Source organism: Treponema sp. TIM-1 (assembly GCF_046533115.1).
GTDB lineage: Bacteria > Spirochaetota > Spirochaetia > Treponematales > Breznakiellaceae > JAIRMO01.
This window is the reverse complement of sequence record NZ_JAJQRC010000006.1, coordinates 57,672-107,914: the sequence shown is the minus strand read 5'-3', so window position 1 is coordinate 107,914 and position 50,243 is coordinate 57,672. Positions and strand designations below refer to the sequence as shown.

At 56.0% G+C, this 50,243-nt stretch carries 43 protein-coding genes and 3 tRNA genes (1 of these 46 only partly in view); 33 read left to right on the top strand and 13 right to left on the bottom strand.

What is annotated here, in order from left to right; translation table 11 throughout:
- Positions 1-238: 238 nt before the first annotated feature.
- Positions 239-670, top strand: a complete 432-nt coding sequence (locus LQZ21_RS04835) for a hypothetical protein (protein WP_411043050.1) — start codon at positions 239-241, stop codon at positions 668-670.
- Positions 671-1,087: 417 nt separating this feature from the next.
- On the opposite strand, the gene LQZ21_RS04830 is transcribed toward LQZ21_RS04835, so the two are convergent.
- From LQZ21_RS04830 to LQZ21_RS04785, 10 genes are all read right to left on the bottom strand, one after another.
- Positions 1,088-2,164: an Ldh family oxidoreductase gene (locus tag LQZ21_RS04830; RefSeq protein ID WP_411043048.1), complete on the bottom strand. Its 1,077-nt coding sequence runs from the start codon at positions 2,162-2,164 to the stop codon at positions 1,088-1,090.
- Between the two features lie 4 nt (positions 2,165-2,168).
- A complete protein-coding gene (locus tag LQZ21_RS04825; protein ID WP_411043047.1) occupies positions 2,169-3,647 on the bottom strand; it encodes a sodium:solute symporter family protein in 1,479 nt (492 codons plus the stop codon).
- A gap of 357 nt (positions 3,648-4,004) precedes the next feature.
- Positions 4,005-4,343 carry a PG0541 family transporter-associated protein gene (locus LQZ21_RS04820; RefSeq protein ID WP_411043045.1) on the bottom strand — a complete coding sequence of 113 codons (339 nt, stop codon included), beginning with the start codon at positions 4,341-4,343 and terminating at the stop codon, positions 4,005-4,007.
- Positions 4,340-7,597 (bottom strand): efflux RND transporter permease subunit, encoded by a 3,258-nt coding sequence (locus LQZ21_RS04815; RefSeq protein WP_411043043.1) that lies wholly within the window; start codon positions 7,595-7,597, stop codon positions 4,340-4,342. The genes LQZ21_RS04820 and LQZ21_RS04815 overlap by 4 nt, the downstream gene beginning before the upstream one ends.
- A 15-nt stretch (positions 7,598-7,612) precedes the next feature.
- Complete coding sequence (locus LQZ21_RS04810) at positions 7,613-8,572, bottom strand: efflux RND transporter periplasmic adaptor subunit (RefSeq protein WP_411043041.1); 960 nt, start codon at positions 8,570-8,572, stop codon at positions 7,613-7,615.
- Positions 8,569-10,041 carry a TolC family protein gene (locus tag LQZ21_RS04805; protein WP_411043039.1) on the bottom strand — a complete coding sequence of 491 codons (1,473 nt, stop codon included), beginning with the start codon at positions 10,039-10,041 and terminating at the stop codon, positions 8,569-8,571. The genes LQZ21_RS04810 and LQZ21_RS04805 overlap by 4 nt, the downstream gene beginning before the upstream one ends.
- A gap of 172 nt (positions 10,042-10,213) precedes the next feature.
- Positions 10,214-11,440, bottom strand: coding sequence for a TetR/AcrR family transcriptional regulator (locus LQZ21_RS04800; protein WP_411043037.1), 1,227 nt, complete (start codon positions 11,438-11,440; stop codon positions 10,214-10,216).
- 115 nt (positions 11,441-11,555) lie between these two features.
- The gene (locus LQZ21_RS04795; protein WP_411043035.1) at positions 11,556-11,963 is read right to left on the bottom strand and encodes a tudor domain-containing protein; all 408 of its coding nucleotides are present in this window, start codon (positions 11,961-11,963) and stop codon (positions 11,556-11,558) included.
- Positions 11,951-12,739, bottom strand: a complete 789-nt coding sequence (locus LQZ21_RS04790) for a glucose 1-dehydrogenase (RefSeq protein ID WP_411043034.1) — start codon at positions 12,737-12,739, stop codon at positions 11,951-11,953. The genes LQZ21_RS04795 and LQZ21_RS04790 overlap by 13 nt, the downstream gene beginning before the upstream one ends.
- Positions 12,740-13,542: 803 nt before the next feature.
- On the bottom strand, positions 13,543-14,541 hold the full coding sequence (locus LQZ21_RS04785; RefSeq protein ID WP_411043032.1) for a zinc-dependent alcohol dehydrogenase family protein: 999 nt from the start codon (positions 14,539-14,541) through the stop codon (positions 13,543-13,545).
- 110 nt (positions 14,542-14,651) lie between these two features.
- Here LQZ21_RS04785 and LQZ21_RS04780 point away from each other — a divergent pair, with 110 nt between their 5' ends.
- The 22 genes from LQZ21_RS04780 to LQZ21_RS04675 all read left to right on the top strand — a co-directional run bounded on the left by LQZ21_RS04780 (position 14,652) and on the right by LQZ21_RS04675 (position 43,143).
- Positions 14,652-15,419, top strand: coding sequence for a hypothetical protein (locus LQZ21_RS04780; protein ID WP_411043031.1), 768 nt, complete (start codon positions 14,652-14,654; stop codon positions 15,417-15,419).
- A gap of 369 nt (positions 15,420-15,788) precedes the next feature.
- A complete protein-coding gene (gene tssA, locus LQZ21_RS04775; protein WP_411043030.1) occupies positions 15,789-16,832 on the top strand; it encodes a type VI secretion system protein TssA in 1,044 nt (347 codons plus the stop codon).
- 38 nt (positions 16,833-16,870) lie between these two features.
- Positions 16,871-17,404 (top strand): type VI secretion system contractile sheath small subunit, encoded by a 534-nt coding sequence (gene tssB, locus LQZ21_RS04770; RefSeq protein ID WP_411043029.1) that lies wholly within the window; start codon positions 16,871-16,873, stop codon positions 17,402-17,404.
- 21 nt (positions 17,405-17,425) lie between these two features.
- Entirely contained in the window at positions 17,426-18,910 is a 1,485-nt protein-coding gene (tssC, locus tag LQZ21_RS04765; protein ID WP_411043028.1) for a type VI secretion system contractile sheath large subunit, read from the top strand.
- A 54-nt stretch (positions 18,911-18,964) separates the two neighbouring features.
- On the top strand, positions 18,965-19,459 hold the full coding sequence (locus tag LQZ21_RS04760) for an Hcp family type VI secretion system effector (RefSeq protein WP_411043027.1): 495 nt from the start codon (positions 18,965-18,967) through the stop codon (positions 19,457-19,459).
- Between the two features lie 107 nt (positions 19,460-19,566).
- Positions 19,567-20,079 (top strand): type VI secretion system baseplate subunit TssE, encoded by a 513-nt coding sequence (gene tssE / locus LQZ21_RS04755; protein ID WP_411043026.1) that lies wholly within the window; start codon positions 19,567-19,569, stop codon positions 20,077-20,079.
- A 9-nt stretch (positions 20,080-20,088) separates the two neighbouring features.
- A complete protein-coding gene (gene tssF / locus LQZ21_RS04750) occupies positions 20,089-21,891 on the top strand; it encodes a type VI secretion system baseplate subunit TssF (protein ID WP_411043025.1) in 1,803 nt (600 codons plus the stop codon).
- Positions 21,870-22,949 (top strand): type VI secretion system baseplate subunit TssG, encoded by a 1,080-nt coding sequence (tssG, locus tag LQZ21_RS04745; protein ID WP_411043024.1) that lies wholly within the window; start codon positions 21,870-21,872, stop codon positions 22,947-22,949. Before tssF ends, tssG begins: the two co-directional genes overlap by 22 nt.
- Positions 22,950-22,976: 27 nt before the next feature.
- Positions 22,977-25,622: a type VI secretion system ATPase TssH gene (gene tssH, locus LQZ21_RS04740; RefSeq protein ID WP_411043023.1), complete on the top strand. Its 2,646-nt coding sequence runs from the start codon at positions 22,977-22,979 to the stop codon at positions 25,620-25,622.
- Complete coding sequence (locus LQZ21_RS04735; protein ID WP_411043022.1) at positions 25,623-25,913, top strand: hypothetical protein; 291 nt, start codon at positions 25,623-25,625, stop codon at positions 25,911-25,913.
- A gap of 10 nt (positions 25,914-25,923) precedes the next feature.
- A complete protein-coding gene (locus tag LQZ21_RS04730) occupies positions 25,924-27,141 on the top strand; it encodes a contractile injection system protein, VgrG/Pvc8 family (protein WP_411043021.1) in 1,218 nt (405 codons plus the stop codon).
- Between the two features lie 16 nt (positions 27,142-27,157).
- Positions 27,158-29,581 (top strand): hypothetical protein, encoded by a 2,424-nt coding sequence (locus LQZ21_RS04725; protein WP_411043020.1) that lies wholly within the window; start codon positions 27,158-27,160, stop codon positions 29,579-29,581.
- Positions 29,578-29,973 (top strand): hypothetical protein, encoded by a 396-nt coding sequence (locus tag LQZ21_RS04720; RefSeq protein WP_411043019.1) that lies wholly within the window; start codon positions 29,578-29,580, stop codon positions 29,971-29,973. Before LQZ21_RS04725 ends, LQZ21_RS04720 begins: the two co-directional genes overlap by 4 nt.
- 9 nt (positions 29,974-29,982) lie before the next feature.
- Positions 29,983-31,137, top strand: coding sequence for a DUF6931 family protein (locus LQZ21_RS04715; RefSeq protein WP_411043018.1), 1,155 nt, complete (start codon positions 29,983-29,985; stop codon positions 31,135-31,137).
- Between the two features lie 64 nt (positions 31,138-31,201).
- Positions 31,202-32,830: a hypothetical protein gene (locus tag LQZ21_RS04710; RefSeq protein ID WP_411043017.1), complete on the top strand. Its 1,629-nt coding sequence runs from the start codon at positions 31,202-31,204 to the stop codon at positions 32,828-32,830.
- A 256-nt stretch (positions 32,831-33,086) separates the two neighbouring features.
- Complete coding sequence (locus LQZ21_RS04705) at positions 33,087-33,743, top strand: hypothetical protein (protein WP_411043016.1); 657 nt, start codon at positions 33,087-33,089, stop codon at positions 33,741-33,743.
- A gap of 9 nt (positions 33,744-33,752) precedes the next feature.
- Complete coding sequence (tssK, locus tag LQZ21_RS04700; protein WP_411043015.1) at positions 33,753-35,132, top strand: type VI secretion system baseplate subunit TssK; 1,380 nt, start codon at positions 33,753-33,755, stop codon at positions 35,130-35,132.
- Positions 35,133-35,141: 9 nt separating this feature from the next.
- Positions 35,142-35,852: a DotU family type IV/VI secretion system protein gene (locus LQZ21_RS04695; RefSeq protein WP_411043014.1), complete on the top strand. Its 711-nt coding sequence runs from the start codon at positions 35,142-35,144 to the stop codon at positions 35,850-35,852.
- A complete protein-coding gene (locus tag LQZ21_RS04690) occupies positions 35,852-40,204 on the top strand; it encodes a type VI secretion system protein (RefSeq protein WP_411043013.1) in 4,353 nt (1,450 codons plus the stop codon). The genes LQZ21_RS04695 and LQZ21_RS04690 overlap by 1 nt, the downstream gene beginning before the upstream one ends.
- 59 nt (positions 40,205-40,263) lie before the next feature.
- On the top strand, positions 40,264-40,566 hold the full coding sequence (locus LQZ21_RS04685) for an STAS domain-containing protein (RefSeq protein WP_411043012.1): 303 nt from the start codon (positions 40,264-40,266) through the stop codon (positions 40,564-40,566).
- Positions 40,563-42,707, top strand: a complete 2,145-nt coding sequence (locus tag LQZ21_RS04680) for a SpoIIE family protein phosphatase (RefSeq protein WP_411043011.1) — start codon at positions 40,563-40,565, stop codon at positions 42,705-42,707. The genes LQZ21_RS04685 and LQZ21_RS04680 overlap by 4 nt, the downstream gene beginning before the upstream one ends.
- Positions 42,685-43,143, top strand: a complete 459-nt coding sequence (locus LQZ21_RS04675) for an ATP-binding protein (protein WP_411043010.1) — start codon at positions 42,685-42,687, stop codon at positions 43,141-43,143. The genes LQZ21_RS04680 and LQZ21_RS04675 overlap by 23 nt, the downstream gene beginning before the upstream one ends.
- 342 nt (positions 43,144-43,485) lie before the next feature.
- On the opposite strand, the gene LQZ21_RS04670 is transcribed toward LQZ21_RS04675, so the two are convergent.
- The 3 genes from LQZ21_RS04670 to deoD form a co-directional block, all read right to left on the bottom strand.
- Positions 43,486-43,569, bottom strand: a tRNA-Leu gene (locus LQZ21_RS04670).
- Positions 43,570-43,697: 128 nt separating this feature from the next.
- Positions 43,698-44,597 carry an Rpn family recombination-promoting nuclease/putative transposase gene (locus LQZ21_RS04665; protein WP_411043009.1) on the bottom strand — a complete coding sequence of 300 codons (900 nt, stop codon included), beginning with the start codon at positions 44,595-44,597 and terminating at the stop codon, positions 43,698-43,700.
- A gap of 85 nt (positions 44,598-44,682) precedes the next feature.
- The gene (gene deoD, locus LQZ21_RS04660; RefSeq protein WP_411043008.1) at positions 44,683-45,387 is read right to left on the bottom strand and encodes a purine-nucleoside phosphorylase; all 705 of its coding nucleotides are present in this window, start codon (positions 45,385-45,387) and stop codon (positions 44,683-44,685) included.
- 256 nt (positions 45,388-45,643) lie between these two features.
- On the opposite strand from deoD, the gene LQZ21_RS04655 reads away from it, so the two are divergent.
- The 10 genes from LQZ21_RS04655 to rpoB form a co-directional block, all read left to right on the top strand.
- Positions 45,644-45,716, top strand: a tRNA-Thr gene (locus LQZ21_RS04655).
- Between the two features lie 205 nt (positions 45,717-45,921).
- Positions 45,922-46,095, top strand: a complete 174-nt coding sequence (gene rpmG / locus LQZ21_RS04650; protein ID WP_411043007.1) for a 50S ribosomal protein L33 — start codon at positions 45,922-45,924, stop codon at positions 46,093-46,095.
- Between the two features lie 8 nt (positions 46,096-46,103).
- A tRNA-Trp gene (locus LQZ21_RS04645) sits at positions 46,104-46,176 on the top strand.
- 601 nt (positions 46,177-46,777) lie between these two features.
- The gene (secE, locus tag LQZ21_RS04640) at positions 46,778-46,957 is read left to right on the top strand and encodes a preprotein translocase subunit SecE (RefSeq protein ID WP_411043006.1); all 180 of its coding nucleotides are present in this window, start codon (positions 46,778-46,780) and stop codon (positions 46,955-46,957) included.
- Positions 46,958-46,968: 11 nt separating this feature from the next.
- Complete coding sequence (gene nusG / locus LQZ21_RS04635; protein ID WP_411043005.1) at positions 46,969-47,526, top strand: transcription termination/antitermination protein NusG; 558 nt, start codon at positions 46,969-46,971, stop codon at positions 47,524-47,526.
- Positions 47,527-47,596: 70 nt separating this feature from the next.
- Complete coding sequence (gene rplK / locus LQZ21_RS04630; protein ID WP_411043004.1) at positions 47,597-48,028, top strand: 50S ribosomal protein L11; 432 nt, start codon at positions 47,597-47,599, stop codon at positions 48,026-48,028.
- Positions 48,025-48,705 carry a 50S ribosomal protein L1 gene (rplA, locus tag LQZ21_RS04625; protein ID WP_411043003.1) on the top strand — a complete coding sequence of 227 codons (681 nt, stop codon included), beginning with the start codon at positions 48,025-48,027 and terminating at the stop codon, positions 48,703-48,705. The genes rplK and rplA overlap by 4 nt, the downstream gene beginning before the upstream one ends.
- A gap of 37 nt (positions 48,706-48,742) precedes the next feature.
- A complete protein-coding gene (gene rplJ, locus LQZ21_RS04620; protein WP_411043001.1) occupies positions 48,743-49,282 on the top strand; it encodes a 50S ribosomal protein L10 in 540 nt (179 codons plus the stop codon).
- A 159-nt stretch (positions 49,283-49,441) separates the two neighbouring features.
- Positions 49,442-49,828, top strand: a complete 387-nt coding sequence (gene rplL / locus LQZ21_RS04615; RefSeq protein WP_411043000.1) for a 50S ribosomal protein L7/L12 — start codon at positions 49,442-49,444, stop codon at positions 49,826-49,828.
- 215 nt (positions 49,829-50,043) lie between these two features.
- Positions 50,044-50,243 carry the 5' end (the start) of a DNA-directed RNA polymerase subunit beta gene (gene rpoB / locus LQZ21_RS04610; protein WP_411042999.1) on the top strand. It continues 3,349 nt past the right edge of the window, so the window shows 200 of its 3,549 coding nt (coding positions 1-200); it begins with the start codon at positions 50,044-50,046; the stop codon falls past the right edge of the window.

Here is a 50,243-nt window from a genome sequence, read left to right as displayed (position 1 = left end):
CCGCCGTTCTTGGTCTTGCTTTCCCATTTTTTCCTCTCCTTCTGTTGTACTCTATGCTTATTTTTATGTCTATCGGATGGGGTACGGTCCACCAGGTCTTGTTCCGAAAGAAACCCAAATAGAATAATTATGAGGCAATGCGCTATATTGACTAAAAAAGTAATTTATGTTATACCCCATAAAATATACTTGTAGTGGTGAATTCCGCTTTAACTACAAGGCAAATCGGAGGAAAACGGTGTTTGAACCCAGTGAGGAAAAAAGCCAAAAGTCCCGTGAGCTTGTTACACAGGCTTTTGGAAAGAAAATCCAGGATCCCGCGCCCTATACCATCGCGTATGGTTATTTCTATAAAACGGGGATTTTCGTAAAAAAGATCAGTAACTATGCCGTCGGTTTTTCGGAGGCGCTTAAAGAAATCATCGTCATTCCCATCAGTTTCGATGGAGACGAGGTGGGGGAGGCAATCCGCCTTAAAAAAGACGACATCATTTCCGCAAAATTCGGTCTCCAGGGCGATCTTAAAATCAAGTCAGCCCTACTCAATGGGGAACTGCGCTTTATCGTCCCCCCCTACACGCCCACCACGCTGGAAAGCGCCTATATCCTGCCAATAAACCAGAATGAAGAAGCGGCGGCGTTTAGAAGTTTTATAAAGAATACTTTTTGATTCGTTATGAAGGGTCCATACTCAGGAGCTTGCTCCTGGGTTCTTCATTCCTGCGCCTCGCTGTATCGTACCACATCTCTCATCTTTCGACTCCTATGTGACAACTTTAAACCATGACACGACAATGCCTCTCTTCTCACTCCTATCTCCTCCTTTTTCTCTTTTTCGCCAAATTCACCCCAAATATGCCATCCGGCCTGGTATCATGGCCTTATAGAGAATTTAACCACGAAGGCGCATAAGGCGAAGAAGTAAGTAAGAAAGAAAAACAAGGAAAAAATTACGTATTTCTTCCCTTCTTCTCATTTAATTGACCGCGCAGCGGTCTACTTTGCGCCTTTGTGGTGAATTTCTTAAATTCTGTATATGCATGGCCGTTTAGTGTTTACAAGGTACTAGACCATTCTTCCCTATATCTTATCTATTTGTCAGGCCCGCCTCGGCGCAGAGGGATTCCAGCATGTTGCAGGTAGCTTCATCCAGGATTATGCCGGTTTCGAGCGCCCGAGCGCGGGCCTCCGCCTCTTTTTCACCGTGGATATAGATCCGGTCCTGGCCTTCGGCCTTGGCGCCGTTTCTGATGCGGTCCAAAATGCCGCTGATATGGGCTTTGAGCGCCGAAGCCTCGCCGAACAGATCCATGCGGATGGCGCCGAAAAAGTGGGTGATCCCCGAGCCCTTGCCCGTTTGGAAGGTATCGTAACTCGCGGCCCCCAGCGAAAGTCCCGAGCAGAGGAGTTCCACCAAGAGGCCGAGGCCAAAACCTTTGTGGCCGCCGCTTTCTTCCCCTTCCCCGCCCAGGTAGAGGTGGCCGCCGAATTGCGGGTTTGCCCAAAAGAGCTTTTCAAAGGCAGTGGCGTCATGCATAACCACCCCCGTATCGTCCACTGCCCAGCCTGAGGGCATGGCTTTTTTGCGGCGGTCGTACACTTCAACTTTACCGTGGGCAACGGTGGTGGTGGCCATGTCCAGCATGAAGATGCCGGAGCCGCAGGGAATGGCGGCGCAGATGGGATTGGTACCCAGGACCCGCTCCCGGCCGAAGGTGGGAATACCGCAGGTGCGGGTATTGGTAAAGGCAAGGCCGATCATGTCCCGGGCCGCCGCCTTTTCCGCCCAAAAACCCGCGATGCCAAAGTGGTTTGAGTTGCGGACACTGCAAAAGGCGCTTCCCTGTTTCTCGGCCTTTGCCAGCATCCGGGAAACACTAAAATCGGCAATGTACGGTCCGACGCCGTCATGGCCGTCAACCACCAGGGAAGACGGTGTCTCGTAGACGATTTCCGGTTCGGTCCTGGGCTTGGCAAAGCCCCCCTTCAGGTTCCCCCGGTAGAAATCAAGCCGCGACACGCCGTGGGAGGGTATGTTCCGCGCATCGGCCTCGACCAAAACCTCCGCCGTGATCTTCGCTTCCGCCGGGGAATACCCGTACAAGGTTACGAGCAGGGTTTCCGTCAGTTCGGTTAATTCGCCATAGGCATAGGTATCTTTCATAATCTCACTTATCTTCCTGGGGCACTAACTCGTCCGTCCGGGTTTTACCGAAAATCGCGCCCAGTACGAAGATGATAACGCAGAAGATCCATTCGGGGTAGACAAGCTGCCCCTTAAAGAAGGCTCTGATATTGAGGGCTTTAAGGGCCGGCGAGGCCGCCTCCGCCAGGGGGAGGAAGGTCCAAATGAGCCAGAGGAGGAGGGACGTAAGCATGATGGGGAAACCGGCCGCTTTTTTACAGAATTGCGGCAGATAGATATTGGCCAGGAGCAGGAGGGTAAAGGAAGTGGTGATGGCCAGGGCCGTGGTGATCGTGGCGATGATACTGCTTGAGGTGAGGGCCAGGAAAAACGAAAAGAGGCTGACCAAAAGCACGGTAATCCGGGACACGATGAGCTGGCTGGTACCCTGGATTGGTTTTTTGTAGAGTTTTTTGACGATGTCTTCCACCACCAGGGTCGAGCAGCCCATGAGCAAGCCCACGGCGGTGGAGATGTCCGCCGCCCAGAGCGCGGCGAGGAATATGCCGCCCACCAGGGGTGAAAGCTGGGCCGCCACCGTGGGAAGCGCCATTTGGGGGGCAATGCCGGGAAATTTCGCCGCCGCGACAATGCCGAAGAGGGCGCATAAAAACCCGGCGGGCAGGATAAGAATGCCGCCCACCAGGAAGCCTTTTTGGGCCACCTTTTCATCCCGCGCGGCAAAGCCGATTTGGGCTACCGCCTGGGTACTTACCGCCATGGTTACCATAACGGCCATGAAGCCCGCCACGGCCCAGCCCCCCATGGCGCCTTCGGCGGCGTTCCCTATCCAGGCAAACCAGTGATCGCTTGGCGGCAGGCTTTGGCGTATGGTTCCCAGTCCGCCGAATTTTCCCAGGGTTTGAAAGAGGGCGGCAATAATGCCGATATAAATGACAATAACATTGACAAAATTGGTCAATCCGCTTGCCCAGTAACCGCCGGTCACGGTGATAAGGATAAAAATCGCCGCGGAAACAAACATTCCGCTGTTTCCCGTAAAAATATCCGGCAAAAGGGCCTTGAGGATCGTCCCCCCCGCCACATACTGCATGGACGTTATGGTGATCATGATCAAAAGCTGGTTGATAACGCCTAAAAACCGTGTTTTGGGACCATACATAAGGCCCATCATCTCGGGGATCGTCTTTACCTTCATCCGGCGCAGGTATTTTACCGCAAAAAAGCCGACAAAGATACCGCCTGCGCCCCAGGCCGCGTTGTACCACCCGGCGGAAAGCCCGTTTTTATAGGCGTTTTGCGCCACCCCGACGGTCGAAGCCCCGCCCACGGCAAGCCCCGTGAGCATAACCGCCACCAGGATCCACGGCATATCACGACTGGCCAGCAGATAACTTAACATCTTGCTGCTGGTGGACCGTTTTTGAATCCTCGTCGCCCAGGCCGCCAGCCCCAGTAACCCGATGATATACACAATAAGAATAGCCAGTTGAATACTCATGAAAAACACTCCTTTCGAACGATTTTGATGGTCAAACTGGTTCCACACCCGGGGATGCTCTATTGGGGCGGTACCTTTGTTTCTTTATATCAGGTCGAGGGAGGAATAGCAACCGGTCAACAGGAATTTCACCGTTCAATTCGGAATTTGGGCGCATCGCCGCGGTGCGGCGACCGGGCTATCCGCTTCAATACCGTAAGCCCCCCTGCGGGGGACTTACGGTATTTCCGCTTCTATCCCTTGCGCGGCTTGCTATCCGGCGCCATTTCCCCTCACCACCCGAATTTTACGAATGAAAGCGAAGTTTCAAATGAAAGTTCGCAATGCTGGGGTGGTTCGCGGATCTTTATCCGTAGCCTACGCCTCTTCCTCCTGCTCCGGCTCCGCCGGCGGGCTTTCGGTTTCTCCCGAAGGGGCGGCTTCGGCCAGGGAGAACAGCTTGATCCCCTCATCGGGGAAACGTTCCTTGACCGAAGCCACTGCCCGCGCTATGCCCCGGGCTTCTTCCGCCTCGCACCAGATAACTATGGCGAAATTTTCTTCCGGCCAGATGGCGTCCCCCATTCGGGGGCCGGTGGAACCCACCCCGTACACATTGGGGTATTTGGTGTAGTATTTACCCGCGTTTTCCGCGGCCAGGGCTTCCAGAATGTTTTCTTCCACCGAATGATTGGCAATAATCTCAACCCGTATCATATCCCGGCCTCCCCGGTCTGTTCAGCGCCAAACACGTCCCCCACCAAGGCGGCGCCCTGATCGGATAGGGCCGTTCGCCCCTGTTTTTTTGAAAGTCCCGCGGCGATCCGCTCCCGGCGGGCCTCGGCCCGGGCATTCCGCTCATCGGAATGTTTGTTCATAATGGCATAGATCGTGGGCATGAGGAACAGGGTCATCAGGGTACCGAAGGAGAGCCCCCCTAGCACGGTCTTGCCGATGGGGGCCACCATTTCCGACCCTTCCCCGGGGAAGAACGCCATGGGTACCAGCCCCAGGATCGTGGTCAGGGTGGTCATCAAGATGGGCCGCAGGCGGTTCCCCGCGGCTTCCACGCAGGCCTGGTGCAGGGGAAGCCCCCGCTTGCGGAGCAGGTTGGTGTAGTCCACCAGGACGATACCGTTATTCACGATAACCCCCAGCAGGACCAAAAGCCCCACCGCGGTCAGAATATTGAAGGTTGTACCGGTAATCATATAAATCGCCACTATCCCGATCACCGAAAGGGGAATGGTAAAGATGATGATAAAGGGGTCCCGGAAAGACTCAAACAAACTGGCCATGACCCCGAAAACCAGAAAGATCGCCACGGTCATGATCAGGATAAACCTGCTCATCATCTCCATCATATCCGCGTTATCCCCGGCATATTCGATGATCACGTCATCCTCCGCGGGGATCTCCTCGGTGATAAGGGCCCGGACCTGGTTTTCCAGGACATTGGTTTTGGTGCCTGGCACCGCCCCGGCGGTTACGTGGATCACCCGGCTCTGATTTTCCCGGTTGATGGTCAAGGGTCCGGTGCCTTCCTTGTAGGACGCGAAACTGGAGAGGGATACTCTGCCGGCCACCTGGCTGTTCACAAAGATGTGATCCAGGGCGGGCCGGGTGCTCCGGTCCGCTTCGGCGAGGATCATCACCACATCGTAATCGTGGCCCCCGCTCTTGTACCGGGTGGCGGTAATACCGTCCACTGCGGCTTTGATCTCGTTCCCCACGGTAAGGGTATTGAGCCCCAGGGCGTAGAGCCGGTCCCGGTCAAGCTCAATTTCGATCTGGGGCAGCCCGTCCAGCAGATCCACCCGGGGTTCGGTAGCGTCGGGGATCCGTTCCCGGATAAGGCCGGCGATCCGTTCCGCCAGGGCCTTCCCCTTCACCAGGTCGTCGATTCTGATAACGATATCAATGGGGTTACCCCCCATGACGCTGCCCATGCCGCCCCCGCCGAAGTTGAAGATCACCCCGGGGAATTCGTTGAAGTGGGCGCGCATTTTTGCTTTAATGTCGTCGGCGCTGTCGATCCGGTCTTTGAATTCGGGAAGGTTGAGCCGCAGGGAGCCTGAGTTGCTGCCCCCGCCGCCCATCATACCGCCCCCCCCGGCATTGAGGATCAGCCGGTCATAGCCCCGGACTTCCCTTTCCACAATGAGCTGAAGCTGCCGCAGTACCGCTTCGGTCTCCGGCAGGGGGGTCCCCATGGGGAGGGTCACGTTGATGCTGACCGAATCCGCTTCCTGCTGGGGCATAAACACCCAGCCTACCACGGGGATCATGAAGATGCTGCCCCCAAAGAGGACCAGGATGACCAGGATGACGATCAATTTGTGCCGCAAAACCCGGCTGATCGCCCGGCGGTAGAGGTTTTCCAGGGCGGCAAAAAACCGCTCGAACACCCCGTCAATCGCCGCCAGGGGGCCCCGGAGGGGCTTCTGCTTCCGGGTAACCAGGGGAAGGTAGTGGCTGGACAAAACCGGAACCAGGGCGATTGCCGTAAGCAGGGAAATCGCCAGGGATATGACCACCGTAAAGGCCAGGCCGGCAAACATCTCCCCCGCCATTTCCAGCATCCCCTGAAAAGCTACCAGGGGGGCGAACACGCAGATGGTGGTCAGGGTGGAGGCGACAATCGCCACGATCATCTCCTGGGCGCCCAGAACCGCGGCGGCCTGGAGTTTGGCCCCCTTTTCCCGGTAGCGGTAGATATTTTCCAGGATAACGATGGAGTTATCCACCAGCATCCCTATACCCAGGACCAGCCCCGCCATGGTCATCAGGTTCAGGGTGAGCCCCGCAAAATACATCAGCATCATGGTGATGGCAATGGACACCGGAATACTGATACCGATGATCAGGGTCGGTTTTATGGAACGGAGAAAGATAAAGAGGATAAGCACCGCCAGGAGGGCCCCCGAAAGGGCCGTGGAGGTAACCTGGTTCAGGGAATTTTCTATCTGATCCGTGGTATTAAAAAGCTCGGTTATTTTGATGTCCTGGGGAAGTTCCCGGGTCATCCGTTCCAGCCGGTTCCGCAGTTCCCGGGCGGTCTGTACGGAGTTTTTCCCACTCTGCTTCTGGACCGACATCATCACTGCCGGGGTCCCGTTGACATACACGACGCTGGTTTCATCCCGGTAGCCTTCAAACACGTCGGCCAGATCCCGAAGATACACACTCCGGGGCAGTTCCACCTGGCCGCTGCTCGACGCCCCCCCGCCCTTATAGGAGATCACCGTGTTGCGGATCTGATCCAGGGAGGAATATTCCCCCATGGTGGTCAGAATGTAGGAAAGCCCCCCCTCGGTGATGGTTCCCGCGGTGACCTGCATGTTCTGGGCGGCCAGCATCTGCTGCATCTGGGTTACCGTCAGGCCGTAGGCCTCAAGCCGGGACTGGGGAATCTCCACCCGGATGATCTTCTCCCGCCCCCCATTGACCGAAGCGGTGGCCACCCCCGGGGTCTGCTCTATCCGGGGTATGACGGTATCCTCCGCCAGTTCCCGCAGTTCCTCCGGGGAACGGTTCCCCGTCACCATAAGTCCCATGATGGGGATCATGGAGGGATCAAAGCGGAAGATCGTGGGGGTATCCGCCCCGGTGGGCATATAGTTCCGCACCCGCTCCAGGGCATCCCGGACAGAGTTGGAGGCATCCGCCAGGTCCGTCCCGTAGGTAAATTCCATCATCACCATGCTGGACCCCTTGGACGAGGTGGAGGTCACCTTTTCAAGGTTAGAAACCCCGGACAGGGCCGCCTCCAGGGTCCGGCTGACGGATCGTTCCACTTCCTCGGGCCCTGCCCCGGAGTAATTGGTAAATACCATCAGGTAGGGAGGGTTGATCTCGGGGAGCAGATCCAGGGGAAGGTTCACCACGGCAAATACCCCCAGCCCAATGAGAAGCAGGAAAATGATAAATATCGTCGTCGGCCGCGAAACCGCGGTTTTTGCAAAACTCATGGTAAATACCTCACCTTAATTAACACTCAGGGGTGCTGCCCGGTCAACCACATTAACCCGGGAACCGTCTTCTAAAAGGGTATGGCCCCGGACAACCACCTCTTCGTCGGGCAAAAGTCCGCTCTGTACCTCCAGGACCCCGTCCACAAGGATACCGGGAACCACTGTTTTCCGCCGGGCCACCTGAAAAGCCGGATCCGCGGGATCCGTTTCAACGGTAAAAACATAGTCCTCCCCAAAACGCTGGATCATGGCCCCCGAGGGGATCTTGACGATTTGGTCCTTCCGCTCGGTAATGACCCGTACCTTGGCGAACATCCCCGCCTTAAGCCGGGACCCGGGATTCTCCACATTCACCTTCACTTCCATGGTCCGGGAAGCGGGGTCCACCACCGGACTTATCTCGTGGATGCTTCCCCGAAAGGTCTCTCCGGGAAAGGCGTCCAGGGTAATTTCGCAGGGCAGGGACAGGGCCATCTTGGAGATAAACCGCTCCGCCACATAGAGCCGAATCTCCAGGGCGCCGCCCCCGGTAAGCCGGGCCACGGGCACGGCCTGGCTGATGGTCATCCCCATCTGGGCGGGCAGGGCCACAATGGTACCCCCTATGGGGGCCCGGGTTATGCCGGGAATATAGCTCATCCCCGGCTTGGAGGGATCCACCGCGGCGATGGGGTCCCCCCTGCGGACCTGGTCTCCCACGGCCACATAGAGCCGGGTAACCCTGCCGGCCACGTCGGAATAGGCGTCCACGGTGGAACCCGCCACAAGGTCCCCGGAAAGGGCCAGGTAATCCTGGATCTGTCCCTGGACCGCCGTGGTGGTATTCACCGCATAGACCTGGACTTCCGGGGCCGCCCCGGGGATGCCTGGAGCCGCGGGGGCGTTCCCGCCGAAACGGTCACAGCCGGTAAAACCCGCGGATACGATAACTAAGGCCGCAAAAAAAGCGGCGGCCGGTATTTTTACGCTCATAGTTGACTCCCGGAAAGGGTCCCAAAGGGAACCCCCATAGCATATTCAAGGTCGATAAGTCCCTGGAGGTAATTAAAATTCTGTTCCAACACCCCGATTCGGGCCCTACGCAATTCCAATTCGGCGTTTTGTACTTCCAGCACCTCCCGGAGCCCCGCCTGGTAGGCTTCTTCGGTCAGGCGGTAGGTCCGTTCCGCCAGGTCCACGGTCAAAGTCAAGGCCTCCACGGTACTTCGGGCCTGTTCCAGGGACATCACGGTACTGTAAATCTCCAGTTCCGTCCCCCGGATCGCCTGGGCAAGGCCGATATGGGCGCTCTTGATAGAGTCGTCCAGATCCTTGATCGCCTGAAAATTCGTACTAAAGGGGATAAGACTGTGGAGCTGTACCCCCAGGCTGAGGGTGAGGGAACCGGACTGCTGCCAGAAATCCTTGTTCCCCCAGTCGTCCTTCCAGGGGTCCTGGATAAAGATCTGATTCGAATTCCAGCTCAGGGTCAACGAGGGGGTCAGGGAAAGGATCTGGGCCCGCCGGCTGCTTTCCAGGGTCAACAGCTGGTGTTTCAGTTCCAGAATATCCGGTTTTCCCGAAGCAGCCTTGGAGATAAGCTTTGCCGTATCCAGGGGGATAAAGACCGTATCATTCTCCACGGGGATAAGCTCAAACCGCGTATCCAGGGGAAGCCCCAGGTAATTGGCCAGGGAAACCATGTTCAGATTAAGGCCGTGTTCCGCCTGATCTATGGTGGGTTTAAGGTTTTCCATGGACACCCGGGCCTGGAGCACGGTCAGCTCCGGCACCAGCCCCGCCCGGTAATTGGCCTGGGCCATGGTCACCTGCCGCTCGGCCGCGGCATAGCTCTGCCGGAGCAGGGCAATATTCTCCTGGATCAGGAGGATCTGGTAGTAGGCTTTCCGCACGTCCCGCTCAAGCTGGGCCCGGGCCTTTTCGTAGCCGATAAGCCCCCCCTCGTAGTTCAGCCGGAGGGTCCGCAGTCTCTCAAACATGGCGGCATTGAGGTTGAGGGACGCCTGGACGGATCCCGCGATATGCCACCGGGGGTTTTCCACCACTATCGGGGGCAATGCCGGGATCGTCGTGGTAGAGGCCTTGTTGTCCCGGCTTACGCTCCCCCCCAGGGTGATACTGGGGATGAACTGGTTCCAGGACAGATCCGACGCCCGTTTTTGCGTCCCCGTGCCGATCCGCACGGATTCCAGCCCTAAATTGTTTTTGACGGCCAACTCCACCGCCTCATCCGGGGAGATCACCCGAACCCCCGGAGGGGGCTGGTCCTGCCCAAAGGCAAGCCCCGGAAAAATCAGGAAAAAACACACCAGCGCCGGCGGAGCGAAGGGTTTTTTGTGTTTGCCCCGGGAAGTGCATAAAAATTCACGAAAGGGAATTTTTATGCCCCTGGGGCAGGCTGCCGCTTGCCGCCGCCGGGCGCCGTGAAAACGTGGAATCATAAAGCACTCCTTCTGTTGACCCCGGGAACGTGTTTAACCACCGAATCCTCCGGGGAACCGCGGAAACAAACCAGCCCGCGGCCCTCCTGGTCAACCACTAGTATAGGCCCGCACCGGGCGCGGCCTCTTACGGCTTCTTGCCGTCTTTTACTATATAATAATAAAATATACCCTATTGGTAACATGATTTATACCCGTTTATCCCAAAAACCACAAATTTATATAAAATTCGCAGGCTGGTATTGGGGACTTCCGAAACCGCCATACCCGGGGGCCGGCGCATAAGGACATTGGCGGTAAGAAACAAAACCCATTGGGCGGTCTGCTCCTTTAACGATTCGGACAGCCCCGCCATGACCTCGATGCCGTTGATCTTGATATCCGAAAAGATCCGGTAGATCCGGGGGGGAGTCGAATGCCCCAGATCAATCCGCCGGGTCTTGAGCCAGTCCAGGGCAATGAGGATCTCCGGCCGGGAACGGAGGTAGTCCGCCACGCCGATGATGGCCAGGTAAAACTGCTCCTCGGGAACCGTTGATACCCGGATTGCCGCCCCGGCATAGGCAATTATCCGTTCAAGTTCGGTTGAAAAAAGCTGCCTCAGCATATCCTGCTTGTTTTTAAAGTGGGCATAGAGGCCGCTTTTGGATAACCCTGAACGACGGGCCACCATGTCCATGGAGGCGTTCCAGGGCCCCGCCTCGGCCACTGCGCCGGCCACCGCCTTGAGCAGCCCCGCATCTTCCGGATCATCCGGCAGATGGGGGGGAACGGCCCCTTCAAGCGCCTCAAAATTGATACGATCCGCCCTATCCCGGCGCAGCCCCAAGCCCCCGGTGATCTTCTCCTCGATCCACCGGATAAGTCCGTAGACCTGTTCATCCGACGGGGGCTCATCCGGGGCATGGCTGTGTTTATGGAAACTGGCCACCCAAAAGATCAGGGACGCCAGGATGAGCTGGAGCATGGACGGGTAGGTTTCGACATCCTCTTCAACGGGGCGTATCTTCCGCATATCTATCCCCCGGCGCTCCAATTCAGCCATAAGCTGCTCCGGTTCCCGTTGGCCGTAGACCATAAACAGGGAGAAGATAAAGGCGTTCATATCACGGGTATAATACTCCACCATGGTCCGCATCATGGTAAACTGGCTTTCTATCAAATCCGTGGTTGCAACGGCCCTGGCGTAACCGTCTTTGATAAACGCCGTGTATTGATCAAAAAAGGACTCGTACATGGCGTCCAGCAGGGCCTGTTTGTTTTTGAAATGCCGGTATAGGGCCGCCTTGGTAACCCCCAAGTCGCGGGCCAAAAGGGAGAGGCTGGTTTGCTGGTAAAATATCCGCCCCCAGGTCCTAAAAGCGGTGTTTATAATATCCCCCTTCGTTAACTGTACCATAATCCACCCATACCCCAAAAATGTTACCGACCGGTCGTTAACATACAAGATACTACCTTATTTTTTTTTAGGCAAGGGGTCTGGTACCGGAGTCCCGGGTATTGCAGGTTTCGTATCAATCATAAGGGATTCGTTCACCCCCAGTCCTATCGGCAAGTTCGGGGACTTTTACTTCGGCGAAGAAGGAATCGTGAATGAACCGTTTGGTAACCTGCGGCAGATGTGATTTCTTGTCTTTATTCAGGAAGTCAAAAAATTTTACCCTGTAATACTTTTTATCGTAATACGCTTTGAAGCCAATCTTTTCGCTGAACAGAAACACGATATGTTTCTTGACCAGCGGTTTGGAACTGTCAACCTGAAAGGTGTAAAGTCCATGTCTCTGGAATTCCCCCCTCGCACAGCCCGAAGGAACCGAAGGTTCCCGGGCTGTGGCGGCGGACTCTACAGGTAGTGAGCGGGGGGAAATTACCCGCACGGCAGGAAAGCCGACAAAGCTCAAGCGTCTGCTCACCAGCAGCAATAGCCGCCGTCAATAATAAGGTCCGCCCCCGTCATATAGTCCGATGCCGGCGAGGCAAGGTATACCACCGCCCCCTGCAGGTCATCGGTAGAGGCCATCCTGCCCATGGGGATCTTCTCCAGCCATTTAGGCAGCATGGACTTGCCCTCGGGAGTCTCCAGCAGCTTGTCCACCAGGGCGGTTTTCGTATACCCCGGGCTGATACTGTTCACCCGGATGTTCCTGGGGGCCCATTCCGCGGCAAGACTCCTCGTCAGGTGCAGTACCCCCGCCTTGGAGGCGTTATAGGCGCACTGGTTTTGGGGGGTGTTCGAAATATGGGCCGACATGGAAGCGGTGTTGATGATCTTCCCGTAGCCCGCCTTCGCCATTTCCCGGGCCTCCGCCTGGGCGCAGAGGAACACCGCGTCCAGGTTCAGGGCGAGGATCTTCCGCCATTCGCCGAATTCCTGGATCAGGGCGTCCCGCCAGGCCCCCATACCGGCGTTATTCACCCCGATAGTAAGGCTCCCCCACCGCTCAACAATGATTTTCACCATCCGCAGCACATCATCGGGGCTGGTCACATCCGCCTTAATAGCCATCGCGTCGATACCCTTTTTCCCCAATTCCCCCGCGGTTTCCTCCGCCAAGGCCAGGTTGATATCCACCACCGCGATTTTCGCCCCCGCTTCTCCCAGGGCAAAACAATACGCCTGCCCGATACCCTGACCCCCTCCGGTCACCAGCGCCGTCTTCCCATCCAACCTAAACCGATCTAAAATCATCTGTCCCATACCTTACTCCTCTCCCTCCCCCACATACATCTCTGGACTCCCTCCCGCCACAGCTCGAAGGAACCGTAGGTTCCCGAGCTGCTGCGGCAGCCGCTACCGGCAGTGAGCGCCCCGCTTGGTACCCGCCCCCCTCTGCCTCTTCCCCCCTCCCCCGAGCAGGCGCTTGAGCCTTATCCAGCTATGCTGCCGTGCGGGCAATTTCCCCCGCTCACGTCTCTGGAATTCCCCGCCGCCACAGACCGAAGGAACCGTAGGTTCCCGGTTTGCTGCGGCAGCCGCTACCGGCAGAGCGCGCCCCGCTTGGTACCCCCCCCTCGGCCTCTTCCCCCCCTCCCCCGAGCAGGCGCTTGAGCCTTATCCAGCTATGCTGCCGTGCGGGTAATTTCCCCCCGCTCACGTCTCTGGAATTCCCCGCCGCCACAGACCGAAGGAACCGTAGGTTCCCGGTCTGCTGCGGCAGCCGCTACAAGCAGTAAGCGGAAGGACTCCTCTCCCCCATCAAAAAACCAACCCCGAACCCGGTTAAACGAGTACCCAGCACCGCCTCCCCCCTGCGGTCCCCGCAGCACGGTACCAAGCGCCCCGCTTGGTACCCGCCCCCTCTGCCTCTTCCCCCCTCCCCCGAGCAGGCGCTTGAGCCTTATCCAGCTATGCTGCCGTGCGGGCAATTTCCCCCCGCTCACGTCTCTGGAATTCCCCGCCGCCACAGACCGAAGGAACCGAAGGTTCCCGGGCTGTGGCGGCGGACTCTACAGGTAGTGAGCGGGGGGAAATTGCCCGCACGGCAGGAAAGCCGCCCCCGCTCAAGCGTCGCATATCACCACCTTAAGCACCCCTTCGGTTCCCTGTTCAATGGTCTCTATCCCTTTGACAAATTCCTCCAGAGGCAGCCGGTGAGAAACCAATTTTGAAACGTCGATCCTCCCCGATTCAAGGAGGCGCACCGCCTGGATTGAATTCCGTACCGATGTGTAGGAAGAAAGGATAAAAAGTCCCTTCTCAAACAGGGAAAAGGCGGGCAGGCTCAGGGTCGCGTCCCGTTTGGGCACGCCAAACCAGAGCAAGGTCCCCCCTTTTCGCACATACCGCAGACTTTGTTCCATAAGGAAGGTGGAACCTGCCGCTTCCACCACCACGTCATAGCCATCAACTTCAAGATCCTCCAGGGAAGCGCTGGTATACCGGGCCCCCGACTCCCGGGCCAGTTCCAGCCGGGCCTGGTTTTTGTCCACCTGGGTAATGTCGTTGGAACCCTGCAGTTGAATCACCTTGGAGAGGAGGATGCCGATGGGCCCCGCCCCCAGGATAGCCACCCGGTCCCCCATATGTATCCGGGCCCGCTGTACCCCATGCAGAACGCAGGAGAGGGGTTCCACAAAGGCGCCGGAAATAAAGGGCAGGGAACCGATAGAAAAAACCGCCTTCTCCGGGGCCACCGCGTATTCGGCCATGCCCCCCGGCCGGGTAACCCCCACGGCCTCCCAATGCTCGCAGAAGTTCTGCCGGTTGTTCAGGCAGGCGTGGCAGTTGTCACAACTGATATTCGGCTCAATCGCCACTCGGTCCCCCGCCTTGAACCGGGTAACCCCTTTGCCGGTCTCCACCACCACCCCGGAAAATTCATGTCCCGGTATAACCGGATAAGACCCCAGGTACTCCCCCCGGTAGATATGCACATCCGTACCGCATATCCCCGATGCCATAACCTGTATTTTTACCTCCCCATCCCCCACCGTTGGAACCGGAACCGTCTTAACGTGGGCAAGCCCCGGTTTTTCAATCACCACCGCTTTCATATCCATACCTATCTCCTCCCTTCACTTTACACCCACCTGTTCATATTGTATACTAAGGCAGCTTCAAAATTCGCTGGGTTTTCACCACCGCCGGAAAAGGAGACGCAAGGATAACTATGCGGAAACCGGTTTGTGTTTTTCTGTGCTTCTTTTTGCTCCGGTGCCTGTCCGTCGCCGCGGATACCATTGGTTTTCGCGGTGGCCTCTTTATTGATAGCCCTGATATCCTGGCCAAGGAACGGGACTTTTTTCTTGCCCCCCAGATTGAATATGAAAAATCTTTCGGACGTTTCGATGTGTATCTTGGGGGGCAGTATGCGCTGCACCTCCTCAAATTCTCTCCCCAGTTTTTCTTTGCCGAAGAAAAGTTCGCCGCCCATTTGCCCCTCGGCCCCCGTTCGGAGTTTCAAGTCAGGCTCCACAATGAAAATGAGCTTCGCTTTAACCCCAGCGGCGGCAGCGGCGGCAGGGTGCAGCCCGAACTGGCCTGGGGCCTGTCCCTCCCCCTGGGGGACATTTCCCTGGCCCTGGGCGCCCCCCTGTTCTATCCCACCGGGACCGGCGGAGACCTCCGCTTCGGCCTTGCGGGGACCGCGGCCTATGTTACCCCCTTCTGGATAGGGGTCAGGGCCGGCGCAACCTTCATCGCCGCCCCGGCTCCGGTTTTTGACGGCATGGAGTTTGGCGTCAACTACACCGGGGATCAATATTTCGGCGAACTGACCTTCAAAGCCCAGGATTCCTTTGGGTACTTCAGCCTAAACGTGGACTTTAGTTATTTCTTTGATTTCTTTATCATCAAGGCCGGTATAGAACTGGGGAACCTGAGCAACATGGACGCCATAACCCTGGCCCCTGCCCTGGGAATAAAATACCGCCTTTAATAGTTTCCCTATTGACAAATAATTATAAGAATCGTAAAATACTACCATTAATAGAGCGGAACTTGAAAATTCCGACCACTGTCCGCTCATAAGATAGCGTAATTTCGCAGCCCGGTGGTAAGAAATTGCACGTCCACGATTTTTAAGTTTTTTACCACATCAATGGGGCCGGGCAAGTTTAATCCCGTTCTAAGGGCCGGATAAGAAGAGAAGTTCGAAGGGGTGAAGGTGTTGGCTCTGTTAGGGATAACCTATTTTTTCTCTTTGTTTATTCAGATAAGTTTTAGGGATAGGGCGGTTTCTTCCCCTCCGATAGGATTTTCCGGTGCCTCCATGGCCGGAATTCCCCCAAAATAGCGGAGGGCCCCTATGATTGATGCTGCGGCGCTGACTGTACCCCTGGAAGGTGAACATCCGGCGGGACAAAACCTTGAATACGATCCCCTCTACTTGGAGATGGATTCCCTGGCGGTGGAAGTCCCCGATACCCTTATGGGGGATTCCAAAATTGCGGGCCGGGGGCCGGACTGGAAAAAACTCAGCAAAAACTGTCTTGAATTGTGGGCTAAAACCCGGGACCTCCGGGTTGCCGTATACCTGGTAATCGCCGAAGCCATCACCGGGGGCCTTGCGGGCCTGGCGGCGGGCCTTAAATTGCCGGTGTTTTTGGTCAAGGAGCTCTGGGATGCCTGCTATCCCCAACTGGATCCTACCGACGACAATGATCCCCTGGAACGGCTGAACATCCTCTCCATGCTTTCTCCCCAGTCGGGATCCATTAACGATCCGGTCATGTTTATCCTCCGGTTCCGGGAAGTGCGGCTGGTCCCCTCCCTCAGCTATACCCTGCGGGATCTCCTCATCTCCCTCAACGAGATTGAGGTAAGCGACAACCGGAACATCGATCCCAAGCTGCTCCGGGCGGAGTTTATGAATGTGGCGGTTACGGAAATTGAGGAGCAGGCCGCCCTGGTCAAGGAAGCCCAGGCCCTCATCACGGAACTCTGCAGCGAGATGGATGCCAAGATGGGCGGTTCCTATTCCCTGGATATGTCCGCCCTCACCCACGAGCTGAACCGGCTGGCATCCTTCTACGGCGCCCACCTGGAGTCCCTGAGCCCCGTCCAGGAGGGCGCTACGGGCGATGAAAGCCCCGGCGCAGACCCCTCCCCAGCCGGCGGCGGGGCAAAGGTCTCCCTCCTCTCCTACCATGCCTCAAGCCGGTCGGAGGCCCTGTTGCTGCTCAAAAAAGGGGCCGAGTATTTCCAAAACCAGGAGCCCAACAGCCCCATCCCCCTTTTGATAAACCGGGCCCTGCGGATCGCCGAGATGAATTTTATTGAATTGATAGAGGACATTGTCCCTGACGCCCTTTCGCGGGGCCGGGATATTTTAGGAATAAAACCGGAGTAGCCGGTACTATATAGCGTGAGCAGATTAGGAGGTCAAGAATGGCAAAAGAAAGCGGCCAAAAGTTTATAGCCAAGAATAGGGCGCCTCGGGTTCAGATTGAATATGATGTGGAAACCAACGGTGCGGAAAAAAAAGTCGATTTACCCTTTGTGATGGGGGTTATGTCGGATCTGTCGGGTAAACCGGCGGAACCCCTGCCCCGGGTAGAGGATCGGCAGCTGCTGGAGATAGACAGCGAGAATTTTGACGACCGCCTCAAGGCCGTCAAACCCCGGGTGGCCTTTACCGTCCCCAATGTGATAGGCGGGGAGGGGAATATCCCGGTGGAGATGACCTTTGAAAGCATGGCGGATTTTTCCCCGGCGGCGGTTACCTCCAAAGTCGAGGGATTAAAGCAGCTCATGGAAGCCCGGCAGCAGCTTGCCAACCTCCTTTCGTACATGGACGGTAAGCAGGGGGCGGAGGATCTCCTCAACAAGATCCTCAAAGACCCGGCCCTGCTGCAGGCCCTGGCGCAGAAGGCAAAGGAAGCGGCCCCCGCCGCGCCGGAAGAGCCAAAAAAAGAAGAATAGCAAAAACAAGGAAGGTATACTATGTCAGACACAGCGGAAAAACAGGATGTTCTTAACCCAGAAACCCTGGAAATGTCCGAATTCGAGAGCCTCTTAAACCAGGAGTTTAAGCCGAAATCAGAGGAAGCCACCTCGGCGGTGCAGGGGGCGGTAAAAACCCTGGTAAGCCAGGCCCTGGAAAACGCCGCCCTGATCTCCAACGATACGGTTAAAACCATCGAGGGGATCATCGCGGAGTTGGACAAAAAGCTCTCCGCCCAGGTTAACCTGATCATCCACCACCCGGACTTTTCCCAGTTGGAAGGAGCCTGGCGGGGTCTGGATTACCTCGTAAGCAACACCGCCACCGGGGAACGGCTGAAGATCCGGGTCATGAACATCTCCAAGGCCGAGGTAGGCAAGGTGGTAAAGCGTTTCAAGGGAACCGCCTGGGATCAAAGCCCCATCTTCAAAAAATTCTATGAAGAGGAATACGGTACCGCCGGGGGCGAGCCCTACGGCGCCCTGATCGGCGATTTCTACTTCAACCAAACCCCCCCGGACATGGAGGTCCTCAAGGGCCTGGGCCAAATCGCGGCCGCCGCCCACATGCCCTTCATCTCCGCGGCGGACCCCACGATCATGAACCTGGATTCATGGCAGGACCTGGCCAACCCCCGGGACATCGCCAAGATATTCAGCACCCCCGAATACGCCGCCTGGCGCTCCTTCCGGGATTCCGACGACAGCCGCTATGTGGCCCTCTGTCTGCCCCGGGTTTTAAGCCGGACCCCCTACGGGGCCAAGAGCAACCCCGTGGAAGAATTCAACTTTGAAGAGGACACCGGAGCCGGGGACAGCAGCAAATACAACTGGATGAATGCGGCCTATGCCATGGGGGTAAACATCAACCGTTCCTTTGCCAACTACGGCTGGTGCGCCAATATCCGGGGGGTGGAATCCGGGGGCATGGTGGAAGGCCTGCCCACCCACACCTTCCCCACCGACGACGGCGGTGTGGCCATGAAGTGCCCCACGGAAATCGCCATCACCGACCGCCGGGAAGCGGAACTGTCGAAGAGCGGCTTCCTGCCCCTGCTCCACTGGAAAAATACCGATTATGCGGTATTCTTGGGGGGCCAGACCGTGAATCGTCCCCAGGAATTCGATTCCGCCGAAGCCACCGCCAACGCCAGCCTTTCCGCCCGGCTTCCCTATATTTTCGCCACCAGCCGCTTTGCCCATTACCTCAAGTGCATCGTCCGGGACAAGATCGGTTCCTTCAAGGAAAAGGAGGATATGCAGACCTGGCTTTCCAACTGGATAGCCGGCTATGTAACCGGCGACCCCAATGCCTCCGAGGAGATCAAGGCCAAGTATCCCCTGGCCGAGGCAAAAGTAGAGGTCGAAGCGGTGGAAGGACAGCCGGGCTATTACAATGCGCGGTTCTATCTCAGGCCCCATTATCAGCTTGAGGGGCTTACCGCTTCTCTGCGGCTGGTTACCAAGGTTCCCAGCGGCTCTTAAGAGTCAACAAAACCGTGAAAGATTTTCGCGGTACTATACATTTGGAGGTTTTTTATGGCAGGTGCTTATTTTTTGCAGTTAGAAGGAATTGAAGGGCAGGCTTCGGACAAGGCCCATGATAAATGGCTGGAACTCATCTCTTTTGCCCACGGCACGAGTCAGAATGTGTCCATCCAGCGGGGCGGCGATGTGGCCGGCCGGGGACAGTTTGAGCCCTTTGTCTTTACCCATGCGGTGGACAAGGCCACGCCCAAGCTACAGCTCTACTGCATGAACGGCAGTAAAATCGGCAAGGCTGTACTCCAGTATTGCCGGGTCATTGGCGGGTCCCAGACCCCGGTATACGAAGTTACCCTGGAGAACGTGCGGGTGGCGAAAGCCGAGGTTAAGACCATTGATACCGGTACCGATGATCCCCTTGCCCAGCAGCCCGTGGAAACCGTGGAACTGGTGGCGGGAAAGATCAGCTGGAAGGTTACCCCCATCAAACCCGACGGTTCCAAAGACGGGGCGATTGAGGCTGCCTTCGACCAGATCGCCAACGAATAGGCGGTAGTGGTTGGTATAGCAATGACGCTCCCCTTCGGAAGGCTTACTGCCGCTGATACGGCGGCAAGCCCGGGGGGAGTATCTGTTTTTAATTGACGGGAGACTGGATGCCAGAGGAGAATCGCGGGAATATCAGAAAGGAAGATGCCCGGTACAAACCCTATGTACTCAAGCGTTTGACCGATGATGAGCCCTATGAGAAAAAAGAAATCATTTCGGCGGTCATAACCGAAAAGCAGGTAAAGGACGATATTTTCAGAAATATTGAAATGCTCTTTTGCTCCCGGTCTCACCCGTCTCTGGCGGAATTAAAGGGGTATGAGGACCTGGAGAATTCCGTATTGGGCTACGGTATTTCCGATTACTGCGGCAAGATCTGCGGCGATGATGATCGGGAATTCCTCCTGGAACATATTAAAAAGCAGATCCGGGATTTTGAGCCTCGGCTTGCTCCGGACTCTATTGACGTGAAATTTGCCAACCCCGACGCCGCCATGCGTTCCCTCCTGGAACTGCGGATCAGCGGACATATCTCGGTGGGGCAGGTCGATGAAGAGATACTTTTCATTTCCCGCCTGGATCTGGAGACGGGAAACGCAAGCCTGACTTATGAGGATTAAGGGGTATTGATGGAACTCCTGGATTATTACCGCGATAACCTCAGCTACCTCAGGAATTTAGCCGCGGAATTTGCCGCGGAGTTTCCCAAGATCGCCGGCCGTTTGGGTTTGGGGGAATTTGAATGTGAAGACCCCTATATAGAACGCCTGCTGGAGGGGACCGCCTTTTTGTCCGCCCGGGTGGAAAAAAAGCTGGACGAAGGCTACCGTAATTTACTGGAATCGGTGTTAAATTCCGTGGCCCCCAACGCCCTCTATCCCATCCCCGCGGGGGCCGTAGTGGAACTGGCCCCGAATTACCGTGACGAACAGGTTCGTTCCGGCGCCGTCCTGGGGGCGGGAACCAGGCTGGACGCGCTGATTCCTACTATTAATACCCCCTGTACCTTTTCAACCATGGAAGACGCCGTTATTTCCCCCCTGGCCGTGGGGGAGGCGGAATATGTCACCCGTAGCCTGTCGGATTTTGATATCAATAACCCCCAGGGCCTGGCGGGGCTGCGGATAAAACTCGTTACCGCCGCCGGCCCCCTGGCCGCTTTTCCGGATCGCCTGACCTTTTATATCAACCTGGCGGAGGCGGATGCATCCCTGCTCCTGCGCCAGATCATGCACGAGACCGTGGCCCTCTATATCCGCCGGGGAGAAACCGATCGTTTTGTTCCCTTTTCCGGGGTTACCTTTGATATGCCCCTGGCCGCGGGGGTAAAGCTTTTCCCCGATCAGATCAGGGGCCATGCCCTGGGACTGCGGATACTGCAGAATTTTCTGGCCTTCCCCGGGTTCTTTAAATTTTTTACCCTGAGCAATCTGGGGGGCGCCTTTGCGTCCGCCGTCAATTCCGTGGAATTCCTCCTGGTGTTTAAGCGGCGGGAACCCTCCCTGGTTTCCCTGAAAGCTTCCTCCCTCAAGCTGAACTGCGTACCCGTGGTGAACCTCCTGGCCAAACGGGCCGACCGGGTCTCCATCGAGAAGGAGGCCTACCAGTTTCACATTGTCCCCGACCGGTCCGCCCCCCGAGATTACGAGGTGGTGTATGTTCAGCGCCTGGAATTCTTTAACGAGCAGAACGAAAGCCTTTTTTTAGCGGATAATTTTTATGAGGATAATCCCCTGGCGGAAAAAACCAAAAAGAATTTTTTCAGCCAGCATCGCCGCAAAAGCCTGGTGAATCCCCGCCTTACCCAGCGCAGTTCCTACAGCGGCGCCGAGCTCTTCGTTTCCTTTTCCGGCCAGGATAAAAAACTGGAAGACGTCTATCAATTTGCCGCGGAAACGATCTGTACCAACCGGGACCTGCCCCTGCTTTTGCCCCCGGAAACCTATCTGAGTTCCCATGATCCCTTCCTGAACGGGGGGAACTTTATGACCCGGCCAACCCGTCCCCTCTCCTCCCTTTTTGAACGGGGGGGGGCGTCGGATTTTTCAAAACTGAGCCACCTGGTGTTTAACCTTTCCGCCCTGTTGTGGCAGAACGGCAAATTCCCCCTGGAAGCCCTGCGGACCCTGCTGGGGTCCTATCAGATCCGTTCCGGGGAGGAAACAGAGCGGATGTTGGAGGGTCTGGTCTCCCTGGAAAGCGAAAATACCGCGTTCCGATTTATAAAAAAGGGGGCGGTGTTTTTTGAAGTGGGCTGGAAGGTGAGTTTTACCCTGGATGAAACGGCCTATGCCGGCATAGGGCACTATATTTTCGGCAGGGTCCTGGCGGAGCTGCTCATGTCCTTTTCGCCGATCAATACCCTGCTGGAGATTCATTTTTTTACCAAACAATCGGGACGTATCGCGGTATGGAAGACCTTAGAAGATTAACCAGAACCTGGGCCCAGAATATCCGCCGCAGCATCGCTGCCCCGGACTTTTGGGGTTTTGTGCGGAAGCTGGAAAAAAACGATCCCTCCCGGCCCCGGCTGGGTTACGCGAAACACCCCTCGGAGGAGAACATCCGCTTCGGCCAGATGCCCCATCTCTACTTTCCCCCCAGCGACATTGCCGAAATTATCGAAGGCAAACGGGAGGGAGTTGACGCCCTGGTGTTTACCTACTTTCTGGGCCTCCTGGGGGTAAACGGGCCCATGCCCCTGGAATTTACCCATTATGTGTATCAGCGCTCCTATAGCCATTACGACCAAACCTGGCGGCGTTTCCTGGATATTATCCATCACCGGATGCACGTTTTTTATTACCGGGCCTTTGCCCAAAACGAGCAGAGCATCAGTTTTGACCGCCCGGCGGATGATCCGGTAAGGGATATCATCAAAAGTTTTACCGGGCTGCCCCCGCATATGAATTTCGACGGGGCTGCGGAAAACATCGCCCTTTCCTATGGGGAAAGTTTTTCCTTTATGGCCCGGAACCGGAGCGGCCTGGAGGATGTGCTGCGGCGTATGCTCAAAACCAGGGTGCAGGTAAAGGACTTTATCACCACCCCCTATGACCTGGACCCCGAAGATTATGCGATCCTGGGGAACCGGAAAACCGCGATCCTGGGGCTTAACCTGCAGATCGGCCGGACCTGCCTCTGCGTCACCCGCCGCTTTGAAATAGAGATCGGCCCCATCGACTTCGATACCTACCAGGTGTTGATAACCCCCGGCGGCGGTTTTGAGCTGCTCTTACGGACGGTTCACCTCTACCTGAACCGTCCCCTGGATTTTGTCTTTGTGGTGCACCTTGCCCGGGGCATTCCCCAGGCGCGGCTGGGCTTTGACTGGACCCAAACCAACGCCGATGCCGCCCAGTTGGGCTATACCTGCCGGCTGGGCAATCCCGACCGGGAACTGGAACTGAGAATCGAGGCTTCCCGGTTTAACCGGATGAAGCGTGAAAGAGATAAAGAACGAGATAGAGCGAAAGAAAAATCGGCGTAAAGTCCGAAAAGGAACGGAGGAATTTTCATGAGTAAACTAAAACGGATTCAGCTTTTTTCAAAACTCGACGAACGGGCGTACAAGTCCATCGAAAGCGCCACCATTCTCTGCAAAACCCGGGGTAATCCCTACATCGAATTGACCCACTGGGTAAACCAGATCCTCCTCTCGGAAAACACCGACTGGCACGAGGCGGTACGTTTTTTTGCCTTGGACGAAGGGAAATTGTCCAAGGACATGATCGCCGCCATGGACAGTCTGCCCCGGGGGGCCTCCTCCATCTCGGACTTTTCCAATACCATAGAACTGGTGATCAAGGAAGCCTGGATGATCGCTTCCCTGGTCTTTAAGGAGGGGGCCATCCGCACCGGCCACCTCCTTATCGCCATAAAGCAGACCCCGGAATTTGCCCGGCAGCTCCACGACATGAGCGGGGAATTCCTCAAGATCAACGGGGACATGCTGGCGGAAAAATTCCCGGAGATCGTCACCAATTCCGGGGAAACCTCCACCGCGGTGTCCGCGGGGGAAAGCAACGCCACCGGCCAGGCCGGAGCCCTCATGGGCAGCGCGGCCATGGGCGGCGCCGAGGCCCTGCGGCTCTACACCGCGGACATGACCGCCGCTGCCGCTTCCGGCAAGAGCGACCCCATAGTCGGCCGGGACAGTGAGATCCGCAAGGTCATCGACATCCTCATGCGCCGCCGCCAGAACAACCCCATCATCACCGGCGACGCCGGGGTGGGCAAGACCGCGGTGGTGGAAGGCTTTGCCCAGCGGCTTGCCAAGGGGGATGTGCCGGGCAGCCTCAAGGGAACCCGGCTCCTCTCCCTGGACCTGGGCCTGCTCCAGGCCGGGGCCAGCATGAAGGGTGAATTTGAAAACCGCCTGAAACAGGTGATCGAGGCGGTGCAAAGCTCCGAAACCCCGATCATCCTCTTTATCGACGAGGCCCACACCCTGATCGGCGCCGGGGGCCAGGCGGGACAGAACGACGCCGCCAACCTCTTAAAGCCCGCCCTGGCCCGGGGGCAGCTCCGCTGTATCGCCGCCACCACCTACCAGGAGTACATCAAATACTTTGAAAAGGACCCGGCCCTGACCCGCCGCTTCCAGAACATCATCGTGGACGAACCCGACGACGCCAAGGGCACGGAGATGATGCGGGGCATAGCCGCCGCCCTGGAGGCCCACCACCAGGTGTCCATCCTGGACGAAGCCCTGGGCGCATCGGTAAAACTCTCCCGGCGCTACATCCCCGCCCGGCAGCTCCCGGACAAGTCCGTGAGCATCCTGGACACCGCCTGCGCCAAGGTCGCCCTCAGCCAAAACGCGGAACCCGCGGAACTGGAATACTGCCGCCGCAGGATAGAGGCCCTGGAACTGGAAAAGGAGATCCTCACCCGGGAAGAAGCCGGGGGCTTTGACCACAAGGAAAAGCTCATCTCCATCGAGAAGGATATCGCCGGGGAAGAGGAGAAAAAGGCGGCGTTAGAAAAGCGGCTGGAAACGGAAAAGGCCCTGGTGGCGGATATTATCCGGCTCCGGGAGGAGGCCAAAGGGGACCCGGAAAAAGCGGGCCTCAAGGCGGAACTGGAGGCAAAGCGGAAAGAGCTTGCCGAGGTGCAGGGCGAGGAACCCCTGGTGTTCCCCCTGGTGGATAGCCAGGCGGTTTCTTCGGTTATCTCCGAATGGACCGGCATACCCCTGGGCCGCATGGTGAAGAACGAGATCCAATCGATCCTCACCCTGGACAAGGAACTGCAAAGCCGGGTCATCGGCCAGGACCACGGCCTCTCGATAATTTCCAAGCGGGTAACCACCGCCCGGGCCTCCCTGGCAGACCCCAACAAGCCCATCGCGGTGATCATGCTGGCGGGCCCCTCGGGTACAGGGAAGACCGAAACCGCCCTGTCCCTGGCCGAGCAGATCTACGGCAGCGAGGAGAACATCATCACCATCAACATGAGCGAATTCCAGGAAGCCCATACGGTTTCCACCCTTAAAGGGGCGCCCCCCGGTTATGTGGGCTACGGCGAGGGCGGGGTCCTGACCGAAGCGGTCCGGCGCAAGCCCTACAGCGTGGTCCTGCTGGACGAGGTGGAAAAGGCCCACCCCGACGTACACGAGATCTTTTTCCAGGTCTTTGACAAGGGCCAGATGGAAGACGGCGCGGGACGGCTGGTGAATTTCCGCAACACCATCATCATCCTGACCACCAACGTGGGGGACGCCGTGATCGCCGACCTCTGCGCCGACGAGGACAAGCTGCCCGATTCCTCGGTCCTGGAAGCGGCCATCCGGCCGGAGATGATGCGGGTCTTCCCCGCGGCCCTCCTGGGACGCCTCCAGATTGTGCCCTACTATCCCCTGGGCAGGCGGGCCCTCTACTCGATCATCGACCTTAAACTGGGGAAGATCAAAAAGCGGGTAAGCGATAACTACCGGGCGGAACTCGTTGCCGCCGATGCGGTTAAGGACGAGATCATTCGCCGCTGCGACAATGCGGCCAGCGGGGCCCGGCTCATCGACTCGGTGATCAACAACAGCATCCTGCCGGAGATCAGCGCGGAATTCCTGCGGAATATTATGGAAGGGAATACCCTGAAACGGGCCCTTATCGATGTGAAAGACGAACAATTCACCTATACTTTTGAGAATTTGGAGGACTAAATGCCTACACCTGTAGCGACCATCACGAATTTAACCGCCACCGGGGATGTGATCATCGGCCCCGGCGCCCTGACCACCATGGTCAAGGGCCTGCCCGTGGCCTGTTTGGGGGACGCTGTGGCGGGGCCCCTGTGCGTAACCGGGGTCATCACCATGACTACCGCCATCACCAAACTGGCCAAGGGCCGGCCCACGGCAAACATCGGCAGCGTAGTAACCGGGGTCAGCGTCATTGGCATCCCCGTGACCACCGCGGTGATGGTCTGCCCCAACGTAAACGAAATCGTATAGGGAGCGTACCGTGGCGGAAAACCAAAACAGCCTGACCCTGCGCCTTGCCGGGGGCGGTTACGAGGACCTGTACCCCTGGGAACTGGAACTGGAAGAGGGGCTTTCCCGGCTCTACCGGGGCAGGCTGACCGTACTCAGCAGCACCTTTCACCCCATGGAGGATTTTGCAGAGCTGCTGGACAAGAAGCTTACCCTAAGCATTACCCAGCGCCTGGGGGACAACCGTACCCGCCGTACCCGCTGGCTCCACGGCATCGTAAGCGCCATAGCATGTACCGGCGTTATTGTCGGGCTGGACAAGCAGGACTGTTACCGCACGGTATTTACCATAGAGCCGGAACTGGCCCGGCTCCGCCATACCCTGCAGAGCGAATCCTTCTTCCATGTACCCCCCCTGGATATTGTGGAGACCCTCCTGAACCGTTACGGCCTGAAGGGCAATTTCAGCGGCGATTATATCGACCGCCGCAAGTACGGACCCCATTTGCTGTTCCAGGAGGTAAACGAGCCGTGTCTGGCCTTTCTGGACCGGCTGCTTCGGATCTACGGGCTTTCCTATACCTTTTGCCACCCCGGGCCGGGGGATTCGGGTCTTGCGGATGCGGAGCTGTATTTTTCCGACGGCGAAAAGTTTCCCCTTTCCGGGGTGGTATATTCCGACAAGCGGAAGGTCCCGGCAATAGGACGCTTTGACTTTTTAAGCAAAGACGAGGGGCAGAACCAATGGAAAATGGATAACTGGTGTATGGAGAACAATATCGGCGTTGACGGCCTGACCCTTTCCGCCGTCTATCCCGAATCCTTCCGGGGAAACAGCCAGTGGCAGCGGGGCCAAACCAGGGCAAAGGACCGGTACCACGATTATACCGCCCATTTCCACCAGTATGAACGGGGAACCCCGGAAGCGGAAATGGATGATGACATTAAGCTCATCCTGGACGCCCGGTACCTGGCCCTGCAGTACGCCAAGTCCCGGTGGGAAGGGGAGGCGGAAAATTTGGCCCTGGTTCCGGGCCTGGTATTTGAGCTTGCCCATGTATACGGCCGGCAGGACCGCCGCGTTATTACCGCCCTGGTTACGGAACTCGCGCTCCGGGCCCGGACCATCTGGCCCGTGGATCTGGCCGCGCCTTCGGATATCGTCCAGGGGGAATGTATCAAGGCGCGGGCAGTATGTATGGATTTTGGCAAGGACGCGCAGAGGCGTTTCGTCCCCATCAATTTATAAGGAGAAGAAAAGGATTATGGAAGCTGACATTTATACGGTAAGTAATGCTGACGGGTCGATATGTACCAAACAGAAGGAGGGAGACCCTGATATTTTCCCCACACTAGGCTCAGGGACAGAAGCAGGGAGGACAGACTACTATTCCTTTTATGTGGTCAAAGTAGTCAACGGCAAGGCCCAATCGAAAACGGATGGTAATGTAGATGTCAAGGAGGTTAAGATTATCCTGCCCCTGGGCGGTGAAAATGCGGGGCTTTTCCGCTTTCCCCGCACCGGGGAAAAGGTCCTCGTCGGGCTCATGCCAAGTTTCAATGTGTTGTTGGGGTATGTTCCGGACCCTGACCACCTTTTTTACCCGGAGATAGCGGAGCATTGTAAAGATGATAGTGATAACAATTTCATAGCAAAACAGAAAAACCCCGGCAGTATGGAGGATTTCACGGAAAGGCACGGCATGTCGTTCCGATATAATACGACGGCGGAAAAGACGAAAGAGAAATCGGTGGGATTTACTCTAACATCGATTGCGCATGACGCGGATAAAAAGGAAATCATCTCAAACTTCTCCATAGCAAAAAAGATAACCGATACCTTGCGCTTGGTTTTTGATGAGGAGATTGCATTAAGCGCCGACAATATTATCATAACTAAGGCAGAAACGAGTAACGCTGAGTTCACCAAGGGAACGCTGACAAGGGGTTCGGATAATAAGACTTATGACATGGCGATAACGGTAACGAAAAAGGGATACATAGTGGTCGGGGTGGAAAAAGATGGCTATGTCTTCCCGGATTCGCCGAAAGTAAAATACTTATACTGCGATACAGCTGATAACATAGAGGCAGAACCGTCTGGAACGGAACCCAAGGTTTCTCCCTCCGCCATGGAAATAAAGGGAGTAACAACCCAAACAGAGATCGGCTTTTACCGTAAAAAGGCCAAATGGCCTAGGCTACCCCCGAATCAGCAGCCCAAAAAAGAGAAAGGTGAGAAGTGGAACGACATGCACTTTAATCCCCAGGACACCATCAATATCCAGTCCGCCGGGGACATCGAAACCCGGGCGGATAACTACCAGCTTTTAAAGGCAAAACGTTTTGAAATTCTGGTAAACACGGATGAGCTCAGCCCCAAGCTGCGGTTTGACAATTCCGATTCCCCTGATTGGACTTCCGACAAGGCCCCCGTGGGGGACAGCCCCCTAGACGACCCGATGCTTCACACGGGGGATATACATATCCGGGCGGGCCGAAATGTGATTATCAAGGCGGCTACTGAAATCCGGCTCCAGGTGGGGCGCACCACCCTGGTAATCAGCGATGCGGGCTTTACTGTGGTTACCCAAAAAACCAATTCCGGCGTGGGCTTAAGCTACGATACCTCCCTTTCTATGACCCCTCGGGGCGGGATAAGCATGACCGGACAAAGGGTCAATATTAGGGGGGTTGACGGCTTTTCCCTTGGGGATGGCTGGGGCGCCGCCGTAAACGCATCCATAGGGGGGCTCAACCTTGGCGGCAGATTTATCAAACAGTCCAATATGGATAGTTACGCTGCCATCGCTCTGTATACGGCCAATGCGGTTGAAGTGGCTCAAAACATATCGGAAGGTGCCGCTACCCTTCTTAAGAAGCCTTCCGCGCAGGAGGCGCTCTCCCAAAGTGTTTGGATATTTAAGCTTACCCAGACGATTGTTAAGGATGTTGCAGCTTTTATTCCTTGGCTCGGGAAATGGGACAATAAAGCACAAGCTTTTGTAAAAGGTATAGATTCAAACCCTCGAGCCGATAGAGTTACTGTTACTGCAAGAGGAGCGAGCGGAAATACGCAGGGTGCTAATAGCGGGGCAGTCGTGCAATCAATGAGGGAAAATCTGAGTGCGGCTCTTTCAGACTGTGAACCCATAGAAGTAGTTATGATATTTGTGAATATGCTCCTGGACATTACTAGTGCGGTGTATGAGGCAATTGATACCAGCTATGCCAAAAAGTGGCGGGATGATTTAAAAACAAGTACGAATACAGGCGGCTCGCTGACTTACCTCGGTAAAGATAAATCATCTGTGCGGGATAATATCAATGTGATAGCCTTGAGTGTTGATGACGGCATTATAGTCGCCGCCTTAGAGGCGATGTCCATTATTCTGGCAGCAATAAGCGTTCCCGGCGCGTCGGCGACCATACGTCTGCGGCCTTCGGGGGATATGGTGATAGGCGCCGCAACTTATATACAACAATACGGTGTAGCCGCTACGAAGAACGCGACGACGCTTAGTAAAATAAAAAAATGGGGAACCCATGTTCTTAATGCCATCGCCGGCGGCGGAATATTGGCGGCGGATATAGCAAAATTGATTGCTTCCCGTGGAACCATATACGACAGGGTTAAACCCTATCTAGAAAGTCTGGAACCACCACCGAAAACAGAGGAGGGTAAATGATGGAAGTAGATGACGATCTGAAAGGAGAGATACTGGGGGCGGTGGAATCCATCATCGGCGGTTCTGTGGCGGGGGCCATAGTGGCCGCCGCAGGGGCGGCCCTGCTGTCTCTGATCACCACCAACTCTGAAACGGACAGCCCGGCGGGCAAGCTGGGGCTCCACCCTACCGGTGAAAAGACCGCCATAGCCGGGGTAGACGTATCCGGGGCAGAGACCGAGGGCAAGCTGGCCCAGGACAAGGTGGCCGCCGCCAACGGCGAGGTTAAGGCCGCGGAGACCGAGGCCCGGGCCGCCACCGGCGAAGCCACCGCCGCGGATTCCGGGGCCTCTGCCCTGCGGACCAAGGCCGGGGCCTCGGACATCGAGACCAAAGCCCTAAAGATGACTTAAGGAGACCCCATGGCCGATAAACTTGAATGGATGAACAAACACCTTACCCTGATACGCTACCTTACCCTGGAGGATGCGGCGGAAAAGGAGGGCTACAAGATCCGGCCCGACCTGGCGGAACATTTTGTGGGGGTCCGGGCCGCGGAGGACATGGTCTTTAAATTAGCCCGCCTTGGGGACTACAAGAGCGGCTGCGAACTCCTGGCCTATATTGCCCACCGCCGGGCCGGGGTCTGGTGGGTATACCGCTGTATCCTCTCCCTGCTGGAGGAACTGGCCATAAACCCCGCGGTGGATCGGGACATCGCTGAAATCGGGACCAGCTTCGACATGAAGGTGCCGGAATGGGCCAAGGTGGAGATACCCAAGGCGACCCCTGCCCAGATCGAACAAATGAATGCCATGCTGGAACAGGCCAGGGCGGAACGGGCCGCGGCCCGGGCCAAGCTGGACCCGGAGATGCTCAAATTCGTGGAAGACGCGGTGGAAGTGGCCTTCCAGGAATTCAAGCGGGTCCACGGCATCCACCCCATGGATCTGCTCAAAAAAGCCGCCGCCCGGGTGGGGGAGGATCCCTACCAGCTCGATCCCAATTCCCCCATTTTTGTGGAAACCAAAAAGCTCAAGGAACAGATCCAGGCGGTGCGGAAAGAGACCGTGGAGACCATCAAGGCGGTGATCCCCCCCAAGGTCCCGGAACACGAAAAAAAGCTCCGGGACAACGCCCTTACCGCGGTGTACCGCTGGGTGGTGGCCCCCGACGAGCCCAACAGCAAGGCCTGCCTGGACATCGGCAACGAGTGCCCGGACACCCCCGCGGGGCTCCTCTCCCTCAGCGCCTTCTGGGCCTTCGGCAACCTGATGCCCGGCGGCGACCAGTTGGTCCCCACCCCCCCGGGGCTTGCCCCCAACGGCCTGGTACAGACCCTGCTCATGTGCGGCCTCCACAAGGGGGGGACCCGCAAGGTAAAGGAGCGCTACGAGGTCTACTTTAACCTGGGGGTCGACGTGCTGGGGGGTAAGGATAACTGGGAAGCGAGCCTTGCCGAAGGCAGGCCCCCCCACGAGGCGATCACCGCGGGCGCCCCGAATGGAAGCCCGCCCGCACCGCCGGACACCCCTAACAACGGCTATAAACGCTGGAAACCGGAGCCCAACACATAAGGGCCCCTAAAGCATCCCAAACCCGGCACAGCCGGGGGTATTTTTCAGTAGGGGAGTGCGGGCCATGACGGAAAGCCCTTCATGGCTGCGGCCCTTCCCCAAGGAGGCAATGATGACCAGGTATGTATCCCATCAGGATGATCAATTTCGTAAACCGGCGGACAATTTCCCCGGTTCCGGCCGCACCCGCCGGGGCGTAACCGGCCCGAATTCCCTCCGCCGTATCTTTGTCTGCATACTGAACATCCTTATCCTCCTGACTATCGGCGCCTGCCAAGGCCCCATGGGTCCCATGGGTCTGCCGGGCAGCCCCGGCGAACAAGGCGAAAAAGGCAACACTGGTAACACTGGTAACACTGGCCTGCCCGGCCTAAATGGTAAAGACGGCATATCCCTGGTCTGGAAGGGGGCCTATAAGAACCAAACTAAGGTGGAAGAACTCGGCCCTCCTCAGAATGGCTGGGCTTACTATAACGAAGATAACAAGGCATCCTACATCTACTACAATGGGTGGCAGCTCATTGCCAGGGACGGCGAGGACGGAGCGAAAGGCGACCCCGGCGTTTCGCTGGTCTGGAAGGGGGCCTATGACGCCGACACCGATCCGGCGCTTGTCAGCCCCCAGGATGGCTGGGCCTATTATAACACCACCGATGGTAATTCCTACATCTACGGCGGGCTCCCGGGCTACAAAGACTGGTATATCCTCGCCGGGAAAGGCGACCCTGGCCTAGTCTGGCAGGGGGCCTATAAAAACAAAGACGTTGATGAGCTTAAAAACCCTAAGCCGGGCTGGGCCTATTATAACACCACGGACAATAGGTCCTACATCTACTACAATAATCAGTGGAATGTCTTCGCCTATTCGCTGCACTGGAAGGGGGGGCCCTATGCCAGCGAAACCGATCCGGCGCTTGCCAACCCCCAGGATGGCTGGGTCTACCGTAACACAAATGGTATATGCTACATCTACAACAACCAGACATGGAATGAATTCACCCACGACGGCACGAATGGTACGGACGGCGTTTCAATAGTCTGGCAGGGGGCCTATAAAAACAACGACGTTGATGAGCTTAAAAACCCTAAGCCGGGCTGGGCCTATTATAACACCACCGATGAAAATTCCTACATCTACGGCGGGGACCCAGTAGGCTGGTATATCCTCGCCAAGAAAGGCGGCCCCGGATTAACCAAGGTGTATGATTCGGCTGCAACCCCCAAATTTATCGGGTATGCCATCGGCACCGGCAATGAGGGTCAGCATGGTGAGGAGTATGTTATCCATATAATAAGGCCCGTTAAGGTTGATAATAAAGAAAGACTGTATTTTTTCAAGCTGAATTGGAACGGGCAAATAGCGCTTGAAAGCAGCCCGGGTTCCTTTCTATATGACTCTGGCCTTGACTATGGAATGGAAACCTATATCCCCTATCGTGTTTTTGGAAGTAAAGCGGTGTCAAATCCTGCTGTTTCCCTGTATACCTTCAATGAGTATACCACTGCCGGCCTGGGTGCGGGTACCTCTCAAACGAACTATTCCGGCTATGCCAAAGATGCTTTCGGCGTCGCATATACCGCCGCTTCATCGGTGGCTCCGCTATACAAGGTCAAACAATTAACTGGATGGAGTGCTATAGATCCGGACATGACAGATCCGGTGGGGCCGCTCAGACTTGAATTACCCAAATAGCCGGAGCCGTGCCGGCGTAACCGGTGAACAATGCACCGTACCCCCCGCGCTTCGCATTGATCGTAACGCGGCTTGCGGGTATACTCAGGGGGCGGAACCGGGCAAAAGCCCGGTTATGGCCCGTATGAACGAAAAAGGAGGCCCCTATGGCAGATTATGTACCCCGCCCGGATAATACAGTAGGGGCGAAAAATAGCTGTGCCCCGGCCTGCCGCATCCCCGGGGCCAGCGCATTGTCCCCTAAGGAGGCGCGCCGGTGAACCATGCAGTAAAGGGATTCGTTTTTTTCCGGCTCCTGGGCGCGGCCCTGATCCTCTGGGCCCTTTCCGGCTGCGCCAGCCAGCGCCGGGTGGTGGTGGGCCTTTCCCCGGATCTGGAGGACCATTACGCCATATACCCGTCGGTAGAGTTTGACATCGCGGCGGTTACCGCCGAGGAGGCGGATCAGATCAAAAAGGACGGGGTGGACAAGTATTTTGCCCCCGGCAGCCCCCTGCGGAAACGGCTGGAGCCCTTTACCGTGTATTTTTCCCAGGAACAGACCGTGCCTGCCACCCTGTACTTCCGGTCGGATTACTGGGACCGGTGGCTCAAGAAAAAGCCCGTCACCTTGATGCTTATCGCGGATCTGCCCCATTCCCCGGATATGCCCGAGGAAGATCCCCGGATCATCACCGTGGATCTTAAAAAGAACGGCATCTTTACCCGGCCGGTTTATGTGGAGATTGAACCCGAAAAGATCACCCGGGTGTTCGAGCTGCCCAAAGACCCCCGGACCGGCCTGCCCGCGGAAATCCGGCGGCCGAATAACCGGGAGGCCGCGGTACGGGTCCACGAGACTTCCCCGGCCCCGGAGAGCGGCCAGACCCCGGGGGAGGGAGAAAGCTCCGGTGACGGAGAAACCAATACGTGAGGGTAATCTATGCGCTTTGAAGAATTATTGCATTGGAACGACGGCCAGTTTTTACAGCCCCACCATTTTCAGTATCAGCAGCGGACCATCTCGGAATATACCCGGCTTAACCGTTCCTTTTTTCTGCCCTATGCCTATGGGCTCATCGATTTTGAGCTTGACCTGGAAGCCCTGGAAGGGGGGCGGGTGGCGCTTAAGCGCTTTTCCGCGGTCATGGGGGACGGCCTGGAACTCTCCATGCCGGGGAACTGCATCCTAAAACCCCTGGATTTAAGTGAGGCCCTCAAGCAAAATCCCACGGACCTTACCGTGTATGCGGCGGTCCCCGACTGGTCCGAATTAGAGGCCAACCTCGCGGACGAGGATGCTTCCCAGGGGAAAAAGCGCTACCTGGCCCAGAAAAAACGGGTCCGGGACGAGAATGCCGGGGACAATGAAATAACCCTTATCACCCGCAGGATCAACGCCCGGCTGGTAACGGACCAGGACGATACCAAGGATATGCAGATCCTGCCCATACTTAAACTGAACGTCCTGACCCGGGATACCAGCCAGGGCCAGGTCAAGGTGGACGAAAAATACCTCCCTCCCTTTATGATGCTTACCGGCGACGACCCCCTCTTCAACATGGCCGTGGGGCTTATCCCGGACATACGCCGCTGCCGGGATAAACAGCAGAGCGCCCTCACCGAAGCTCCCATGCAGGACGAGGCATTTTCCCGGACCGACGCCCTGGACGACGCCCGGTCCCTGCTCCTGCTGCGGACCCTGAACTATTACCAGCTCCGGCTTTCTTCCCTCCTGGTGGACGGCTTTATCACCCCCTTTACCCTGTATCTGGAACTGGCCTCCTTCCTCTCGGAACTCATGGGCATTAACCCCCAAAACGGCATCCGGGATATCCGGCGCTACGATCACGATGACCGCCTGCCGGTGTTTACCGAACTCTTTAAGGATATCCGTTCCTTTATCAGAAGCGAGGGCGGGGCAGGGTATATCCGGCTCAGCTTTACCCCCACCGAGGACGGCAATTACCTGTTCACCGGCATCAAAACCGAGGATATCGCCGAGGTCAACGAGATGTTCCTGGCGGTAAGTACCACGGCGGACGGGAATGAGGTGATCCGGGCCCTGGAGCAGGGGGATACCTTTAAGCTGATAAACCCCGGGGCAAAGTCCCTGCGGGTCCGGGGCATGAAGCTGGTGGGGCTGCGGTATCCCCCCCGGTTTTTGCCTATCCTGGAGGGCACCCTCTGGTTCCGGCTGGATCTCGCCGAATCCGCCAAGGTCTGGCGGGATATGTGTGAAGAAAAGGGAATGGTAATCGACTATGCCCAGGACCTCTTTCCCGGCCTGGAAACCTCCCTGTTTATCACCGTGGTGGAATAGGAGCAGCCCATGATCGTCCCCGCAAACCTTGAAGAGCTTTGCCGCCCGGTTTTGACCACCCTCTGCAATTATTGGCAGTTGAACCAGGCCGGGTATCCCCCCTTGATGGACAAATTCCGGGAGGATATGGAAACCGCCCTGCAGGACGCGAAACTTACCGCCTCGGCAGACCCGGTTCTCAGCCGGGAATATGAACGCATAGAACGGCCCCTGGTGTTTTTTATCGATTTTATGGTCAAGGAGGGGAGCTTCCCCTTTAACCGGGACTGGCGGGAACTGGGCAGGGACTACAACGAGCTCTCCGGGGATGAAAAGTTTTTCAACCTCCTCGCCGATGCCCTGGGGGACCACAAGGCCCATAACACCATTCCCCTCTTTTATACCATGCTCGGCCTGGGTTTTGAGGGGATCCATATTCGGGATCATGGGTATATCGAAAAAACCATGAAGGAATGTGCGGCCCGCTTCCCCGGGGAACTGGATATCCGGGAAGAACCCATAGTCAAGGTCGCCGCGGAAAAGCGGATCGCCGGATTAAAAAAGGGGCAGGCCCTGCGGCCCCTGCGGATGACCCTCTTTGTTGCCCTCCTTTTTTTGGTGGTTTCCCTGATCGTTAATTTTACGGTCTTTTTTGACACCACCCTCCCGTTCCGGGAAAGCTTGTCCCGCGCCGCTGCCCAGGCCCGGGAAATCCGAACCGGTCCCGATGAGGCGCCGTGATGTTTAAGCAGCTTACCTCTTTTTTTCCGGTTATCATCAATCTGATACGGACCAATAACCTGGCCAAGATCATTCTGGCTATCGTGCTGCTCCTCGTCGTGTTGCTGGTGGTGCTGCCCCTGATTGGAAAACTCAAGCGCAAGCGGATCAAGGCCAAGGAAACCCGGGACATCCTCAAGGACCTGATGGTGTGGCGCCATGTGGCCCAACTTGCCCAGGGGGGGGACAAGCATGCCCAGGCCAAGGAAGATCTCTCGGACAACATCCTCAAGATAGACGAACTCCTCAAGCAGGGCTTTGACCTGGCGGCCCTCCACGGCCGGGGCCTGTACGGGGTGCCCTGGTTCATGCTCCTGGGGGAACCCGGTTCGGGAAAATCCACCCTTCTGGAGGCGAGCGAGCTGGAATTGGTCCCCTCCGCGGAGGAGCGGAAGGCCGACCCCGGTGACAAGGGCCTGCCGGTGCGGGTCTGGCTGGGGGGCAAGGCGGTGGTCTGCGACATAAGCGGCAGCGTCTTTTTTGACCGCTGGCTCGAGGGCTCCAGCGCGGAGTGGACCCACATCATCCGGCAGGTCTGCCGCAAACATTACCGTAAACCCCTGGACGGGGTGATCCTGACCATTCCCGCGGACGCCCTTTTGACGGACGACGGGGACCTGACCCGCAAAAAGGCCACCCTCATGGCAAACGAGCTGGCCCACCTGTTGGATGCCAGCGGCATGCGGCTGCCCTGTTATGTGGTGGTGACCAAACTGGATATGGTAAACGGCTTCCGGGAATACGCCCAGGGGCTTTCCGGGGAACTGCGGCATCAGATCCTGGGCTACGAAAATAAAACCGCCTTTTACCGGTCGGAAGATTTTAAGGCCTTTTGGAACAGCCTCCTCGGTCGCTTCCGCTCGGGGTATAAACGAAGCATGATCTCCCGGGACATACAGCTCCGTATCTCCGGCGCATCAAACCGTATGGATGTAACGGGAAAACTCTTGGTATTTCCCGATAATTTCGACGCCCTGTACCAAAACCTCCATATTTATCTGGAGACCCTCTTTAGCGAAGACACCTTCCACGGAACCAAGGATACGGTTTTCGACGGCCTGTTCTTTACCAGTGCCACGGATCTGGGCTTTTCCTTCAGCCCCGGCATGGCCGCCCTGGCGGGAAAAACCACCGAGGACCTCCTCCTGTCCGAGGCAGCTCCCCCGGTCTCCCAGTCCTACTTTATCCGGGATATGCTGCAAAAGTTTATCTTCAACCCCTCCCCCCAGGCGGTCTTTGTCCGAAAAGAAGCCCTGAACCGGGCAATACCCCTCTTTGCCTTCTGCGGGTTGTTGATAATCCTTTCTTTTATCCTGCTCTTCACCGCCTTTTTCAGGGCCGATGATGTCACCGCCTCCCTGGCCCAGATTACCGCTTATTACCAGTCCCTGGCTCCCACCATCGGGGACCGGGACGGCGCCGGCCCCCCCCTCATCATAAAAAACCGGGATGGGACCTTTGCCATTAACACCAATCCCAGCCGGCAGAACAACGGGGCATCGCCGGTGCAGTTTTACTATAATGCCCTGGCCTATCGGAACACCAACCTGACCCCTTCCCTGGGTTTTCTGCTTTCGGATCTGATCACCTTCGGGGAATTTAACATGGGCCGCCGGGACCGGATCTTCATTACCAACCAGCTCTACGGCAGCCTTATCAGAACCCCCCTGATCAAGAGCGTGGGCTCTAAATTGATTGACCAGTCCTTTTCGACCCCCCTGCTTGACCGGGAATTGCGTTCGGTCATCGAGTCCTTTACCCTGCTTGATGAACTTGCCCGGGATGATTTTCAGCGTATCTTTCGCTCCAATCAATACGATTCGGAAGTCATGATAGCCTATATTCTGCCGGAACTTTCCAACGATTCCCGGGCCCTGCTTAACAGCTTTATCGCCAACCATGACCGGCGTTACACCTTTTCCGAAGAAGCGGCCTATGTCTACTCCAATGATTTTCTCCAGGCCAAGGGGGCGGCGCTGCAGATCATCCTCTCCGCCTGGCAGCGGCTTTCGGTTTACCCCGATTCCCTCTACGGCAAAATAAAAAACCTGGTTTCCATTTCCCAGAATATTGTTACCAATTACGGCCGGATTACCCTGCTCCTGCGCCGGGCCGTTGACGCCGATTCCCTCCGGGATGTGGAGAACCTGGTTGCCGAATGGAAGGACCTGTCCCAAACCCAAACCAGCCTGGTCTCCCGGGGCAGGGAGATTTTCGCGGAAATAAAGAGCGAAATGCTCCGGGTTAATATACCCCTGGGCCTTAACGACTCCGAGGGCGCCGATCCCTTTGGAAACAACCTGATAAACGACTACCTGTTCAACGATTTGGTGATCAATTACGCGGTAAAGGATTATACGGATATTTTCAAGCGGGATATGGATTTTATCAGGAAAAAGAGCACCGGGACCCGCGGAATCCCCGGGGCGGTCAGCCTGCTGGAGCAGGAATTTTCCCGTAATCTGACCCGGGAACTGGAAAACCTGCGGACCGCCGCCCTGAGCCTTAAAAGCAATGAGCTTTTGTCCCAAAAAATGACCGATGACCCGGCTTCGGAATCCCTTTTTATGGTGGTGGAACGGATATTGACCCTTGCCGGGGCCATTGACATCCTGGACCCGGCCCAGCTGCGGAATACCGTTAATTTGGATTGGATGAGCGGCCAGTATGACATCATCGCTGCCTTTGATAATTACGAATCCTACGTTAAACCCTATGCGGAAAACGAAAAGACCGCGACCCTTATCGGCAACGGCCGGATCATCCTCGCTGCCCAGGCCTATCTTAACCGCTACCTGGTCCTCAGCGTCGAATACGACTTCCTCTCCAGCTCCCCGGAAAATATCAGCGCCATGATAGCCCTCCGCTCGGAAGAGGAAGACCGGGATGTGTTCTCCCTCACCGGCCGGGCAATCCAGAGCGCCCTGGGGGGGATAAACTATAACCGGGGCTATGATCCGATCATAGTAAAGGAGATAAGCGACGGCATCGCGGCCTATAACGATCTCTTTACCCAGTATGTAAATCTTACCGACCAGCCGCACTTCCTGCAAAACCAGGATGGGACCATCTATCAAACCGAAGCCTTTAGTAAGTACCTCGGTTTATTCCTCAGCTATTGGGGGAATTACCCCGACAACGCCTATATCCCCTCCCCAAGCTGGCGGGAATACCGGGCGCGGGTGGATCAAACCAAACCCTACCAGATCAATTCGGTCCTCCAGTCCCTCTACACCGAATGTATCGACATACTAAACGATGTCAACGATATTGTGTTGTCCGAAGTCTTAAAGCGGGAAAAAACCGATTTCATCGCTTCCATGAACGACCGGATAAAGATGCTTTCCGCCTTTATGAGCGCCGATGCGGATCGGATGCTTACCGCCTGGGGCAGACTGCCCCCGGATGCGGAGGCGGCCTTTAAGCAGCTGCGGGCCTTACCCCTGGATGAAATTAAAGAAACCTATATGACCGTGTATTCCGATACCCGGAACATCAGCATAGGCTGGTGGAACGATTTTATCATGGACGGCGTCGGTACCCTGTCCAGAACCTATTGCGGCCTGAAACTGGCGGCCTTTGCGGAACAAATGGACAGCCTCCGGGTCTTCCCCCTGGTTGCCGACGCCCCCCGGCAGGAGGTCATCTCCATCAGCGCCCTGGAGGATCTGGCCCCGCTGCTCAAGGACATGGGGGCCGGCGATTTGCCGGTACAGCCCGTCGAAAATGAGGACCCCCTGGAACCGATACTGCATCCCATCCTGTTCCGGGGTTCCGCGGCCCGGACCTGGGCGCAGACCATCTATCAATTTGCCGTGGCCGCGGTCAATTCCGCCAAACCCCTCACCTGGACCCTCTCCCAGCCGCCCATTGACCTTCAGGGGAAACTCTCCCTGAGCGGCCGCCTCCTTGCGGTCAGCCGTTTCAGGTACCTGGAGGCTTCCGTCGCCGGGAGAAGCCCCCGGTCCTTTAACACCTATACCAATGAAAAGATCAGCCTGGCGGAGGGCAGCCCCGTGGACCAGGGGATCACCCTCAGGTTCTACCGGGCCTCCATGGACCGGGATCCGGCGGCGGTGGTTGCCTTTAATGACCCCTGGTCGATTTTTGATATCTATTTGCAGCGGGAGGCCATAAGCGACGGCCAGGGGGGCTTCTACTTTCCCGTCTTTGTGGCCGACGGACGGGGACAATACGTGTATTTTACGGGGATCGATTTTAGCGCCGAAATTCCAGGCCCGGATCGCTGGTATACCACCGTTACCTGGCCGAATCTGAGGATTGTGGACGGTATGGTTACGGTCAACCGCTGAGGGCAGGAATGGTTTACATGATCATCCAATTGGGATAAAGTAAGCAAGGGATAAAATGAATGGAAATTGTCAAAACCCAGTCGGAGGGTAAAACCGTCCTCACCATTAGCGGAAAGTTGAGCACCACCACCGCCCCGGAATTCAGCGCTGCGATGGAGGAAGTCCTGGCCTCGTCAAATGCGCTGGTTCTTGACTTTACCGGGGTAGACTATCTGGCATCGTCGGGACTGCGGGTATTGGTGATGGTGCAAAAAAGGCTCTATGCTTCCGGGGGGGCCCTGACCCTGCGCAATGTACGGAAAGAGGTAATGGAAGTTTTTGAAGTAACCGGCCTGGATGATATTTTTGATATCCAAAGATGACCATTAAACGTAAGATTTTAATCGTAATCCTGTCCACCTCCCTGGGGGCCCTCCTGGTGTTGAGCCTTGCCACCATGGTAAGTATTTTAAACATCCGCCGGACCACCCTTTCCCACAACGACACCCTGGGGGTTATGGCGGCCGCGGACAGTCAAAAGGCCCTGGAAGCCCAGCTGCAGACCCAGATGATGAGCCTCGTCCGGGACAAGGCCGCCTTGGTGAATGAAAAATTCCGGGCCATGGAGAATCAAACCAAACGGGTAGCGGATATCGCCAGTGATATCTATACCTACAAGGATCGGTATAGACCCCGGCCCATAAATTATTTACAGCCCGGAGAGGAGGGGTCCACGGATCCCTATTTAATGACCGCCCCGGGGGTATCCCTTGCCGCTATTCGGGAGGAAGTTTTCCTGGCGGCCAATATTTCCGATATTCTGGGGCAGTTTAATGTGGTAAACATCGACATCGTCGCCAGTTATATTGGCGGGGAATCCGGTTATTTTATCGTGGTGGACAAGGGATCTTCCGCTTTTAACAAGAACGATTATGATGTGAAAAGCCGCGTTTGGTACCAGGGGGCCAAGGCCCGGAACGGCCTCTTTTGGACCGATGTTTTCGTGGATGCCCTTGGCCGGGGTGCCAGCATGTCCTGTGCCATGCCCTATTACGACTACTCCACGGGGGAGCCGGTGTTCAAGGGGGTGGCCGGCAACGGCATCCTGTTAACCGCGGTGGAAGATGTCATCAATTTAAGTACCATCGGCAAAACCGGTTATGCCTTTCTGCTTGATAATAAGGGCCGGGTAATCATAAGCCCCCAGGAAAAGATGCTCCGTACCAGCGATCCGGCAAGGATCCTGGGCGAAGATTACCTGCACAGTGATAATCCCGGGCTGCAGGAACTGGCAGAACGGATGATCGGCAGGCAAGAGGGCATTATGCCCCTGAGCATTGACGGGCAGGATATGTATGCCGCCTATAGTCCCCTGGGGGTGGTCGATTTTAGCATGGGGGTCATGATGACCGCCGACGAGGTTACCGAGCCGGCCCGGGCGATAGAGCGGAATATTATCGGACTTACCCGGGATGCGGTGGCGGGAATTAATAGAAGTTTTTTGACGATCCTCCTGATCATAGCGGGCGTGATAATCATAACCGCGGGTATTGCCCTCTACCTTGCCTTTCGCTTGTCCCGAAGCCTGACTGCCCCCATCGTAACCCTCTGCCAGGGGGCGGAGATTATCGGCGCCGGCGACTTGAATTATCGGCTTGAGGTCAACTCCCATGATGAAATCGGTATCCTGGCGGAACGGTTCAATCAGATGATCCGGGATATTAAAACGATCAACGGTGAAAAGGAACGGATCAACGGCGAATTAAGCGCCGCGGCGGATATTCAAACCAATATGCTGCCCCGGATCTTCCCCAAATTTTCAGACTGCGGGGAACTGAGCCTTTACGCGAAAATGACCCCGGCGAAAGAGGTCGGCGGGGACTTTTATGACTTTTTTTACCTGGATGCGGAAGAGACCCAAATCGCCTGTCTCATTGCCGATGTCAGCGGAAAGGGGGTCCCCGCTGCCCTGTTCATGGTGATTGCCAAGACCCTGCTCAAGATCCACATGATCAGTACGAATGATCCCGCGGAAACCCTGGATACGGTCAATAAGCTCCTCTGCGAGGACAACCCCCAGGGTATGTTTGTCACGGTTTTTCTCTATATCGTTGATTTGCATACCGGAAGAATGACCTATTCCAATGGTGGACATAATCCTCCCCTCCTCTCCCCTGCCGGGGAGCCCTACCAATTTATGCGGTTTAAGGGCGGCGTAGCCCTGGGTATATTCGAAGATGCCCAGTATCACCTGGGTCAACTGGATCTCCATGCCGGGGACCGGCTCTACCTGTATACCGACGGTGTCAACGAGGCGATGAATCAGGAGGGGGAACAATTTGGCAACGAACGGTTTCTGGAAAAGGCAAATGCCTGCCGCGATCTGCCGCCGGAGGCCTTTGACAAGGCCATCAGGCAGGAGATTACCCGATTTGTCATGGGGGCCGAACAGTCCGATGACATCACGACCCTGGCCGTAATCTACCATGGTGGGTATACCGATGAATCCCCTGCAAATGTATAACGCCCCGCCGGCCTTTGAAAAGGAAATAACCCTTTCCGCCTCCGCTGCTAACCTTGATCAGCTGCTTGATTGGGTAGAGACAACCCTAGCGGCTTATTCCTGTTCCACCAAGACCTGCCATCATATTATGATGGTAACCGAAGAGATCTTTATCAATATCGCCAAGTACGCCTATCCCGAACAGACCGGGGAAGCAACCGTGCGCTTCGGCAGGGCCGGAGACGCCTTGGTGCTGCAGTTCGAAGACGGGGGAACCCCCTTTAATCCCCTGCAATGGCCCGCCCCCCAAACCGGCGCTCCCATTGAGAAGCGTAACATAGGCGGCTTGGGCATACACCTGGTCAAAAAAATGACCGACCATGCTGCCTACGCCCAGGTAGGGGGCAAAAACCAACTAACCATTTATAAAACCCTATCGGAAATTGCTACCGAATAGCCGCCCCGCTCAAATTTTGGACCGCTCAATGAACCTTTTTGCCCGGGGGGGGACTTGGCCTCCACGGTCTCGACCTTGATGCCCTCAACATCGTATTTCGGACTTCAAGGCCGCCTACGTCCACTGACGGCGCCATCCCTGGCGCCTTTTCCTCGCATTCGCTCGGCGTGGACTCCGGCAAAAAGGCAAGCCTTTTTGCCTGTCTCGACCGTTCCGGCCCGCCTACGGACGCTGCCGCACGCATCCATGCGCGCTATCCTCCCTTTGGTCGGCGCGTCCTCCGGTTCAAGTCCCCGTTTTTTGCATAACAAAACCCCCGTCTAAGACGGGGGTTTTACTTTTTGCCCGGGGGGGGACTTGAACCCCCAAGCCCTTGCGAGCACTAGTACCTGAAACTAGCGTGTCTGCCAATTTCACCACCCGGGCGGATTTTAATACTATAGAACATTCTGAAACAAAAAGTCAAGCATACGGAGAACTTAGTGAGGAGGGAGGAATGAGAAGTTAGGAGAGACGGGAAAATCAGGACGCAGTTCCCTACTATACAATAATAATTACCTCTCCCGCAGCCGGCGGTTTTCCTCCTCCAGTTGTCGGATCTGTTCCTGAACTTGCCGGAGCTGCTCTGCGTATTCGGTCTTGGCCTCTTCCCATCCCGTTTGCCGGCCCTTTGCCAGACCCTCCTCCAAGCCCTCTTCCCGGCCCTTTGCTAAACCCTCCTCCATGCCTTCCTCCCGCTGAATGGCAAGGGCATCGTCCCAGTTCCATTCGGTAAATAACATATTCATTACCTCCGTTGAGTGGATTTCCAAAAATTCTTTCAAAATATTTTGTTTTATGCACTCTTTTACCGCCTGCTTTATCGCCTCTTCCCGGCTTTTTCCCGCTTCCTCGTACTCCCGTACCGTGGCGATGAAGGCGCTGTACCCCGCAAGGGCCTTGCACCGCCGGATTATCGGCTCGTTGTGGCCCCGGTTGATGTTGTAGACCTTTACCGTGAGTTCCAGGGATATATCGCCTTTGGTAATACCGAGTTCCGCAGGGTCATGGAAGGCATCGGAGAGTTTCAGGGTTGTTTCGTCCGGGTAGGGGGCGGCGCCATTATAGAGCACGATGAACTCCGGCAGGGGCAGGGGAACCCGCTTCCCCCGGTAGATGTTCTTTTCATCGGTGATACGTTCGTAAAGCCTGGCGACGTAGAGGAGCAGGCGCAGGGGCATGTTTTCATTTATGGTGGATTGGTGTTCTATGAGGACCACGAGCAGGCCGCCGATAATAAAGGAGATGTCATTCATTCGGCCCTTAAAAAGGGTACCTTCCAGGGTGTTGATAGTGATGGGCACGTCCGGGGGCAGGGTCACCCCCGATAGGGCGCCGTAGAGTTCCCGGAGAGTATCGGGATTACTGAAAAGCCAGGAGAATACACTGTCTTTATATTCACGGTTTGCGCTCATTACCGTCACCGGTTTTAATAGTACCGAATTTTCGGGGGAAATTCAACCGGACGCTTTACACCATGCCCCAAAAAGGAAAAAGGTACTAGGCAATAGCCGTTTCCAGGGCTACCTCCATCATCCGGGTAAAGGTCGTTTGCCGTTCTTCGGCGCTGGTTATTTCGTGGGTGATAAGGCTATCCGAAATAGTCAGTATGGCCAGGGCTTCCCGGCCATATTTTGCCGCCAGGGTGTAAAGCTCGGCGGTCTCCATTTCCAGGGCCAGGGCGCCGAATTTGGCCCAGAGCTTCCATTCATCGGGATCTTCGGTGTAGAACATATCGGAACAAACCACATTACCCACCTTAGGCTGCCAGCCCTTGGAACGGGCAATGTCATAGGCGGTTTTCAGCAGAAAAAAATTCGCCGTCGGGGCAAAATTCCTCCCCTTAAATCGAATGGCATTGGCCCCGGAATCGGTGGAGGCCGCCATAGCCAATACCAAATCCCGGACTTTTACCTGGTCCTGGATCGCCCCGGCAGTCCCTATCCGAATCGCCCGTTTAACCCCGTAATCCCTGAATAATTCGTTAAGATATATTGAAATTGAAGGAATTCCCATCCCGGTCCCCTGGACCGAGACCGGTTTCCCCTTATAGCTGCCGGTATACCCCAGGATATTCCGGACCTCGGTATACAAATGGGGTTTTTCCAGGAAATTTTCAGCGATAAATTTGGCCCGCAGGGGATCGCCGGGCAATAAAATGACCTCCGCAATCTCCCCCGCCTGGGCCGCAATATGAATAGACATATCCACTCCTCTTAAGGCATAAACTATCCCAAAACGCAGTTTGGTCGTGGAATTAACCAGGAAAAAGCAGTTAAAAGCCCGCTTTCCCGTTAAATTCAGCGCAGCCATCCCTTCAAAACTGAATTTTCAGGATATTTCCAATTATAGTTAAAATCCGGTAAATTTATAAGTCCCCCGTTCATTTTTATAGAACTCCCCTTGACACAATTTGCTTATTCTGTTATGTTCCTAGAACGTTATAGAATGTAGTTTCTATGCCCTTGTAGCTCAGTTGGCAGAGCACATCCATGGTAAGGATGCGGTCAGCGGTTCGATTCCGCTTGAGGGCTTGACCGAAAACGGAATCGAAGGGCGCGAACGCCGACCGTAGGGAGGTAAGGCGCACAGGAGGTGCGCCGCCAGGGAGCGCCCCGGCCTGGAGTGAGTGAACACGGACGTTTACGAACGGAAGGCGATTCCGCTTGAGGGCTTGACCGAAAACGGACTATAGCTGGGTTTATTTATAAGGAAATTTGAACCGGAAGGGGCTGGATTATGGCGAGTAAAAAGACAGCGGTGGAGCTTATTGCTCTCCAATGTAGTGAATGTAAACGGAAGAATTACACTACCCAAAAAAACAGGCGGAATATGCAGGAAAAGCTGGAGCTTAACAAATACTGCCCCTTTGACCGAAAGCATACCCTGCATAAGGAAACAAAGATCAAATAGTGTTTTTTAGGCCAGTAGCTCTAATGGTAGAGCGTCGGTCTCCAAAACCGAATGTTGTGGGTTCGAGTCCTACCTGGCCTGGGACGAAAGTATTGTGAGCGAAAGAGTTCCAGGTAGGACTCGAAGGGCTTTTGCGGCCGGTTCAAGGCGAGACATCGCAGCCTTGAACCGGCAAACCGCCATGGATGGCGGTTTAGCAAAAGCCCCGGCCCGGAGGACCGAGACAGGAGGTCGAGGTCCGTAGGGGAGTCCTACCTGGCCTGGGAAGAATATTGTTTTGAGCAGAAAGAGGCCAGGTAGGACTCGAAGGGTTCGACCCGCCGACCAACGGGAGGAAAAGAGCGCAGGGATGCGCTCGACAGGGTCGAACCCCGGCCCGGAAGCCCGAAGCAGGGATGCGGAGGGCTGTAGGGGAGTCCTACCTGGCCTGGGACGAAAGTATTGTGAGCGAAAGAGTTCCAGGTAGGACTCGAAGGGTTTGACCCGCCGACCAACGGGAGGAAAAGAGCGCATGGATGCGCTCGACAGGGTCGAACCCCGGCCTGGGTACAAGGCGTCAATCCCAAAACTCAGGGGAGTGGGGGATTGGTCAGGGGAAAAGCGGTCGAAAGTCCGGTTTTCCCGCGAAATTCACGGTAGTATTCCCAAACTTTTTTGGGAATGTCTTCATAAAGAGGGCGGAATGAACAAACTGGTTCAATTTATAAAGGAATCTTACGCGGAACTCCGTAAAGTTGTGTGGCCCAGCAGGGATGATGTGGTCAGTTCCGTAAAGGTCGTTATTGTTTCTACCATAATTTTTGCTGCGGTGTTGGGCTTGGTGGATGTGTTGCTTCTCTTGGGCGTACAAGCTATATTTTAATAAGGAAAAAAATGGCGACGGGCTGGTATGTTCTCCATACCTATTCGGGATACGAGAATAAAATAGAAAAAACCATCCACATCATGATTGACTCGGGAGAACTCGAAAAAGAAGTGGTTCGGGATGTAAAGGTCCCTTCTGAAGAAGTGGTGGAGGTCAAGGACGGTAAAAAACGGACCTTGACCAAGAAATTTTTTCCCGGATATATCCTGGTGGAACTGGATCTTCCCGACGCCGGCTGGAAGGCGGCGTGTTCAAAGATTAAAAAGATCCAGGGGGTCACGGGCTTTGTGGGAACCCCGGCGGATAAAAAGCCCCAGCCCCTCAGCGGGGATGAAGCCCGGGCAATTCTGCAGAAATCCGGGGAGATCAAGGGCGAGCGGCCGGCCCGATCCCGTCAGACCTTTACCGCCGGGGAACAGGTCAAGATCATTGACGGCCCCTTTGAGTCTTTCACCGGCACCATTGAGGAAGTGAATCAGGAGAAAAACAAACTCAAGGTCATGGTTGGTATCTTTGGCCGAAACACCCCGGTGGAAGTGGATCTCCTCCAGGTGGAGAAAGCGTGAATTATAAGTAGGAGGGGGCCCAGGTCCCCGTTAGTCCGGCGGCGGCCGGACATACTACGAAGGAGTATATATGGCAAAGAAAAAGATAAGCGCCATGATCAAGCTCCAGTGTCCCGCGGGCAAGGCCACTCCGGCCCCGCCGGTGGGACCTGCCTTGGGGCCCCATGGCGTCAGCGCTCCGCAATTCGTCCAGCAGTTCAATGAGCGGACGAAAAACATGGAGCAGGGACTCATTATACCGGTGGTTATCACCGTGTATGCGGATAAATCCTTTACGTTTATCCTCAAAACCCCGCCGGCGGCGGTGTTGATCAAAAAAGCCATTGGCCTTGAAAAGGGATCCGGCGAATCCCACAAAACCAAGGTCGGTAAGATTCCCCGGGCAAAACTTGAGGAAATCGCGAAATTAAAAATGGCGGATCTTTCGGCCAATGATATCGAAGGGGCCATGAAGATCATCGCCGGGACCGCCCGGTCTATGGGTGTAGAGGTAGAAAAATGAAACACGGAAAAAAATACCTCGACAACCTTAAAAAATACGATGGGGCCCTTTCATACGATATAAATTCCGCTTTGGAGCTCGTTAAAGCCTTTGCGCCCGCAAAATTTGATGAGACCGTGGATCTTTCGGTGAAACTCAACCTGAAAAAAAGCCAATCCGTTCGGGATACGGTGGTGCTTCCCCATCAGTTTCGGGCGGAAAAGCGGGTTTTGGTGTTCTGTAAAGCGGAAAAAGAGAAGGAAGCCCAGGATGCGGGGGCTACCTATGTGGGCGCCGAGGATCTTATCGAGAAGATCCGGGGCGGGTGGCTTGATTTTGACGTGGCGGTAGCCACCCCGGACATGATGAAAGACGTGGGTAAACTCGGTATGGTCCTGGGCCGCCGGGGCCTCATGCCGAATCCCAAAACCGGGACCGTTACCTTTGACCTCAAGGGCGCCCTTTCGGAACTCAAAAAAGGCCGGGTGGAATTCAGGGCCGATAAGACCGGGGTGGTACACCTGGCGGTGGGAAAAGTTTCCATGGACAGTGAAAAGGTCGCGGAAAATATCCGTACCGTGGTTACCGAAATTAAGCGGAAAAGGCCCGCCGACGCAAAGGGTGATTTCATCCAAACCGTTTCGGTGGCTTCCACCATGGGACCCGGAGTATGGGTCTCCATCAAGGATGAAGAGTAGCCCGGCCCGGCCGGCGCTCAGGGTAAGGAGTTAAACCATGGCGATAGTCGCTAAAAAAATACAGGATGTTAAAGTCACATCCATCAATGAATTAAAAGAGGTCTTTGGTAAAACCAAAGATTTTATCTTTGCCGATTACCGGGGGCTTACGGTAGAGCAGATTACCATCCTCAGAAAGCAGCTTCGGGCTAAAGAAGCTCACTTTAAGGTGGTAAAAAACAATTTTGCCCGGCTCGCCTTTGAGCAGCTATCCGCCCCGGATGTGGCCGCGTATCTTACCGGCCCCACGGCGGTGACCATTGCGCTCAAGGATCCCAATGAGGTCGCTAAAATTCTCCTGGATTTTGCCCGGGAAACTCCGGCGCTTCATGTCAAGGGCGGATTAATGGGGGATACCATATACGATGCCAGGCAGATCGAGGCCTTTTCCAAACTCCCCGGCAGGCTGGAACTTATCGCCATGCTTATGTCGGTGATGAACGCCCCTGCCCGGAACCTGGCCGCGGCCCTGAACGACATCAACGCCCGGCTGGTCCGTACCATTAAGGCGGTGGGGGATCAAAAGGCGGCCGGTTGAGCCGGTTTTAAAACGCTGGGTAAGAAGAACCTTCAGGCTTCGGATGCTGCCGTTCCTGTCGGTTGTATATATTCCGGGATGGTTCCCGGAAGCATCCTCGGGGATGCGCTGTGCCCGTATGGGCGCATATTTTAAGGTATTTATTGAGGAGAAGATAATATGGCAGCCCTTACTACTGATCAGATTATTGAAGCGATTTCGTCCATGACTGTGTTGGAAGTTTCCGAATTGGTTAAGGCCATGGAGGAAAAATTCGGTGTTTCCGCCGCTGCTCCCGTAGCTGTGGCCGCGGCCGGCGCCGCTCCTGCCGCCGCGGAAGCTGTCGAGGAGAAGACGGAATTCAATGTTATTCTTAAGGCCTTTGACGATACCAAAAAAATCGCGGTTATCAAAGAGGTCCGGGCAGTTACCGGACTTGGTCTCAAGGAGGCAAAGGATCTTGTGGAGGGCGCTCCCAAGCCCCTCAAAGAGAATGTCTCCAAGGAAGAGGCCGCGAAAATTAAGGATCAGGTCACTGCTGCCGGCGGTACGGTTGAAATTCAGTAGACGAGACAGACAACAATTCTTTTTTTCTCTTGAACAAGGGATACGGCAAAGGATGATCCCCCGTTTTGGTATAACCAGAGCGGGGGTATATTGTCCGGTGGCGCGATCCCGGGGTTTCCGTTTTTTACCGGAGCCCTTTTGTAGTTTGGGGGGTACGCGGCCCAAGGGGGGATATTCGGTAAACATATCCCTCCGGGCGGTCAGCAGGGGGTAATATGGCAAAGGCAAAGGTAATAACCCAAAGGACCTATATAGGGAAGGATATCCAGGATGTGATGGAGCTTCCGGATTTGATCGATATTCAGCTCTGTTCCTATGAGCGTTTTCTGCAGCGGGAACGTCTGCGGAATCATCAAGCCCCGGCAATTCAGGGACTGGAAGAAGTTTTCAGAACCACCTTCCCCATTGAAAGTCC

Excerpts from the sequence above, each read along its gene's own strand:
- LQZ21_RS04805 (WP_411043039.1), bottom strand. The coding sequence starts at position 10,041 with ATGATTCCACGTTTTCACGGCGCCCGGCGGCGGCAAGCGGCAGCCTGC.
- tssA (WP_411043030.1), top strand. The coding sequence starts at position 15,789 with ATGATTGATGCTGCGGCGCTGACTGTACCCCTGGAAGGTGAACATCCG.
- LQZ21_RS04725 (WP_411043020.1), top strand. The coding sequence starts at position 27,158 with ATGGAAGCTGACATTTATACGGTAAGTAATGCTGACGGGTCGATATGT.
- secE (WP_411043006.1), top strand. The coding sequence starts at position 46,778 with ATGAACAAACTGGTTCAATTTATAAAGGAATCTTACGCGGAACTCCGT.
- rpmG (WP_411043007.1), top strand. The coding sequence starts at position 45,922 with ATGGCGAGTAAAAAGACAGCGGTGGAGCTTATTGCTCTCCAATGTAGT.
- tssK (WP_411043015.1), top strand. The coding sequence starts at position 33,753 with ATGCGCTTTGAAGAATTATTGCATTGGAACGACGGCCAGTTTTTACAG.
- nusG (WP_411043005.1), top strand. The coding sequence starts at position 46,969 with ATGGCGACGGGCTGGTATGTTCTCCATACCTATTCGGGATACGAGAAT.
- LQZ21_RS04830 (WP_411043048.1), bottom strand. The coding sequence starts at position 2,164 with ATGAAAGATACCTATGCCTATGGCGAATTAACCGAACTGACGGAAACC.
- LQZ21_RS04790 (WP_411043034.1), bottom strand. The coding sequence starts at position 12,739 with ATGGGACAGATGATTTTAGATCGGTTTAGGTTGGATGGGAAGACGGCG.
- tssG (WP_411043024.1), top strand. The coding sequence starts at position 21,870 with ATGGAAGACCTTAGAAGATTAACCAGAACCTGGGCCCAGAATATCCGC.
- LQZ21_RS04760 (WP_411043027.1), top strand. The coding sequence starts at position 18,965 with ATGGCAGGTGCTTATTTTTTGCAGTTAGAAGGAATTGAAGGGCAGGCT.
- LQZ21_RS04810 (WP_411043041.1), bottom strand. The coding sequence starts at position 8,572 with ATGAGCGTAAAAATACCGGCCGCCGCTTTTTTTGCGGCCTTAGTTATC.
- LQZ21_RS04710 (WP_411043017.1), top strand. The coding sequence starts at position 31,202 with ATGACGGAAAGCCCTTCATGGCTGCGGCCCTTCCCCAAGGAGGCAATG.
- rplA (WP_411043003.1), top strand. The coding sequence starts at position 48,025 with ATGAAACACGGAAAAAAATACCTCGACAACCTTAAAAAATACGATGGG.
- LQZ21_RS04800 (WP_411043037.1), bottom strand. The coding sequence starts at position 11,440 with ATGGTACAGTTAACGAAGGGGGATATTATAAACACCGCTTTTAGGACC.
- LQZ21_RS04715 (WP_411043018.1), top strand. The coding sequence starts at position 29,983 with ATGGCCGATAAACTTGAATGGATGAACAAACACCTTACCCTGATACGC.
- tssB (WP_411043029.1), top strand. The coding sequence starts at position 16,871 with ATGGCAAAAGAAAGCGGCCAAAAGTTTATAGCCAAGAATAGGGCGCCT.
- tssE (WP_411043026.1), top strand. The coding sequence starts at position 19,567 with ATGCCAGAGGAGAATCGCGGGAATATCAGAAAGGAAGATGCCCGGTAC.
- tssH (WP_411043023.1), top strand. The coding sequence starts at position 22,977 with ATGAGTAAACTAAAACGGATTCAGCTTTTTTCAAAACTCGACGAACGG.
- rplL (WP_411043000.1), top strand. The coding sequence starts at position 49,442 with ATGGCAGCCCTTACTACTGATCAGATTATTGAAGCGATTTCGTCCATG.
- LQZ21_RS04665 (WP_411043009.1), bottom strand. The coding sequence starts at position 44,597 with ATGAGCGCAAACCGTGAATATAAAGACAGTGTATTCTCCTGGCTTTTC.
- LQZ21_RS04735 (WP_411043022.1), top strand. The coding sequence starts at position 25,623 with ATGCCTACACCTGTAGCGACCATCACGAATTTAACCGCCACCGGGGAT.
- LQZ21_RS04825 (WP_411043047.1), bottom strand. The coding sequence starts at position 3,647 with ATGAGTATTCAACTGGCTATTCTTATTGTGTATATCATCGGGTTACTG.
- deoD (WP_411043008.1), bottom strand. The coding sequence starts at position 45,387 with ATGTCTATTCATATTGCGGCCCAGGCGGGGGAGATTGCGGAGGTCATT.
- LQZ21_RS04785 (WP_411043032.1), bottom strand. The coding sequence starts at position 14,541 with ATGGATATGAAAGCGGTGGTGATTGAAAAACCGGGGCTTGCCCACGTT.
- LQZ21_RS04685 (WP_411043012.1), top strand. The coding sequence starts at position 40,264 with ATGGAAATTGTCAAAACCCAGTCGGAGGGTAAAACCGTCCTCACCATT.
- LQZ21_RS04675 (WP_411043010.1), top strand. The coding sequence starts at position 42,685 with ATGAATCCCCTGCAAATGTATAACGCCCCGCCGGCCTTTGAAAAGGAA.
- tssF (WP_411043025.1), top strand. The coding sequence starts at position 20,089 with ATGGAACTCCTGGATTATTACCGCGATAACCTCAGCTACCTCAGGAAT.
- LQZ21_RS04690 (WP_411043013.1), top strand. The coding sequence starts at position 35,852 with ATGTTTAAGCAGCTTACCTCTTTTTTTCCGGTTATCATCAATCTGATA.
- tssC (WP_411043028.1), top strand. The coding sequence starts at position 17,426 with ATGTCAGACACAGCGGAAAAACAGGATGTTCTTAACCCAGAAACCCTG.
- LQZ21_RS04680 (WP_411043011.1), top strand. The coding sequence starts at position 40,563 with ATGACCATTAAACGTAAGATTTTAATCGTAATCCTGTCCACCTCCCTG.
- LQZ21_RS04815 (WP_411043043.1), bottom strand. The coding sequence starts at position 7,597 with ATGAGTTTTGCAAAAACCGCGGTTTCGCGGCCGACGACGATATTTATC.
- rplK (WP_411043004.1), top strand. The coding sequence starts at position 47,597 with ATGGCAAAGAAAAAGATAAGCGCCATGATCAAGCTCCAGTGTCCCGCG.
- LQZ21_RS04820 (WP_411043045.1), bottom strand. The coding sequence starts at position 4,343 with ATGATACGGGTTGAGATTATTGCCAATCATTCGGTGGAAGAAAACATT.
- LQZ21_RS04720 (WP_411043019.1), top strand. The coding sequence starts at position 29,578 with ATGATGGAAGTAGATGACGATCTGAAAGGAGAGATACTGGGGGCGGTG.
- rplJ (WP_411043001.1), top strand. The coding sequence starts at position 48,743 with ATGGCGATAGTCGCTAAAAAAATACAGGATGTTAAAGTCACATCCATC.
- LQZ21_RS04780 (WP_411043031.1), top strand. The coding sequence starts at position 14,652 with ATGCGGAAACCGGTTTGTGTTTTTCTGTGCTTCTTTTTGCTCCGGTGC.
- LQZ21_RS04695 (WP_411043014.1), top strand. The coding sequence starts at position 35,142 with ATGATCGTCCCCGCAAACCTTGAAGAGCTTTGCCGCCCGGTTTTGACC.